The 57,671-nt window shown below is 57.8% G+C and carries 49 protein-coding genes, 1 tRNA gene, 2 rRNA genes and 1 riboswitch (1 of these 53 running past the window's edge); of the genes, 41 read left to right on the forward strand and 11 right to left on the reverse strand.

Annotated features, from left to right (window positions below):
- The 15 genes from HMPREF9334_RS08865 to HMPREF9334_RS08930 form a co-directional block, all read left to right on the forward strand.
- Positions 1 to 486: ribosomal RNA gene (locus HMPREF9334_RS08865) — 23S ribosomal RNA — on the forward strand; the annotation flags it as partial.
- A 300-nt stretch (positions 487 to 786) separates the two neighbouring features.
- Positions 787 to 903 (forward strand): 5S ribosomal RNA (rrf, locus tag HMPREF9334_RS08870).
- Between the two features lie 199 nt (positions 904 to 1,102).
- Entirely contained in the window at positions 1,103 to 2,449 is a 1,347-nt protein-coding gene (locus HMPREF9334_RS08875) for an MFS transporter (RefSeq protein ID WP_006693132.1), read from the forward strand.
- A gap of 376 nt (positions 2,450 to 2,825) precedes the next feature.
- Positions 2,826 to 3,101: a helix-turn-helix domain-containing protein gene (locus HMPREF9334_RS12890; RefSeq protein ID WP_006693133.1), complete on the forward strand. Its 276-nt coding sequence runs from the start codon at positions 2,826 to 2,828 to the stop codon at positions 3,099 to 3,101.
- Positions 3,102 to 3,388: 287 nt separating this feature from the next.
- Positions 3,389 to 5,413 carry a SpoIVB peptidase S55 domain-containing protein gene (locus HMPREF9334_RS08885; RefSeq protein ID WP_006693135.1) on the forward strand — a complete coding sequence of 675 codons (2,025 nt, stop codon included), beginning with the start codon at positions 3,389 to 3,391 and terminating at the stop codon, positions 5,411 to 5,413.
- A gap of 26 nt (positions 5,414 to 5,439) precedes the next feature.
- Positions 5,440 to 6,735, forward strand: a complete 1,296-nt coding sequence (gene murA, locus HMPREF9334_RS08890; RefSeq protein WP_006693136.1) for a UDP-N-acetylglucosamine 1-carboxyvinyltransferase — start codon at positions 5,440 to 5,442, stop codon at positions 6,733 to 6,735.
- A 55-nt stretch (positions 6,736 to 6,790) separates the two neighbouring features.
- On the forward strand, positions 6,791 to 6,928 hold the full coding sequence (scfA, locus tag HMPREF9334_RS11785) for a six-cysteine ranthipeptide SCIFF (RefSeq protein ID WP_006691237.1): 138 nt from the start codon (positions 6,791 to 6,793) through the stop codon (positions 6,926 to 6,928).
- 142 nt (positions 6,929 to 7,070) lie between these two features.
- Complete coding sequence (gene scfB, locus HMPREF9334_RS08895; protein WP_006693137.1) at positions 7,071 to 8,459, forward strand: thioether cross-link-forming SCIFF peptide maturase; 1,389 nt, start codon at positions 7,071 to 7,073, stop codon at positions 8,457 to 8,459.
- 137 nt (positions 8,460 to 8,596) lie between these two features.
- Complete coding sequence (locus tag HMPREF9334_RS08900) at positions 8,597 to 9,697, forward strand: LptF/LptG family permease (protein ID WP_006693138.1); 1,101 nt, start codon at positions 8,597 to 8,599, stop codon at positions 9,695 to 9,697.
- Positions 9,698 to 9,726: 29 nt separating this feature from the next.
- Positions 9,727 to 10,902 carry a DUF3084 domain-containing protein gene (locus tag HMPREF9334_RS08905; RefSeq protein WP_006693139.1) on the forward strand — a complete coding sequence of 392 codons (1,176 nt, stop codon included), beginning with the start codon at positions 9,727 to 9,729 and terminating at the stop codon, positions 10,900 to 10,902.
- Positions 10,899 to 11,291 carry a RuvC family protein gene (locus HMPREF9334_RS08910; protein WP_006693140.1) on the forward strand — a complete coding sequence of 131 codons (393 nt, stop codon included), beginning with the start codon at positions 10,899 to 10,901 and terminating at the stop codon, positions 11,289 to 11,291. Before HMPREF9334_RS08905 ends, HMPREF9334_RS08910 begins: the two co-directional genes overlap by 4 nt.
- A gap of 132 nt (positions 11,292 to 11,423) precedes the next feature.
- The gene (locus tag HMPREF9334_RS08915) at positions 11,424 to 12,473 is read left to right on the forward strand and encodes a glycosyltransferase family 4 protein (RefSeq protein ID WP_006693141.1); all 1,050 of its coding nucleotides are present in this window, start codon (positions 11,424 to 11,426) and stop codon (positions 12,471 to 12,473) included.
- A gap of 106 nt (positions 12,474 to 12,579) precedes the next feature.
- Entirely contained in the window at positions 12,580 to 13,734 is a 1,155-nt protein-coding gene (gene wecB, locus HMPREF9334_RS08920; RefSeq protein ID WP_006693142.1) for a non-hydrolyzing UDP-N-acetylglucosamine 2-epimerase, read from the forward strand.
- A 30-nt stretch (positions 13,735 to 13,764) separates the two neighbouring features.
- Positions 13,765 to 14,004, forward strand: a complete 240-nt coding sequence (locus HMPREF9334_RS08925) for an AtpZ/AtpI family protein (protein ID WP_006693143.1) — start codon at positions 13,765 to 13,767, stop codon at positions 14,002 to 14,004.
- 68 nt (positions 14,005 to 14,072) lie between these two features.
- Positions 14,073 to 14,585 carry a hypothetical protein gene (locus HMPREF9334_RS08930; protein ID WP_006693144.1) on the forward strand — a complete coding sequence of 171 codons (513 nt, stop codon included), beginning with the start codon at positions 14,073 to 14,075 and terminating at the stop codon, positions 14,583 to 14,585.
- 64 nt (positions 14,586 to 14,649) lie between these two features.
- Here the strand turns inward: HMPREF9334_RS08930 and HMPREF9334_RS08935 are convergent, their stop codons facing one another.
- The 5 genes from HMPREF9334_RS08935 to HMPREF9334_RS08955 all read right to left on the reverse strand — a co-directional run bounded on the left by HMPREF9334_RS08935 (position 14,650) and on the right by HMPREF9334_RS08955 (position 21,970).
- Positions 14,650 to 15,939: a hexokinase family protein gene (locus HMPREF9334_RS08935; protein ID WP_006693145.1), complete on the reverse strand. Its 1,290-nt coding sequence runs from the start codon at positions 15,937 to 15,939 to the stop codon at positions 14,650 to 14,652.
- A 235-nt stretch (positions 15,940 to 16,174) separates the two neighbouring features.
- Entirely contained in the window at positions 16,175 to 16,948 is a 774-nt protein-coding gene (locus HMPREF9334_RS08940; RefSeq protein ID WP_006693146.1) for an HAD-IIB family hydrolase, read from the reverse strand.
- Positions 16,945 to 18,609 (reverse strand): glycoside hydrolase family 13 protein, encoded by a 1,665-nt coding sequence (locus tag HMPREF9334_RS08945; protein ID WP_006693147.1) that lies wholly within the window; start codon positions 18,607 to 18,609, stop codon positions 16,945 to 16,947. The genes HMPREF9334_RS08940 and HMPREF9334_RS08945 overlap by 4 nt, the downstream gene beginning before the upstream one ends.
- 207 nt (positions 18,610 to 18,816) lie before the next feature.
- Positions 18,817 to 20,928: an alpha-glucoside-specific PTS transporter subunit IIBC gene (locus HMPREF9334_RS08950; RefSeq protein ID WP_006693148.1), complete on the reverse strand. Its 2,112-nt coding sequence runs from the start codon at positions 20,926 to 20,928 to the stop codon at positions 18,817 to 18,819.
- Positions 20,929 to 21,187: 259 nt separating this feature from the next.
- The gene (locus tag HMPREF9334_RS08955; RefSeq protein ID WP_006693149.1) at positions 21,188 to 21,970 is read right to left on the reverse strand and encodes a MurR/RpiR family transcriptional regulator; all 783 of its coding nucleotides are present in this window, start codon (positions 21,968 to 21,970) and stop codon (positions 21,188 to 21,190) included.
- A gap of 120 nt (positions 21,971 to 22,090) precedes the next feature.
- Here HMPREF9334_RS08955 and HMPREF9334_RS08960 point away from each other — a divergent pair.
- The 4 genes from HMPREF9334_RS08960 to HMPREF9334_RS08975 all read left to right on the forward strand — a co-directional run bounded on the left by HMPREF9334_RS08960 (position 22,091) and on the right by HMPREF9334_RS08975 (position 24,583).
- A tRNA-Gln gene (locus HMPREF9334_RS08960) sits at positions 22,091 to 22,166 on the forward strand.
- A gap of 121 nt (positions 22,167 to 22,287) precedes the next feature.
- Positions 22,288 to 22,704 carry a DUF4418 family protein gene (locus tag HMPREF9334_RS08965; protein ID WP_006693150.1) on the forward strand — a complete coding sequence of 139 codons (417 nt, stop codon included), beginning with the start codon at positions 22,288 to 22,290 and terminating at the stop codon, positions 22,702 to 22,704.
- Complete coding sequence (locus HMPREF9334_RS08970; protein WP_006693151.1) at positions 22,701 to 23,906, forward strand: ABC transporter permease; 1,206 nt, start codon at positions 22,701 to 22,703, stop codon at positions 23,904 to 23,906. Before HMPREF9334_RS08965 ends, HMPREF9334_RS08970 begins: the two co-directional genes overlap by 4 nt.
- Positions 23,903 to 24,583 (forward strand): ABC transporter ATP-binding protein, encoded by a 681-nt coding sequence (locus HMPREF9334_RS08975; protein ID WP_006693152.1) that lies wholly within the window; start codon positions 23,903 to 23,905, stop codon positions 24,581 to 24,583. The genes HMPREF9334_RS08970 and HMPREF9334_RS08975 overlap by 4 nt, the downstream gene beginning before the upstream one ends.
- A gap of 55 nt (positions 24,584 to 24,638) precedes the next feature.
- Here the strand turns inward: HMPREF9334_RS08975 and HMPREF9334_RS08980 are convergent, their stop codons facing one another.
- The 4 genes from HMPREF9334_RS08980 to moaC all read right to left on the reverse strand — a co-directional run bounded on the left by HMPREF9334_RS08980 (position 24,639) and on the right by moaC (position 27,776).
- Complete coding sequence (locus tag HMPREF9334_RS08980) at positions 24,639 to 25,685, reverse strand: sulfate/molybdate ABC transporter ATP-binding protein (RefSeq protein ID WP_006693153.1); 1,047 nt, start codon at positions 25,683 to 25,685, stop codon at positions 24,639 to 24,641.
- Positions 25,685 to 26,353 (reverse strand): molybdate ABC transporter permease subunit, encoded by a 669-nt coding sequence (modB, locus tag HMPREF9334_RS08985; protein WP_006693154.1) that lies wholly within the window; start codon positions 26,351 to 26,353, stop codon positions 25,685 to 25,687. Before modB ends, HMPREF9334_RS08980 begins: the two co-directional genes overlap by 1 nt.
- Positions 26,353 to 27,156, reverse strand: a complete 804-nt coding sequence (modA, locus tag HMPREF9334_RS08990; protein WP_006693155.1) for a molybdate ABC transporter substrate-binding protein — start codon at positions 27,154 to 27,156, stop codon at positions 26,353 to 26,355. Before modA ends, modB begins: the two co-directional genes overlap by 1 nt.
- A riboswitch (molybdenum cofactor riboswitch) is annotated at positions 27,150 to 27,283 on the reverse strand. (Overlaps the previous gene by 7 nt.)
- A 10-nt stretch (positions 27,284 to 27,293) precedes the next feature.
- Positions 27,294 to 27,776, reverse strand: a complete 483-nt coding sequence (gene moaC / locus HMPREF9334_RS08995) for a cyclic pyranopterin monophosphate synthase MoaC (protein WP_006693156.1) — start codon at positions 27,774 to 27,776, stop codon at positions 27,294 to 27,296.
- Positions 27,777 to 28,078: 302 nt separating this feature from the next.
- On the opposite strand from moaC, the gene HMPREF9334_RS09000 reads away from it, so the two are divergent.
- From HMPREF9334_RS09000 to HMPREF9334_RS12180, 22 genes are all read left to right on the forward strand, one after another.
- Complete coding sequence (locus HMPREF9334_RS09000) at positions 28,079 to 29,107, forward strand: molybdopterin-binding protein (RefSeq protein ID WP_006693157.1); 1,029 nt, start codon at positions 28,079 to 28,081, stop codon at positions 29,105 to 29,107.
- Positions 29,108 to 29,216: 109 nt separating this feature from the next.
- Positions 29,217 to 30,422 carry a molybdopterin molybdotransferase MoeA gene (locus HMPREF9334_RS09005; RefSeq protein WP_006693158.1) on the forward strand — a complete coding sequence of 402 codons (1,206 nt, stop codon included), beginning with the start codon at positions 29,217 to 29,219 and terminating at the stop codon, positions 30,420 to 30,422.
- Between the two features lie 113 nt (positions 30,423 to 30,535).
- On the forward strand, positions 30,536 to 30,661 hold the full coding sequence (locus HMPREF9334_RS12655) for a secretion protein HlyD (RefSeq protein WP_071586098.1): 126 nt from the start codon (positions 30,536 to 30,538) through the stop codon (positions 30,659 to 30,661).
- Positions 30,662 to 30,803: 142 nt separating this feature from the next.
- Positions 30,804 to 31,799: a GTP 3',8-cyclase MoaA gene (moaA, locus tag HMPREF9334_RS09010; protein WP_006693159.1), complete on the forward strand. Its 996-nt coding sequence runs from the start codon at positions 30,804 to 30,806 to the stop codon at positions 31,797 to 31,799.
- Position 31,800: 1 nt separating this feature from the next.
- The gene (locus HMPREF9334_RS09015; RefSeq protein ID WP_006693160.1) at positions 31,801 to 32,724 is read left to right on the forward strand and encodes an MOSC domain-containing protein; all 924 of its coding nucleotides are present in this window, start codon (positions 31,801 to 31,803) and stop codon (positions 32,722 to 32,724) included.
- Complete coding sequence (gene mobB / locus HMPREF9334_RS09020) at positions 32,721 to 33,854, forward strand: molybdopterin-guanine dinucleotide biosynthesis protein B (protein WP_006693161.1); 1,134 nt, start codon at positions 32,721 to 32,723, stop codon at positions 33,852 to 33,854. The genes HMPREF9334_RS09015 and mobB overlap by 4 nt, the downstream gene beginning before the upstream one ends.
- A 24-nt stretch (positions 33,855 to 33,878) precedes the next feature.
- Positions 33,879 to 34,676: a formate dehydrogenase accessory sulfurtransferase FdhD gene (gene fdhD / locus HMPREF9334_RS09025; RefSeq protein ID WP_039957555.1), complete on the forward strand. Its 798-nt coding sequence runs from the start codon at positions 33,879 to 33,881 to the stop codon at positions 34,674 to 34,676.
- Between the two features lie 97 nt (positions 34,677 to 34,773).
- The gene (fdnG, locus tag HMPREF9334_RS09030) at positions 34,774 to 37,794 is read left to right on the forward strand and encodes a formate dehydrogenase-N subunit alpha (RefSeq protein ID WP_006693163.1); all 3,021 of its coding nucleotides are present in this window, start codon (positions 34,774 to 34,776) and stop codon (positions 37,792 to 37,794) included.
- An 86-nt stretch (positions 37,795 to 37,880) separates the two neighbouring features.
- Positions 37,881 to 38,753 carry a formate dehydrogenase accessory protein FdhE gene (locus HMPREF9334_RS09035; protein ID WP_006693164.1) on the forward strand — a complete coding sequence of 291 codons (873 nt, stop codon included), beginning with the start codon at positions 37,881 to 37,883 and terminating at the stop codon, positions 38,751 to 38,753.
- A 33-nt stretch (positions 38,754 to 38,786) separates the two neighbouring features.
- On the forward strand, positions 38,787 to 39,611 hold the full coding sequence (locus HMPREF9334_RS09040) for a 4Fe-4S dicluster domain-containing protein (RefSeq protein WP_006693165.1): 825 nt from the start codon (positions 38,787 to 38,789) through the stop codon (positions 39,609 to 39,611).
- 5 nt (positions 39,612 to 39,616) lie between these two features.
- Positions 39,617 to 40,312 (forward strand): formate dehydrogenase subunit gamma, encoded by a 696-nt coding sequence (locus HMPREF9334_RS09045; protein ID WP_006693166.1) that lies wholly within the window; start codon positions 39,617 to 39,619, stop codon positions 40,310 to 40,312.
- Between the two features lie 116 nt (positions 40,313 to 40,428).
- Positions 40,429 to 42,429: a penicillin-binding protein gene (locus tag HMPREF9334_RS09050; protein ID WP_039957490.1), complete on the forward strand. Its 2,001-nt coding sequence runs from the start codon at positions 40,429 to 40,431 to the stop codon at positions 42,427 to 42,429.
- A gap of 177 nt (positions 42,430 to 42,606) precedes the next feature.
- A complete protein-coding gene (gene cysK, locus HMPREF9334_RS09055) occupies positions 42,607 to 43,542 on the forward strand; it encodes a cysteine synthase A (RefSeq protein ID WP_006693168.1) in 936 nt (311 codons plus the stop codon).
- 395 nt (positions 43,543 to 43,937) lie between these two features.
- Complete coding sequence (locus HMPREF9334_RS09060) at positions 43,938 to 46,049, forward strand: GAF domain-containing protein (RefSeq protein WP_245535247.1); 2,112 nt, start codon at positions 43,938 to 43,940, stop codon at positions 46,047 to 46,049.
- The gene (locus HMPREF9334_RS09065; protein ID WP_006693170.1) at positions 46,046 to 46,951 is read left to right on the forward strand and encodes a hypothetical protein; all 906 of its coding nucleotides are present in this window, start codon (positions 46,046 to 46,048) and stop codon (positions 46,949 to 46,951) included. Before HMPREF9334_RS09060 ends, HMPREF9334_RS09065 begins: the two co-directional genes overlap by 4 nt.
- Positions 46,944 to 48,767 (forward strand): DUF2194 domain-containing protein, encoded by a 1,824-nt coding sequence (locus tag HMPREF9334_RS09070; protein WP_006693171.1) that lies wholly within the window; start codon positions 46,944 to 46,946, stop codon positions 48,765 to 48,767. Before HMPREF9334_RS09065 ends, HMPREF9334_RS09070 begins: the two co-directional genes overlap by 8 nt.
- Positions 48,767 to 50,209, forward strand: coding sequence for a GT4 family glycosyltransferase PelF (gene pelF / locus HMPREF9334_RS09075; RefSeq protein ID WP_006693172.1), 1,443 nt, complete (start codon positions 48,767 to 48,769; stop codon positions 50,207 to 50,209). Before HMPREF9334_RS09070 ends, pelF begins: the two co-directional genes overlap by 1 nt.
- Positions 50,190 to 51,662, forward strand: a complete 1,473-nt coding sequence (gene pelG / locus HMPREF9334_RS09080; protein WP_006693173.1) for an exopolysaccharide Pel transporter PelG — start codon at positions 50,190 to 50,192, stop codon at positions 51,660 to 51,662. The genes pelF and pelG overlap by 20 nt, the downstream gene beginning before the upstream one ends.
- The gene (locus HMPREF9334_RS09085; protein WP_006693174.1) at positions 51,659 to 53,659 is read left to right on the forward strand and encodes a coiled-coil domain-containing protein; all 2,001 of its coding nucleotides are present in this window, start codon (positions 51,659 to 51,661) and stop codon (positions 53,657 to 53,659) included. Before pelG ends, HMPREF9334_RS09085 begins: the two co-directional genes overlap by 4 nt.
- A 9-nt stretch (positions 53,660 to 53,668) precedes the next feature.
- Positions 53,669 to 54,688, forward strand: a complete 1,020-nt coding sequence (locus tag HMPREF9334_RS09090) for an endo alpha-1,4 polygalactosaminidase (RefSeq protein ID WP_006693175.1) — start codon at positions 53,669 to 53,671, stop codon at positions 54,686 to 54,688.
- 34 nt (positions 54,689 to 54,722) lie between these two features.
- Positions 54,723 to 54,872, forward strand: a complete 150-nt coding sequence (locus tag HMPREF9334_RS12660) for a hypothetical protein (RefSeq protein WP_006693176.1) — start codon at positions 54,723 to 54,725, stop codon at positions 54,870 to 54,872.
- 95 nt (positions 54,873 to 54,967) lie between these two features.
- Positions 54,968 to 56,370, forward strand: a protein-coding gene (locus HMPREF9334_RS12180; protein WP_425358158.1) for an IS3 family transposase whose coding sequence is annotated in 2 segments (ribosomal slippage) — positions 54,968 to 55,439 and positions 55,439 to 56,370 — 1,404 coding nt in all. Because the reading frame shifts where the segments join, the coding sequence is not laid out codon by codon here.
- A gap of 94 nt (positions 56,371 to 56,464) precedes the next feature.
- Here the strand turns inward: HMPREF9334_RS12180 and HMPREF9334_RS09105 are convergent.
- Together HMPREF9334_RS09105 and HMPREF9334_RS09110 are read right to left on the reverse strand one after the other, a co-directional pair.
- On the reverse strand, positions 56,465 to 57,637 hold the full coding sequence (locus tag HMPREF9334_RS09105) for a MalY/PatB family protein (RefSeq protein ID WP_006693179.1): 1,173 nt from the start codon (positions 57,635 to 57,637) through the stop codon (positions 56,465 to 56,467).
- Positions 57,638 to 57,642: 5 nt separating this feature from the next.
- Positions 57,643 to 57,671: the 3' portion of a trans-sulfuration enzyme family protein gene (locus tag HMPREF9334_RS09110; protein ID WP_006693180.1), read on the reverse strand. Its footprint extends 1,126 nt past the window's final position; the window shows 29 of its 1,155 coding nt (coding positions 1,127-1,155); the start codon falls outside the window, past its right edge — the gene reads right to left on this strand; its stop codon occupies positions 57,643 to 57,645.

Raw genomic sequence — 57,671 nt, forward strand, 5'->3', positions numbered from 1 at the left:
GCCATCGCTCAACGGATAAAAGCTACCCTGGGGATAACAGGCTAATCTCTCCCAAGAGTCCATATCGACGGGGAGGTTTGGCACCTCGATGTCGGCTCATCACATCCTGGGGCTGAAGCAGGTCCCAAGGGTTGGGCTGTTCGCCCATTAAAGTGGTACGTGAGCTGGGTTCAGAACGTCGTGAGACAGTTCGGTCCATATCCATCGCGGGCGTAAGATACATGAGGGAGGCTGCTCCTAGTACGAGAGGACCGGAGTGGACGGACCAACGGTGTACCGGTTGTCCTGCCAAGGGCACGGCCGGGTAGCTGCGTCCGGAAGGGATAAACGCTGAAAGCATCTAAGCGTGAAGCCCGTCCCGAGATGAAGTATCTCATTCCTATAAGGAAGTAAGACCCCTTGAAGAAGACAAGGTAGATAGGCTGGGTGTGGAAGCACAGCAATGTGTGCAGCTGACCAGCACTAATCGGTCGAGGGCTTGACTTAAGTAGAGAGCTAAGATTGTCGGAGCATAGCGACAGACAATCTTGTGCGAATCACTTAGTCGACGTTTGCGAAGCAAATGTCGACAGTAGCTCAACAGTGTGATTCACTACGGTAGTTTTGCCTAACAAGAACAATTTGCTTGCAGTTTCTTCTGTGAAGTTTTGAGTGGACAACACTCAGAGCGGTCAGTGTCAGCCAATCGTCTGCGTCCTTTGGACTTGACTCTTGGGACACTTTCCCATACGACTTGTTACCCAATCGCATGCGCCCTGCGGGCTTTGCTCTTGGACAAGTCAGCAATGCGGTGATGATGCCTGAACGGTACCACCTGTTCCCATTCCGAACACAGTAGTTAAGCGTTCAAAGGCCGAGGGTACTTCGTTGGAGACGACGTGGGAGAGTAGGTAGTTGCCGCAAAAGATAAGCTCGTGATGATTCACGGGCTTTTTTCTTTATCATGAGATGAGCTATGAAATGTTACTAAGATGAGACACTCCTCCTTGCATTTTCATTATAGTGTGACTATAATAGGAAATGTTTCGTTCTTTCTCTGATGGGGCGGCGGTACATATATATCAGCGATTTCTTGACCGCACGCTATGAAGGAGGCTATTTTATGATTTTGGATCGGTTGGAGAATCTGCCGCTTGGCAGATTCCAGTACAAGCTGCTTGCTGTGACGGGGCTTGGGTGGCTGTTCGATGCGATGGACACGGGGCTGATCGCGTTCGTTTTGCCGGTGCTTGCGCGGGAGTGGAGTCTCACGCCGGCACAGGTGGGATGGATCGGCTCGATCGGTCTCATCGGTATGGCACTCGGTGCGGTGCTTGCGGGGACGATTGCAGACCGTATCGGGCGCAAGCAGGTGTTCACGATCACGGTTCTCCTCTACAGTATCTCGACAGGGTTGTGTGCGGTGGCGTGGAGCTATGAGTCGCTGCTTGTGTTCCGCTTCCTTGTGGGCTTTGGCTTGGGCGGAGAGCTGCCCGTTGCGGCGACGCTGATGAGCGAGTATGCGCCAGCAAAGCTGCGCGGCCGCTTTATTGTTCTCCTTGAGAGTTTCTGGGGCCTTGGATGGCTCGCGGCGGCGTGTATTGCCTATCTCCTGATTCCGGTCTTTGGCTGGCAGGCTGCCTTCCTCATTGGCGCGCTGCCTGCGCTCTATGTGTTCCTGCTGCGTCTGCATATGCCGGAGTCCATTCGCTATCTGCTCTCGAAGGGTCGCGTGGATGAGGCAAAGGCGATTATCCGCGACATCGAGAGTCAGCTGAAGATGCCGGAGCGTCCGTTCCTCGATCAGCTCGCACCGGGCAGAGTTGAGGCGGAGCGCGTGGAGACACCAGGCTTTGCGTCGCTCTGGGCGAAGGGGATGCGCCGCCGTACGACGATGCTCTGGCTTGCGTGGTTCGGCATTGTGTTCAGCTACTATGGGATCTTCATGTGGCTGCCGTCGATTGTGTATGCGCAGGGGTTCGAGATTGTCAAGACGTTTGAGTATGTGCTCATCATGACGCTTGCGCAGCTGCCGGGCTACTATGCGGCGGCGTATTTGGTGGATGTGATCGGTCGGCGCTATACGCTCGGACTGTTCCTTTTGCTGAGCGGCGTATGCAGCTATTTCTTTGGTAATGCGGGTGATGTCACGGCACTTCTTGTCTGGGGGGCGGCGATGAGCTTCTTTAACCTCGGGGCATGGGGCGTCATTTACACCTATACGCCGGAGCAGTATCCGACGTCGATGCGTGCGCTCGGCAGCGGCTGGGCGGCGGGCTTCGGGCGGATCGGCGGTATGATCGCGCCGATGCTTGTGGGCGTGATGCTCGCGCATGCGTTCCCGATGAGCGGTATCTTTATGATGTTCGCGGCGGTCTTCGCTCTGATCTCGGGCACGGTGATCCTCCTCGGGCGCGAGAGTAAGCAGCAGACGTTGGAGGAATTGGAGCATTCGCTCGGAGAGACGTGACAGCAAAAAGTGGGGCTGTTGCACGAACGCCCCTATCGGCTCGCTGCACTCGCCACTTACTGACCTGTCCGAGAAGCAAGCCCAAAGGGGGTAGCTGATCGGGAAACAGGTCGTATGGGAAAACGACCCAAGAACACGAGCGTTAGCGACGTGCGATTGGATGACGTTGACCGCTCCCCCGTTGTGACGGGGGAAGCTAAGATGCCATAACCCTAGCCTCCCCCGTGCGACACGGGGGAGGGGGACCGCGTAAGCGGTGGAAGGGGCACTTGTAGCGATACCGCTGACATAATGACAAAGGGCTGTTGCACGAAGCTAAAAATGACCTGACCCCCAAAAGTTAGACTTAGAGGATCTAACTTTTGGGGGTATTGTAATGGCAAAATACAGTACAGAATGTAAGCTGAAGGTTGTGCAGGAATATCTTGCAGGACACGGAAGCTATGAAACGCTATCGAAACGTTATCACGTCCCACGCACGCCCTTCCAGAGATGGGTAAAGGCATATAAGACATTCGGGGTGGATGGTTTGAAACCTTCCCACACAAAGAAAATATACACCTTTGAATGTAAAGTCCTGTCCTTGGGGCAATCCTTGGTTTTTTCATTCTCGGGTTATTTTATAGTACGGGGTTCAACAAGAAGGGCGTGATCACGGTCATCGCTCTCGTGTTCATCAGCTGGGGCGTAGGGCTCGCGAGTCCGGAGCTGGCCACCATCGTTAGTATTGCCGGCGCGTATCTTGGTTACAAGTGGTCGAACGAGCACAATGCCATGCTGGAAGAAGGAATGCCTGCGCAATAGGAGCCCCCTCGCCGTGAGTACTGTATAGATCTGATACATTTCGAGGATGCGGCGAAAAAACTAGCGTATTTTTTCTGTGTGTGCTACAATAGAGCGGATAAACTCTATTGTAGCACATTTTTTTGAGGTGACATTTTGCGATATTCTTTGAAACGCCTTGCAGCGGCGTCTCTTTTTGCGTTTACGCTTAATTTTTATGCGCCGGCTTCCCATGCGATGCCGCCGATTCTCCCATACAGCGAGGTGATGGCGGGGATGCAGGGGACGGCATATACCGTGCTTGATACCTCCGGTGAGATCCGCACGTTTCCCGTTGAAATCCTTGGGGGGATGGAGGGTGGAAAAGGCTCGCAGCGCATGATTATGGCGCGGACGAGTGGCGATTTTATCGAGCACGTCGGCGGTGTGCTCCAAGGAATGAGCGGCAGCCCTGTCTATGTGGAGGATCGTCTAGTCGGGGCGCTTGCGGCGGGGCTGAAAGACCTCAGCCCCTATACGTTCTTTATCACGCCGATCGAGGATATGACACCGCTCTGGTCGATGCCGGATACTAAGAACCAGACGAGCATTGACACGGTCGATCTGGTGAAGGCGATCGAGGAGCGCAAGAAGGCGGAGGAAAAGCGCCGTCTGCGTGCGCGTGAGAAAAAATTTGCGAAGATGTCGCGCGAGGAGCGCGAAGCCGAGTGGCGTGATATGATTGCTGCGCTGAACGGCGAGAAAGCGGTGGATGCGTCGACGGAGGAGGCGTCTTCCGCTGTGGCGCATACGGATACGTCCTCTGTGGAGGCTGCGGACACGTCCGAGACTGCCGGTAAGGAGGAGACATCCACACATCCGACGGAGGACAAGGCGTATTTCTTCACGCGCGGATTTAATACAGCGGGGCTGCGCTACTTGCAGGACAAGCTCCCGATGAGCGGGACTTCACTTCTTCCGCTCGGCGGTTCCGGTACAAACACAAAGCTTCATACGCGCTATGATGCGACGCTCACGGGCGGGCAGCCTGTCGGTGTGGCTCTTGTCTACGGAGATTTCAGCATCGGCGCGACGGGGACGGTGACGGCGGTCGACGGGAAAAAGGTCTTGGCGTTCGGGCATTCCTTTATGCACAAGGGGAATGTCAACTACTTTATGACAGACGCGGATGTGATCGGTACGATCGCAGGGCAGAGCAACGGCGTGAAGATCGCGAACATCGGCAGTGTGATCGGGCGCGTCAACCAGGACCGCGAGACGGGGATCGCAGGGGTGCTCGGAACGTTTCCAACCTCTGTGCCCGTTCAAATTCGCGTGAAGGACAATGCGCTCGGGACGGAGGAGACGTTCGGCGCGCAGATTGCCTATGACGAGGATTTCCTGCCGATCCTCTCGGGCAGTGTCGCCTATGCTGCAATGAACCGTGTCTCGGATACGCTCGGCAGCAGCACGGCGCGCATTCGCTTTGCGATTCGTACGAACGCCTACGAAGGCGGCCTCTTTGAGCGGCGTAATATGTACTACAGTGCGGCGGATGTCGGGCAGATAGCGGTGACGGAACTGCTGCAGGCGATGAACCTGATTGTGACGAATGCGGAGAAGGAATCCGATGTCATTGATGTGAATGTGGATGTGGAGCTGGACGGCGAACGACAGACGGCACTGCTCGTCTCGGCGACGCCCGATAAGATGACGGTGAAACCGGGCGAGACGGTGACGTTCCAGACGAAGATCCGCCCCTACCGCAAGGCGGAGGAGACGCTGTCGATTCCGTATACCGTACCCAAGACGCAGCCGACGGGGATGATGAATCTGGATATTCGCGGCGGCGGTTTTGTGCCCGTGAACCCGCTCATGCTGCTTGCACAGGCGGGGCTTGAAGTGCCGGATGACGAGGAGAAGTTTAAGTCGACGGGCGACCGTCTGCGCGAGTTGGCGGAGCAGGGGGAGAATAACGAGATCATCATCGCGCCAGGGGCCGCTCCCGCGCCGACCTCCGAAAAGGAGATGAAAAGGCGTATGAAGGCGGCAGCAAAGGCTTCGGCGCGTGCGGCGAAGGCTGAGCCGGAGAAGCGCATAACCCTGCTTGCAGATCCGAACAAGAAGGAAGAGAAGGAAAAATTCTTTGCGCCGTATGTGATTGAGAACGTGATACACGCGACACTCAAGGTAGAGGACTAGGAAAGCCGCAGGGAGGGGTACGGTGAATGGAACAACTGGTGATTCACGGAGGGCATCCGCTGCGCGGACGTGTGAAGATCGGCGGGGCAAAGAATGCGGTGCTGCCGATCATCGCGGCGGCACTCTTCGGCAGTCGTGGTGTGAGCGTTCTGGATGATGTGCCGGCGCTGGAGGATGTCTATACGATCTGCTCGGTGCTGCGCTCGCTCGGAGTGAAGGCGGACTACGCCGCGAAGGAGCATCGGCTGACGATTGACGCATCGCGGATTGCGACGGTGTCCGCACCATACGAACTGGTTCGCAAGATGCGCGCATCCTTTCTCATCATGGGACCGCTGCTTGCCCGCGAGGGGCGTGCGGAGATCTCGCTGCCGGGGGGCTGCGCGATTGGAACGCGTCCGATTGATCTCCATCTCAAGGGCTTTGAGGCACTCGGCGCAAAGATCGACATCACGCAGGGGGCGATTCATGCCTCTGCGCCGCACGGGCTGAAGGGAGCTCGGATCTATTTCGATTTCCCGAGTGTCGGTGCGACGGAGAATGTGATGATGGCGGCATCCTGTGCCGAGGGACAGACGATCCTCGAGAATCCGGCACTTGAGCCGGAGATTGTCGATCTCGCGAATTATCTGAACGTCATGGGAGCACACATCCGCGGCGCGGGCACGAACCGCATCAAGATCGACGGTGTGCCCGGGCTCATGGCTGCGGATTACACCATCATCCCCGACCGCATTGAGGCGGGGACGTATATGGTCGCGGCGGCAATGACGGGCGGCGATGTCTTTATCGAGAATGCGATCAGCGAGCATCTGAAGCCCGTCGTGGCAAAACTGCAGGAGGCGGGAGCGCAGATCGAGGAGGATATCGCGGGCGTTCGCGTGCGTGCGGACGGCAGGATGAAGGCCATCGATCTCAAAACCATGCCATATCCCGGCTTTCCGACGGATATGCAGGCGCAGTTTATGGCACTGCTTACTGTTGCGGAGGGGACGAGCGTCGTTACGGAGACCGTATTCGAGAACCGCTTTATGCACGTCGATGAGCTGCTGCGCATGGGTGCACAGATCCGCGTGGACGGGCGGACGGCGACGGTCGAGGGCGGGCAGTGTCTCGTGGGGGCTGCGGTGCGTGCGACCGATCTGCGTGCGGGCGCAGCAATGGTGCTCGCGGGCCTCGTGGCAGAGGGCGAAACGCGCGTCGGCTTCATCCATCACATCGATCGTGGCTACGATGATCTCGTGGCAAAGCTCGTTGCGCTCGGCGCGGACATCCGCCGCACCGAGGGCGTATGGGACGAGTGCGAAAAATCACTTGCATAAATGGAATTTATGCGATAAAATCTAGTAGGAACGACCGATTGAGGAGGAATGAGTCATGAAGCACATCAAGACGGTCAATAAGCCGACGATGCAGTCCACGCTCTACACGGGCGGCTGCGGCGAATGTCAGGCGTCCTGCCAGTCTGCCTGCAAGACTTCCTGCACGGTGGGCAACCAGCCCTGCGCGAAGTAAGACGGGGGAATCGGCACAGCCCTTCTCGTTTGCGAGAGGGGCTTTTTCTGTGTGTTTGTCCTGCATACGCTACGCAAACACTTAGTTGCGCAAACGGTCGTACGCGTATTGCATTTCCAAGAGTGTTTATGAAGGAGAACAAATGAAAGTCCGAACGCATAAGTTCAAGCAGAATGGTATGCACATTCTCGTTGATGTGAACAGCGGTGCAGTTCACGTGATCGACGAGATGATTTTCGATATAATGGATGATTTCGACGGAACAAACGACGAGGCTGTGATTGCGCGTCTTGTAGGTCGCTATCCCAAGGCTGAGCTGCGCGAAGCGTGCGGCGAACTGCATGAGCTGATGGCGGCGGGCGCACTCTTTGCGCCCGACATCGATGTGCCGCCGACGTTCAAGTCGCGCGGGCTCGTGAAGTCGCTGTGCCTGATGGTGGCACAGGACTGCAATCTGCGCTGCAAGTATTGCTTTGGCGATGGCGGCAGCTACGGCGGGCATCGGGCGATCATGAGCCCCGAGGTCGGACGCGCGGCGGTGGACTTCATCATCAATGGGTGCGGTCCGAGGAAGCACTGCGAGATCGACTTTTTTGGCGGTGAACCGCTCATGAATCTCGGTACGGTGAAGGCGGTCACGGAGTATGTGCGACAGCGTGAGCAGGAGACGGGCAAGGAGTTCAAGCTGACGCTGACGACGAACGGGATGCTTCTCTCCGACAAGAATATCGCATGGCTGAACGACAACAACATCTCCGTCGTGCTCTCCTCGGACGGGCGGCGCGAGGTGCATGATGCGATGCGTCCCGATGTGCGCGGCAATGGCTCGTACGATGTCGTGATGAAGAACTTCAAGAAGCTCGTGGACGCGCGTGACGGCAATGACTACTATCTGCGCGGGACGTACACGCGCGAGAATCTCGATTTTACAAAGGATGTGCTCGCGATGAATGAGGCGGGCTTCGACATCCTCTCAATGGAGCCGGTGGTCTTAAAGGACAGCCCACTCGGCTTTACGGAGGAGGATCTGCCGCGCATCTTTGCCGAGTACGATCATCTGACTGAGACATATCTGAACCGCGTGCGAGCGGGTAAGGGGTTCTTCTTCTTCCACTTCAATATGGACCTGAATCACGGCCCGTGCGTTGCGAAGCGTCTTGCGGGCTGCGGTGCGGGGCATGAATACTACGCCGTTGCGGAGAACGGCGACCTCTACCCGTGCCACCAGTTCGTCGGACGCGAGGGCTATCGCCTCGGGTCGGTATTTACGGGTGTGGAGAGTATGGATCTGCCGACGTACTTCCGCAACTCCCATGTGCTCAATAAGCCGCTCTGCCGCGACTGTTGGGCACGGTTCTACTGCAGCGGCGGCTGTCATGCGAACGCCGACCTCTTTCACGGGGACATCCGCCATCCCTACGAGGTTGGCTGTGAGATCCAGAAGAAGCGTCTTGAGTGCGCCATCCTCGTACAGGCAGTGCTCGCACTGGAGCAGGAGGAAGCGCAGGAGGATGTACGGAAAAGAGCATAAGAATGCGAAAGTGGCTGTTGCACGAAGGTTTTTGACCTGACACAGTCGGGTGTGCTCCTTTTGTCTCCTTGTCAATACGAGGCGAAAATGATAAAATAGAGCGATACCAATGAAAGCACCAATCAGAGGAGAACTCTATGCGTCTGAAGATACGAATCCTCGACAAATACATTTTTCGGGAGGTTTTTTTGTCCTTCCTCTTTGCGATCTGCGCGTTCTCGGCGGTCTTTATCGGCTCGGGCACGCTCTTTCGCATTGCCCAGTACATTACGGACTACGGCGCGTCGCTGCCGTCGATCATCAAGATCTTTGTATTCAGTCTGCCAGGCGTGGTCATGTGGACGTTCCCGATGTCCATGTTGCTCGCGAGCCTCCTGACGTTCGGACGGCTCTCGTCCGCGAGTGAGATCACGGCGATGAAGTCCTGCGGCATCGGCTTCGGACGGATTGCCGCGCCTGCAATTCTCCTCGGCTTCCTCGTGAGTGTCGGTGCGATTCTCTTCAACGAGCACGTTGTCCCGCGCGCGAATACGGCGTACCGCAATGTCATCTACTATGAGATCGAGGGCAACTCCGGCATGAAGTCGCAGGAGCACCTTATCATTAAAGAGATTACGGACGGTAAAATTCAGCGGCTCGTCTATGCGCGTTCCTACGATGCGGAGCTCCAGCGCCTTACGGGGGTGAGCCTGCAAATTTTCGGTGCGGACGGCAAGGTGTCGCACGTCGAGAATGCGGAGTATGCGGAGTGGACGGGTACGGAGTGGATCATGCACAAGGGCGATGTCTACGACATTGCGGACGAACATCTTGAGCGTCGACTGCGCTTTGAGCGGCAGGTGCTGCCCGTGCAGAAGGATCCGCGTCAGATCATCCGCGAGCAGAAGGCTCCCGAGGAGATGACAATGCGCGAGCTGCGCCACCAGATCGCGCTCATGCAGACGCAGTATGTCAACACAACGAAGCTTGAGACGGAGCTCTATCAGCGCATTTCGATCCCGATGGCGAGCCTCATCTTCACGCTGATCGGTGTGCCGCTCGGACTTCAGCCGACGCGCAACTCCTCGTCGGCGGGCTTTGCGATGAGCGTCATCATCATCTTTATCTACTATGCGCTCATGACGATGGGCAACGCATTCGCCCGCGGTGAGGTCCTGCCCGCGCTGCCGGCGGTTTGGCTGCCGAACATCGTCGGTATGATTGCGGGGGCATATCTCCTGCGGCGTGCATCGCAGTAAATTGTATGATGGAAAGGGGGTGACGCGCCATGTACGGTATCACACTCATCCTTGTGCTCGCTGTTGTGGGCGGCGTCATCGCCTTTATCGGCGACCGCCTCGGCACGCGCATCGGCAAGAAGAAACTCTCGATCTTCGGACTGCGTCCGCGCCATACGGCGGTCATTGTCACGATCTTTACGGGAATCTGCATCACGACGGTGACGTTCGGCATCATGGCGGCGGTCTCCGAGAATGTCCGCACGGCGCTCTTCGGTATGGATCGTCTGAACGCCTTGATCGCGGATACTCGTGCGGCACTCGATTTTACTTCGGGGGAGCTCGAACGTGCCAAGAACGAGCAGGAGCAGGCGAGCGGCGAACTGAAAAAATCGGAGGAGGAGATCGCGCGACTTGAGGCGGAGCAGGGCGGGCTTCGCGCCGAGTCCGACCGGCTCTCGGCGGGGAACCGCGCGCTCATGATGGAAAAGGAGGGGCTGATCTCCCTCAACGGTCGTCTCTCGGGTGAGAACGAGACGCTGCAGGCGGATATTCAGACACTCGGGGTACGCGCAAACGAATTGCGCGAGAATATCCTGAACCTGCGCGAGGGCAACATTGTCTATCAGGCGGGGGAGATCATCGCGAGCGGGACGATTCCCGCAGGGCTCTCGCACGAAGAGATCGAGCGTGGGATGGCGGGGATTGCCCAGCTCGGAACGCGCAACATCTCGACGCGTCTCGGCGAGAACCACACGGATCAGGACATCTGGATCTACGGGCCCGAGTACGATGCTGCTGTGCATGCGATCGAGCAGAGCTCCGTCGACATGATTGTACGCATTGTGGCGGCGGGGAATCTCGTGCGCGGCGACGAGATCCGCGCATCGATCGAGCTCTATCCAAACCGTGTAATCTACCATGACGGTGAGCTCATCATCGCGCGTGTCTACGCTCCTGAGGGGCTCGGGAACGCCGCTGAGCAGTCGGTCATGGCGTTCCTGCGCGAGGTCAACGCGGCGGCATCGGCGAAGGGGATTCTGCCCGACCCGATCCGCGGCACGGTCGGTGTGATCGAGGGGGCGGAGTTCTACGGGCTCGTGCAGGAGCTTGCGGCGCATACGAGTCCCGTCGTCATCTCTGCGTATGCGGACGGCGATACGGATGCGATGGGCCCCCTGCGGCTGAAGTTTAAGATCGAGAATGAAAACGGGAGCGGGATGTGAGCCGCCGCGTCCTTGCGATTGACCCCGGGCGCGAGAAATGCGGCGTTGCCGTCCTTGCATCGGATGGACGGGTGCTCGTGCAGCGCGTTGTCATGACTGCTGAGTTGGATGCCACCGTGGGGACGCTCATCAGAGCATATGAGCCGAACGTTATCATGGGCAATGGGACAACGAGCGCGGATGCAAAGAAACGGGTCGAGGCGTTGGGCGTACCCGTGACCTTGGTCGATGAGTACCGTACAACAGACGCGGCAAAGTGCGCCTACTGGAAGGCACACCCGCCGCGCGGGTGGCGGCGGCTCGTGCCGCGCGGGATGCTCGTGCCGCCCGTGCCCGTGGACGATTTTGTTGCAGTGATATTGGCGCAGAGGTTCTTGGAAAAACGATAATTTCGTGGTGTATGTCCCACATTACCAATAAATGCCCTGTACTCTTTTATTGTCTGATTGACAGCGTCCCTATCCTGCGGTAAGATGAACAGAAGTATGTTTTCGGTACTTCTTTAAGGAGAGCAATCATTCATGCCCGATAATGTCTTAGCCTTTATGATCGCGCTCGGTGTGGCACTCATCCTGACACCGGCGGTCATCGCCTTTGCGCGTCGTACGGGGGCACTCGACAAGCCCGATGCACGCAAGGTACACGAACGCCCCATCCCGCGCATCGGCGGCATCGGGATCTACGCTGCATTTATGGTGTCGATTCTGGTGCAGCTTCTCTTCGTCGATCTTACGCCTGAGTACATGATGAGCCTCATCGGCCTCATGGTCGGCGGGACGATCATTGTCGCAATCGGCATCATCGACGACTACTGTGACCTGCCGGCAAAGGTGAAGCTGCTCGGGCAGATCATCGCGGCATCTGTGCTCGTCATTGCGTTTGACGTGCGGATCGACTTTGTCACCGACCCGCTCGGCGACTTTATCTATCTTGAATGGTTCGCTATTCCCGCGACGATCTTCTGGATCGTCGGGCTGACGAACACGGTCAACCTCATCGACGGGCTCGACGGGCTCGCGGCGGGGGTGTCCTCCATTGCCGCCGTCACGATCTTCCTCGTGGCGATGGAGGAGGGGATTCCCTTCGTGGCGATGGTGACAGCGGCTCTCGCGGGCGCAGCAGTCGGCTTCCTCTACTACAACTTCAACCCCGCGCGCATCTTCATGGGGGATACGGGCAGTATGTTCCTCGGGTTCATCCTCGCGGGCATCTCCGTGGTCGGTGCGGTCAAGAGTGCGGCGACGATTGCGCTCATCGTACCGATCCTCGCACTCGGGCTGCCGATTCTCGATACCACGTTTGCTATTGTACGGCGTGCGCGCAACCACCGACCGATCTTCAAGCCGGACAAGGGACATCTGCACCATCGGCTGCTCGCACGTGGCTTTACACAGAAACAGGCGGTGCTGCTCATGTACGTTGTGAGTGCACTGTTCGGGCTGTGCGCCCTTGCCCTCACGGCGGTCAGCACACAGGCGGCAACCCTCATCATCCTGATCGTTGCAGGAGCGGTGTTCATCGGCGTTCGTAAACTGGGCATCCTCCGCATGGATGTGCCGCAGCAGAAATAAATTAGAAATCACCGTACAGTCTCCTACAAGCACACAATCGCTTGCGTAACGAGGTGTTTGCGTGGAGTACGGACGGTGTATGAACTCTGAGAGGAGCACAGGCAGAATGACCGGCAAAATCAAAGTCATGTCGATCTTTGGCACACGTCCCGAGGCAATTAAAATGGCCCCTGTCGTCAGGGAGCTCATGCGTCACACGGATACGATCGAAACTCGGACGCTCGTCACGGCACAGCATCGCGAAATGCTCGATCAGGTGCTGCACCTCTTCCACATCACGCCGGACTATGACCTCAATATCATGGCGGCAGGACAGACCCTTTTCGACATCACAACGCGTGCCATGCTCGGCATCAACGAGGTGTTCCAGAAGGAGCGTCCCGACCTCGTCCTCGTCCACGGCGACACGACCACTACCTTTGCCGGCGCACTCGCCGCATACTACCATCAGATCCCCGTCGGACACGTTGAGGCGGGGCTTCGGACACATGACATCTATTCGCCGTTCCCCGAGGAGATGAACCGCCGTCTCACGGGCGGCATTGCGACCCTGCACTTTGCTCCGACACCGACCGCGCACGCGAATCTTCTCGCGGAGGGTGTACCCGAGCGGCGTATTTTCGTCACGGGAAACACCGTCATCGACGCACTCCATCATACCGTGCGGCCGGACTATGTATTTCCTGCTGAACTTTCCAATGTGGACTTTGCGCATCATCGGGTTCTGCTCGTCACGACACATCGGCGCGAGAACCTCGGTGAGCCGATGCGTCATGTCTACTGTGCGATTCGCAGCATCATCGAGGAGATGGCGGACGTGGAGGTCGTCTTCCCCGTGCATCGCAACCCGAAGGTGCGCGAGATCGTCCGTGAGGAATTGGGGGGGCTGGCACGCGTTCACCTCATCGATCCGCTTGACTACGAGCCGTTTGCAAATCTCATGGCGCGCGTTGACATCGTGCTGACGGACTCAGGCGGAATCCAAGAGGAGGCACCCTCCCTCGGCAAACCTGTGCTCGTCCTGCGCGACACAACCGAGCGTCCCGAGGCAGTCGCAGCGGGAACGGTACGCCTCATCGGCACGGATGAACAGCGCGTTTACGAGGAGACCATGCGGCTACTCACCGAGCCGACTGCGTATACACATATGGCGGAGGCGGTGAATCCTTACGGCGATGGAGAGGCGGCACGCCGCATCATCGAGGCGATCCTCTACCATGCGGGACATTCGCACACGAAGCCGGAGCCGTTCGGCGCATAAGGGGGCATAAGGAGCGGGGAGGAGAAGATCATGGAGCAGAAGAAAATGCCGCCCCCGTCGGGGATGGCGGAGGCATTGCGCGCATTTGGTCTGCTTTCCGGAGTCGGCATCTATTTCCTCGTCTTTCTCGGAATCTTCATTTTCCTCGGGCAATGCGCCGATAACTTCCTCGGAACGGGGCGCGTTTGCACCATTGCGGGCATTATCCTTGGCTTCCCCGCAGCGATCTACTCGCTCTATCGGCAGCTGAAATACTATAAGCTGGTGTAAGAAAAAGGCTAAGACATCGGTCTTCCGAAGGTCTCAGCCTTTTGTTATAGCATGAAGGAGGTACTGTAATGGATGAACTGTTTCGCGAGGTGCAATTGTTCCTCGCCGCACCGAGCGAGCATAGGGACGAATTTGACGCGAGCGATGCACTGATTTGGGTGGATTGGGGTGATGAGGATGAGAGTGTTCTGTCCTATTTGAATGACATTCTTCCGGAGACGGCGCAGATTGACTACGAATGCACGGACTCTGAGACGGAGCGCGGCTTTGATATCCTGTTGAAAAAGGATGGAGAGGCACACGTCATCCCCTACGCGACGGACGCTGCGGACAGGGACACAACCCTCAAGGCGGCGCAGGAATACCTCGCGCCTGCATATGAGATTCGCTGGTATATGGGCTCGCTCGGCAGTGATACGCTTGCGTTTGCGGCCCTTCCAACAGACAATTGGCAGAAGCTGGAACGGGAATTTGGTGCGGAGCAGGTCACCTATTATTTTGCGCCAATTCATGCAGACAGTCAGATGTTCGAGATGGACGTGGACGAAGTCTTTGATCTGCTTGAGCAGAGAAAACAATAGTACAGATAAACGAACACAACCGCCCCGCAGGGTTGAACCTTGCGGGGCGGTTGTGTTCGTATCTTTATTTTCTCTCTGTCATGGCTGCTGCGAGTGCCGCACCGAGGGCAGAGCCTGTGTTTTCGAGGATGATCTTGACGTTGACCGCCTCGTCCAAGAGGAGAGTGTCGAGCGCGCCACGCAGGTGATGTGCGACGAGCGGGACTTTCTCATAGACGGAGCCGTCAACGGCGACAAACTGGTTCTCGAGCTCGTTCTCCCCCATACGATGTTGGATGATGGCGACATACGTCGCTGCAACAATGCGTGCAGAGCGGACGATGATAGCGGTTGCGAGCTCCTGCAGCAGGGCTCGCTCGGCGGCGGTGAAGGTCATGCCTGTCTTGGCTTCGATGACCGCACCTGCCGCATGGCGATCGAGGTAGGCATCGGTGATGATCTCGGAGAGTTCGATGCTTGAAAACGGATAGACCCCGTCCGCACTGAGGAGATCCGCCAGTGCCGCACCGTAGAGTGTCCCGAGGTAGCGTCCCGAGACCATCTTTTCCAGACGCTGTGCACCGGGCTGTTCGGATTCCCGATCCAGAATATCGTCGTATTTGGAGAAGGGCAGATTCCCGAAGCCGCCCGACTCCATGTTGATGACGGTCGGCGGCTCACTGCCGTCCGCGAACTCCTCGTAGTAGCAGGTGTTCTGCCCCGTGGCGTAAATCGATCCGATGTAGGTGTGCTCGTGCTTGTACGCCGCGGCGAGCAGCACCGCAACCGTATCGTTGATGACAGCGACGGGGGTGACATTTGTCATGCCGCGCCGTGCGAGTGCCTCCTTGAGCAGGTCGTTGACGACCTTGCCCTCGACCCCCTGCGTGGCGAACTCCTTCGTCCAGACGATGAGCTTCGCGTTGTTGAGGTTGGTCTGCTGTGAGGGGAAGGAGAAGGTATGTCCGAGGAGGTATTTCGTCTCCCGATTCCCGTCGATTGCTTCGTCGATGATACCGGCGAGGAAGTCGAACATCTCCTCTGCCGTCGCATCCGCGCTGACGTAGTCATAGACACCGGGGAGGGTGAGCGGCTTTGCGACCCTGCTCAGCACCTCGTATTCGCCACCGCCCTTGAGGAGGATGCGTTGGGCGCGGACGTTCGTGCCGCCGAAGTCGAGCGCGAGGAAGGAGCCATGCTCCTTGCCGCTCGGAAGCCCTGCATAGGAGCGGAGCATACGGAGCGTTGCACCCTCTTTGCCCGCGAGCCCCGCACACATATCAGCGCGAAAATCGTCGGCGATCTTGCGGAGCGCATCGTCGTCTATGGTGAAGGCTGCCTTTATCTCGTCAAATTTTTCACGATCAAATCCCATGGTAACTCCTCCCGTATTTTAATTCTATATGGCGGTGAACGTCCCATGCGAAGGCTGGGTTATGCAGATGCTTTCACATGGAGCGCCCCTATCGACGCGCTGTGCGCGCCACTTCCCCCGTAGCGACGGGGGAAGCTAATATGCCGTTGCCCCAAAGCCTCCCCCGTGCGGCACGGGGGAGGGGGACCGCAAAGCGGTGGAAGGGGCGCTTATTTTATCTTATCCCATTTCTTGTTTAGCAGAAGTGATCGAGCATCGCGCCGACGCTCGGGAACACCTGCTTCGCCTGTGCCTGAATCTCGGGGCGTGCCGTGGTGAGCGAGTAGCCGTCCCAAGCCTTGAGCATGGGCAGGTCATTCGTCTCGTCGCCGATGGCGAACACCTCCGCGCCGTCCCATCCCATGACGGAGAGGAGGGTACGGATGCCCTGATCCTTGCTGATGCCGGCGGGTGTGATGTCGAGACTGCACGCATTCGGGAATGCGTGAATCTTATCCCCCAGTTTTGCGTTCAGCACAGCGGCACATTCATCGGACAGGGCAGGCTCATGGAAACCGAGAGAGAACTGCTGAATCCCCGTCAGCCCTCCGATCTCGGCTTCCGTGATGTAGACAATGGGGAAGTCCCAGTCCTTTGCCTCACGCTCGATCCACGAGCCCTCGGAGTGGTGGCAGAGGTAGGTCACATCTGCCGCCGAGAAGGCGAAGTGGAAGGATTTCTGTGCGCTCGGCTCCGACGCAATCGCCGTGAGCGCGCGAGGATCAATCTCTGCCTGAAATCGGACGGCTGCATCCGCACCCCGTATGATGCCGCCGTTGTTGCAGACGGTATAGTCGAATTCTACGCCATACTTGATCAGCTGCGGGACAAGCATCCCGTAGTCGCGTCCCGAGATGACGCCGAACTTGTGCCCCGCCGCGCGCCAGCGAGCGATGCCCTCCTTTGTCTCTGCGTCGATTTTGCCGACCCTGAGGAGCGTGCCGTCGTAGTCGCTTGCCGCTACCTTCATTTTATTTCCTCCTCATAGACAACCGCCTCAAGTGGGCGGAGCGTATTTTTCGGTGCATCCGTATAGCTGCCGATGAGCCGCACGCCCTTTAGGAATCCTGCGGGAAGCGGTGCCTCCTCCGCAGAGAAGTTGACCGCCGTAACAATGCGGCGATTGCTCGCCGTGCGCGAGAATGCGTAGATCTGCTCATTGTCCGCGAGCAGTTCCTCATAGACACCGCTGAGCAGTACGGGGTGCGTCTTGCGCAGACGGATGATTTGCTTGTAGTAGGAGAGGACGGAGTCCGCATCCTTTTCCTCAGCCTCCGCATTGATTGTGTGATAATTCTCGTTTGCGGGCAGCCACGGCGTTCCCGTTGTAAAGCCCGCATGTTCCGACGTGTCCCACTGCATCGGCGTGCGTGCATTGTCACGGCTGTTGAAGTGGACAAAGGACAGAGCCTCTGCGGGGCTGAATCCTTCCTTCAGCGCAAGCTCGTACTGGCCGTGGGAGGAGATGTCGTCGTATGCGTCGATCGTGTCCCATTTGACGTTTGTCATGCCGAGTTCTTCGCCCTCGTAGATGAAGGGCGTACCGCGCAGGGTCATGAGAACGGTCGCCAGTGCCTTTGCGGCAAGGCGTGTATCGCCGCCCTGGGGGAAGAAGTAGTTGACGGAGCGTGCGCGGTCATGGTTCTCGAAGTAGATCGGGTACCAGCCCTCCTTGGCAACGCCCGCCTGACTTGCCGAGAGTGCTCCCTTGAGCTTTGTGAGCTTCCACGGAACCATCTTCGACCAGCATTCACCGTCCTCGTATGGAACGAGGACGTGCGCGAACTCGAACAGCATCGAGAACACGCCGTTTTCGCCCACCCAGTCGGGGAGCTCTGCGACCGAGACACCGTTTGCCTCGCCGACGGTGAAGATGTCATGTCCGTCAAAGACCTCCCTGCGGAATTCGTGGAGGAAGTCGAGGATGCCCGGCGTGTTTGCCGTCATCGTGTGGACGCTCACCATGCCGTCCGCCGCATCGGGGGTGCCGTCGGCGAAGACAGCGGGTTTCTTGATGTAGGTGATTGCATCGATGCGGAAGCCGCCGACACCCTTGTCGAGCCAAAAGTTCGCCGCCGCAAAGAGGGCTGCACGCACCTCGGGATTCTCCCAGTTGAGGTCGGGCTGCGCCTCGGCAAAGGTGTGGAGGTAGTACTGATCGCGTTCCGTGCAGTACGTCCATGCGGAGGCACCGAAGATGCCGCGCCAGTTCGTCGGTGCACTGCCGTCGGGCTTCGCGTCGCGCCAGATGTACCAGTCGCTCTTTGGATTATTGCGGCTGGATTTCGACTCGATGAACCACGGATGCTGATCGGAGCTGTGGTTGTAGACGAGATCCATGACGATGCGCATATCGCGCTTCTTTGCCTCGGCGATCAGTTCCTCCATGTCGGCGAGTGTGCCGAACTGGGGATTGATGCCTGTGTAGTCGCTGATGTCATAGCCGTTGTCGACCATGGGCGAGGGATAGACGGGGGTGAGCCAGAGTGCACCCGCGCCGAGATCCTTCAGATAGTCGAGCTTCTCGGTGATGCCGCGCAGGTCGCCCGTGCCGCTGCCCGTGGTATCGTTGAAGCTCTTCGGGTAGATTTGGTAGACAGCGGTGTTCTGCCACCATTTCGTTGCTTTCATGCTTGTTCCTTTCCTGCAAAGTTACTGTGCAGTTCTGTGAATTTCGTGTAGATACTTTGTACGGTTATGCTTGCGCGCAAATTGTCCGTGCGGAGTTCGCACACGCTCGTTCAAAGCGCCCCTTCCACCGCAAGCGGTCCCCCTCCCCCGCTCTGACGGGGGAGGCTTTTCGTTTTCCGGTTGAATGTTGTGCACGAATCAAAACGCTCAGAACGTCAGTACAGGGGTTTCACCCGCCTTGGCATCCATGCCCGTCGTCTTCTTCATGAGCGGGTACTCGGCGGAGTTCGTGACCGCCATGATGACTGTGTCCTGATAGCCCGCCGCATGAATCACATCGCGGTCGAACTTCACGAGCGGCGCACCTGCCTTTACGCTCTCGCCCATCTTGACGAGGAGTTCAAAGCCCTTGCCTTCGAGTTTTACCGTGTCCACACCGATGTGGATGAGGAGTTCCGCGCCGTTGTCCATCCGGAGACCGACCGCATGGCGGCTGTCCTCCATGACCATCGTGACCTCGGCATCCGCAGGAGCAACCACAACGCCTTCGGTCGGCTCGACCGCAACGCCGTCGCCCATCATCTTCTGCGAGAACATCTCGTCCTTGACCTCGCTCATGTCGATGACGTGACCCGTTGTGACTGCGTTGATGGCGACGGATTTCTCCGTGCCGACGGCAACCTCGTCCGCGTCGGAGGCCGGAGCCGTGAGGAGTGCCTCGAAACGCTCGCGGATCTGTGGGACGGAGAGACCGACAATGACCTGGAATGCGTGCCCGTTGCGGACAAGACCGTGTGCGCCCGCCTCGGTGAATGCACCCGTCGGAGCGACAAGCTCGGGATCGTTGACCGTGACGCGCAGACGCGTTGCACAGTTCGTCACGTCCTTGATGTTCGCCGCACCGCCGAGACCGTCGAGGAAGGCACGCGCCTTCACATCGCGCTCGTCGAGCTTCATGCCGGGAGCGGCAGTCGCAGCACCTGCAGCACCTGCCTGTTTTGCCTTGTAGTCCGCTTTCGTGAAGAGCTTGTCCTCCACACCGTCGTCCGTGCGGCCGGGTGTCTTATAGTCCTTGAGCAGGATGACCCAGCGGAACACGAAGAAGTAGATCGCGGTGAAGCACAGCCCGACACCGATCTGCATAAGGTAGGTTACATAGTGATACGAGAAAAGGGGAATCCAGTTCTGAACGAAGCAGTCAATCAGACCGCCGCCGAAGTTGCCCGAGAGACCGATCGCGTAGAGTGTTGCGGAGAGTGTCGCCGAGAGAATGGCGTGCAGGAGATAGAGAAGCGGTGCGACAAAGAGGAAGGTGAACTCGATTGGCTCTGTGATGCCGCAGAGCACCGCCGTGATCGTCGCGGGAATGAGGAGAGCAGCCGTCTTCTTGCGTTTTTCGGGCTTTGCACACATATAGATTGCGAGCGCTGCGCCCGGCAGACCGAAGACCTTGCCGCTGCCGTGGAGGGCAAAGCCGCCCTCGGGGAAGAGTTCGGCAAGGGACTTGCCGCTGACCATGAAGTCGTTGATGTGTCCGAGCCAGTATGCCTGAATGCCGCCGTCGACGACCGCAGGACCGAAGATGAACGGGAGATAGATGAAGTGATGCAGACCCGCCGGGAGGAGCATCTTCTCCGAGAATGTGTATGCCCAGACACCGACAATGCCGCTGGTCTTGAGGAAGAACTGGAACTGCTCGATGGCGTGCTGTACCGCCGGCCAGACGACGCAGAAGAGAAGTGCCATCGGGATCATGACGACAAAGCCGATTGCAACGACGAATGCAGGCCCTTTGAAGATGCCGAGCCAGTCGGGGATGTTCGTGTCATAGAAGTGGTTGTGCAGGAACGCCGTGCAGCAAGCGATGAAGATCGCGCCGAGCATACCCATGTCAAGCGTCTTGACGTTCGCGATCATCGCAAGCCCCGTGCCGGGTCCCGCCGCCTGGCTGTAGTCCACGCCGAACGCACTGCCGTGAAGCGTGAGGAATGCGGAGATGAAGTAGTTGAAGAGCATGTAGATGACGAAAGATTCCATCGCACAGCGTGCGGGCTCTTTCTTCGCAAAGCCGATGGGAACGGCGATCGCGAAGAGAATGGGCATCTGCGCGAACACGGTCCATGCGCCCTGTTCGACGACGAACCAGAAATCGTACCAGAGTGTGCCCTGCGCGGCGATGCTGCCGAGCAGCCCCTCGTTCTTGCAGACGATGGACACCGCCACCGTCAGACCGAAGAATGCAAACAGAATGACGGGCGTATACATCGCGCCGCCGAACCGCTGCATGTTTTGCATGATGACATCCTTGCTGAGTGCCATGTGCGTTCCTCCTTATCCCAAAACCAAACCTCTGCGGCGGGGAAGCTCCGCGCCTCCCGGGAATGAAACTGAGACTGAAACTAAAATGAAATCCGTTGTCTCTAAGATAGCGCAAAAATGCCGCGAACGCAATAGGTTCGCGGCATTCGGGAGGGATGTACGGAGACTGTACCGTGGTACATAGGGTGAAATTTGTTACAAAGAAATGGTTGGGAACATCCCGCGCAACTAAGCGTTCACTTAGGGATATCCCCTTACGTCACTCTTCTACGGAAAAATCTTCCTGTTCCTGCATATAAAGTCTGTAGTGCACATACCAGATTTCAAGCAAGAGGAAGTATGCAAGCATGGATTTGAACTGGAGACGTGCCTCGTTTTCGGCGAGTCCGATCTCGGCGGGCATGACGTAGAGGTTCTCTGTCGAGCGGGCGGCAAGAGCATTGTGTCGCATCTCCGTGATCGAGAGGATGGGCACGCCCTTGAGATTCAGTCGGTCGGCGAACTCTACAACGCGCTCGGATTCACCCGAGAGCGAGATGAAGATAAAGAGGTCATCCTTCCCCGCTGTCTGGTAGACGGAGTAGAATTCCTCGCGTCCTGCAATCTCGTAGATGAGGATGTTGTCGTAGATGAAGAGACGCTTCATTTCCTGCATGACGTTCGTCTGCACATAGCCGGAGGCGTAGGCAAAGATGCGATGCGCCTCATGGATGAGACGGCTCGCACGCGTGTAGTCGCGCTGCATGAGCGTGCGCCATGTCTGATCGTAGAAGCTGCTGAGCGAGTTTCTGACATCGTTTGCGGGGATAGGATGAGCCGTCTTCTCCATACGCATAACCGCCTTCATTTCGCCGAATCCGTCAAAGCCGAGCTTTTGCGCGAAGCGTACGACCGATGCACTCGACACGGCGCACGCACGCGCGAGATCGTGGATGGAGGAGCGGCACGCCGCCGCGCGGTTGCTCTCGATGTAGCGCCAGATGCACTTGTCCGCATCGCTGAGATCGCGCAGGTGTGCGTTGATTCGTTCCGTGAGCTGCATGACGATCTTCCTTTCATCGTTTTTCCTCATTATAGCATACGCCGCGACATGGGGGCGAAAAATTTTCTTGACAAGGCAGTGTATATCCGCTATAATTGCCCATGTTGCTAAGAGCGACACAGGGGTATCGCCAAGTTGGTAAGGCACGGGATTCTGAATCCCGCATGCGTTGGTTCGAGTCCAGCTACCCCTGCCATTTGTAAATTCGGAGCCGCAAATCTGCGGCTCTTTTTGTGTTTGCTGAAAAAATCATTGAAAACTATTCTTAATTTTGCTACGATATGGAGACGATTGATCTCATCGAAGGAGTTGTTACCATGAATGAAAAGAAACGCAGGTGCGGCATCACGGACATCCTGCTCCTGGCGCTGAATCTTATCTTTTTTGTCGGCATACAGACGGTATTTGCGCCCTGTGAAGCGCGTCCCGATGGCTCGTGGATGACGTGCCACTGGGCGGGGCAGGCACTCATGGGGATTGCGGCGGCACTGCTCGCAATCGCTGTCATGCACCTTGTCATTCCGCGCGCACAGGTCAAGATCGGCCTTTCACTTGCCATGATTCCGGTCTCCGTATTGGCATTTGCCGTGCCGGATCATCTGATCGGTCTCTGTATGATGGAGACGATGCACTGCCATACGGTGATGGAGCCGGCGGTGACGGTGCTCTCCCTGCTGAATATCATGACCGCAGGGGCGGATATCTATGTGTATCGAAAGGGGGCGAACGGATGAGCTTTGCATATCTGCTTGCTATGCGCACCTGCCGCAGAAATGCGGCACGTTCCGCTGTGCTGGGTGCGCTCGTGGCAATTCTCGCACTCGTGATCTTTGGCGGCTCAGAGATTCTGCTCGGGCTTCAAGGGGGGCTCATACGTTTTCAGCAGCGGCTTGGGGCAGATGTCGTGGTACTGCCGAAGGAGGCGGCAGAGACACGGGCGCTTGAGGGCGTACTCGTACAGGGCGTGCCCGCGCATTTCTATATGGAGGCGCGTTATCTGGATGAACTGCGCGGAATGGCAGGCGTTGCCCAGGCAACACCACAGTTTTTTCTTGCCTCGGCACACGCGGGGTGCTGCTCGGTGGCGGTGCAGCTGATCGGCTTTGATCCCGTGACCGATTTTACGATTCGCCCGTGGATGCAGGAGAGCTATGACGGTGCGATCGGCTTCGGGGACATCCTCGTCGGCAGCGGTATATCGGTTCCTGCGGATGCAATGCTGACATTTTACAACACGCCATGCCGTGTGGCAGGGCGACTGAGTCCGACGGGGACGGGGATGGATACGGCGGTCTATACGAATATGGAGACGATGCGTGCGATGATGGCAAATGCAGCATCGCTTGACTTCGATTATTTCCAAGGGATTCCAACGGAAAATGCCATCTCTGCCGTGATGATTCGGACAGCGGAGGGGTTCACGCCCGATGGGCTCGCGGCTGCCATCAATGAGAGCTATCCCGCACTCTCGGCAAAGGCAGCGCACGGGATGGTGCATCATGTAGAGGCGGGGCTCGGCGGCATTCTCGAAACGGTCGGTGTCCTGATCGTATTTGTTTGGATGATTGCCGTTGTCATTCTTGGCATTGGATTTCATCTGTCTGCACGGGAGCGGCGGCGTGAGTTCCTGATCCTGCGTATCGCGGGCGCAACACGCTCCTTTTTGCTGCGATTGATGCTGACGGAGGCTGTCATTACCTCCGCGGCAGGCGGGATGGCAGGCATCGCCATCGGCGCAATTGTTCTACTGCCGTTTGCCGGGCTCATGAAGGAGGGGTTGATGCGTCCCTATCTCCTGCCGGATGTCGGAACGATTGCAATGCTCGCCGTGAATACACTCGCTGTGGCGATCCTGTCGGGAACTCTCTCAGCAGCGTGGACGGTGGGGCGCGTGACGAATACGCAAATCAGTAAGATGCTGCGGGAGGATGGATGATGGAACTTCGTGCGGAAAAAATCAGTCAGGACTTTTTGCGCTATAGTGCGAAGGACGGCTATTTCATAGCAGTGCAGGAGACGGATTTCTGCCTTGCAGCGGGGGCCCTTACAGTGGTGACGGGACGCTCGGGCAGCGGCAAGAGTACGCTGCTCCATATCCTAGGTGGGCTGATGAAGCCCGTGACGGGGCGCGTGCTCGTGGATGATGTGGATCTCTATACGATGGGGGAGGACGCACGTACCCGTCTGCGCAGCCGCCACATTGGCATCGTGCCTCAGCGTCTGATGTCGCTCGCCGCGCTCACGGTGCGCGAAAATATCCTGTTGCCAGCTCTCCTCACAGGGTCACAGGCGCAGGCCGCCGCGCGTGCCGATGGGCTGATGGAACGTCTCGGCATCCGCAAACTCGGCGCGGTTGCGCCGTCCGAACTCTCGGGCGGGGAACTCAGACGCGTGACGATTGCGCGGGCGCTCGTGATGCAGCCCGGAATCCTCCTCGCAGATGAGCCGACGGGCGATCTCGATGAGGAGAATACGCAGAGCGTCCTCCGTCTCCTGCGCGAGACCGCCGACGCGGGCACTGCCGTCCTCCTCGTCACGCACGAGAGTGACGCACGGAACTACGCCGATACCTGCTATACAATGAGGGCGGGGAAATTGGAAAAAATCGCATAAGAAATCCCGAACGGTGACGAATCACTGTTCGGGATTTTTGTGTTTTAGAGTGTTTCTAGTCCCTCAGAAGCATAAGCTCCTCGATGGGGAAGTTGAAATACAATGTATCACCGATGCCGGCTTCGTGTGCATGCCACGTTGCTTTGTCGATTTCCCAGCGGATGGGCATCGCTCCATCTGCAAAGCGCAGCATGACGATGTAGGTAAAGGTGCTCTCGATGACCTCGGCGATGCGTGCAGGGAGCGCATCCACATCGTTCTCTGTCGCAAGCACAAGATAGTGTGCGCGGACGGCGATGTGGCGCACGTCTGTCGTTGCGTTTGCGACGCGGAGCGTGATGCCCCAGTCGGTCGCCGTGACGTGCATTTCATCCACACGGTGAGCGGCAGAGATATTCTTGCAGCCCGTGAGTGTGGTCGCGGCACGCGTGCCGGGATTCCGAAAGAGTTCGTGCTTATCCGTCGGCGGCGTGAGCTGTCCGCGGTCGACAGTCGCGATCTCCTGCGCGATGCGGAATGCCTCGTCGCGGTCGTGGGTGACAAGGATTGCCGAGATGTCCTGCATGGTGAGGATCTCGCGCAGTGCCGTCTCGATCTGCCACTTGAGATGTGTGTCGAGAGCGGAGAGCGGCTCATCGAGGAGCAGCACATCCGCGCCGCGTGCGAGGATGCGTGCAAAGGCGACGCGCTGCTGCTGACCGCCTGAGAGCCCCGCAGGATAGGCGTGCTCCAGCCCTTCCAGAGAGAATCGTGCGACGTTCTCCTTGAAGATACGCTCCTTTTCCTCCTGTGAACCATCGAGCGCGAAGATGATGTTCTCGCGCACGGTCATGTTCGGAAAGAGGGCGTAGTTCTGAAAGAGGTAGCCGATGTTCCGCGCCTGTGGCGGGAGGTTGATGCGCTTTTCGCTGTCAAAGAGGATGCGCTCATTCAGGACAATCTGTCCGCGATCGGGACGCTCGAGCCCTGCGATGCACTTGAGCGTCATGCTCTTGCCGCTGCCCGACGCGCCGAGGAGGGCGAGGGTTGTGTCCGTGAGCGTAAAGTCCGCTGCAAGCGTGAAGTCACGCAGGCGTTTTTCGATGTTTACAATCAGCTCCATCAGCGCACCTCCCGTTTGAGGTACAGGTTCATCGCTCCGATAAAGAAGAGGGAGAACAGGGAGATGATGACTGCCCAGCGGAATGCGAGGTCGTAGTCGTTCGCCTGTACCGCCGCATAGATGGCGGTGGACATGGTTTGTGTACGTCCCGGGATATTGCCCGCGAACATGATGGTCGCGCCGAACTCGCCGAGCGCACGGGCAAACGAGAGGACGAGCCCCGCGAGGATGCCGTGCCGTGCATTCGGCAGAATGATCCGCCAAAAGATGCGCCAGTTGCTGACGCTGAGGGTCTGTGCCGCATGGATCATGTTTCGGTCAATCGCTTCGAACGCGCCGCGTGCTGTGCGGTACATGAGCGGGAGGCTCACGATGACCGCCGCAATGACCGCCGCACGCCAAGTAAAGACGAGCGGCAGGTCGATTGACAGGAGGAAGCTCCCGATGGAACTGCGCTTTCCGAGGAAGAGCAGGAGGAAGAATCCGACGACGGTAGGCGGCAAGACGAGCGGCAGGGTAATCACCGCGTCGGCGATCGTGCCCGCGAGTCGGCTGCGGATCTGCAGGACACCATAGGCGAGCGCGATGCCGACAAAGAAGGTGATGACCGTCGCAAGACCCGCGACCTCAAGTGAGATGATGAGCGGGGATATCGTTTCGTCCGTCATTATTTCACTTTGAAGCCGTATTTCTCAAAGACTTTCTTCGCAGTGTCGGTCTGGAGGAACGCGAGAAAATCCTTTGCTTCGTTCATATTCTTTGCATCCTTGAGGACTGCTGCCGGGTAGACGATGGGCTTATGTGTATCGGCGGGAGCGACGGCGGCGACCTTCACCTTATCCGAGATGGCGGCATCGGTCGCGTAGACAACGCCGCAGTCCGCATCACCCGTCTCGACCCATGCGAGCACCTGACGGACATCGGAGCCGTAGACGGCACGTGCCTTCACATCGTCGAGGATGCCGAGCTTCGTAAAGACTTCCTCGCTGTACTGTCCGACGGGCACGCCCTTCGGCTCACCGAGTGCGATGTGTGCGACCTGCGGGTCAAGCACTGCCTTGAAGTCGGGCAGGTTTAGCTTACTGTCCTTCGCCGTGATGAGAACCACGTCGTTGATGAGCAGATCGACGCGCGTGCCGTCTGCAAGCAGCTTCTTCTCGTCGAGCGCATTCATCTGCTTCTGCGCGGCAGAGACGAAGACATCGGTAGCTCCGCCGTTCTCAATCGCCTGTTGGAGTGCGCCGCTGCTGCCGAAGTTGAAGACGAGCTTCGTATTTCCGTGCTCCTTCTCATACATGCCGCCGAGTTCCTTCATCGCGTCCGTGAGGCTCGCTGCCGCAGAGACCTGCAGTTCGACCGGGCCTTCCTTCGGCGTGTCCATCTTGTTCGCGCTGTCGCCGCCGCCAACGCAGCCGGCGGTAAAGAGTGCCATGGCGGTGAGACCTGCCGTAAGTAAGTTCCTGAGTTTCATGATTGTATTCTCCTTTACAAAATAGAGTAGGCACGACCGTTTCCGGTCGTACCCCGTGACGGAATCCGTCAGGCAAGGTGTCGTAGGTTTCCCCTTAGACGATCCTTGCTCGGAGTTGGTTGAGGGAAATCCCTCCGTCAGCGCACGAATGTGCCGCTCTTGCCGCCGGACTTGCGCTCGAGACGGATGTCCGTGATTTCCATACGCTTGTCAATTGCCTTGCACATATCGTAGATGGTGAGGAGTGCAACACTCACAGCGTGCAGTGCCTCCATCTCGACACCCGTCTCGCCCGTGACCTTCACCGTCGCCGTCGCATGTACGGCACAGCGCGGAATCTCCTCGAGCTTGAAGTCCAGCGTGCATTTGGCAAGCGGAAGCGGATGGCAGAGCGGGATCGTGTCCGATGTGCGCTTTGCTGCCATGATGCCCGCGATGCGTGCGACGCCGAGCACATCGCCCTTTGCCGCCGTGCCGCCCGCGATGGCGGCGTATACATCATCGCTCACATAGATGCGCCCGCTCGCGATCGCCTCGCGGTGCGTCTTCTCCTTGCCGCTGACATCCACCATGACGGCTGCGCCGCCTTCATCGAAATGCGTCAGTCCCATATTCGGCATACATTTTCCTCCTTTCCAAGCTAATGTTTTAATCATAGCGTAACTTGCATTGAAAATCAATCGTTTGGACACAATCTTTGCGGAAATGAAAGCGGGACAAAGGGCGCAAAAAACCTTTCTCATTTACGAAAAATCATAGAGAAAATTTATTTTGTGTGGTATAATCAATAAGAAGAATATATAAATGAGAATGGTTTTTAGAAGGACTTTAATTCGTCGTGAAAGCTGTTTGAATTTGATCGTAAATGCGTATTATATGCGGAGTGTTTTTGAAAATACTGCCGATAAAGCGGGGAGGAGCCATGCGGGAGGTTCGCGTTCAAGACGCAGTGGGGATGATGCTCTGCCACGATATCACGGAGATCGTACGCGGTGAGCGCAAGGGAGCGCGATTCCGCAAGGGCGATGTGATCCGCGCGGAGGATGTCGAGGTGTTGCTGCGTATCGGCAAGGAGCATATCTACGTCTGGGAGGACGATGAGAATATGCTGCACGAGAACGATGCCGCAGCGATTCTGCGGGATCTCTGCCAAAGTGAGTATATGACGGCGAGTGAGCCGAAGGAAGGAAAGATCGAGCTGACCTCGACGGTGGCGGGCGTGTTCGAGGTGCGCGAGGATGCACTCAATGCGGTGAACGACATCACGGATGTGATGATTGCGACGATCGCACAGCATTTCCCCGTGAAGGCAGGGACGAAGCTCGCGGGGATGCGTGTGATCCCGCTCGTCATTGACAAGAGTATTATGGAAAAGGTGCGTGAGACGGCGGGCTCGAAGCCGCTGCTGCGCATTCTGCCGTATCGAACGATGAAGGTCGGCGTTGTGACGACGGGCTCCGAGGTCTTTCACGGGCGAATCAAGGATACCTTTACGCCTGTCATTGACAGCAAGCTGCGTGCGTTTGGACTGCGCGTGGATGAGCATCGGCTCTCAGATGATGGGACGGAGCACACGCGCGCGGCGATCGAGGAGCTGCTGGCTCTCGGTATGGATATGGTGCTCTGCACGGGCGGCATGAGCGTCGACCCCGATGACCGCACGCCAGCCGCGATTCGTGCGACGGGGGCACGGGTTGTGACCTACGGCGCGCCTGTGCTGCCGGGGGCGATGTTCCTGCTCGCGTACTACGAGAAAGACGGGCGGCAGGTGCCGATCATGGGGCTGCCGGGCTGTGTCATGTACTCGCCTGCGACAATCTTTGACATCATTATGCCGCGCGTGATTGCAGGAAGTGAGTGGACACGGCGCGAGATTACGCGCCTCGGCATCGGCGGGCTCTGCATGGAGTGCAAGGTGTGCCACTATCCCGTCTGTCCGTTCGGGAAATAAAATGTGACATTTGACACAGACACAGACAATAAATATTTTGTATAAAGGAACTGCCGAATTTATCAGTGTGCTCTAACAGATATACATATGAAATTGTAGGAGGGGAACCATGCAGGACATCGAATTCGAACAGGCGGTAGAGGTGCTGCTTGCACATACCGTGCCGGTTGCGGAAACAGAGCGCGTTCCCCTGCTGGATGCCGTGGGACGCGTTGCGTCAGAGGATGTGTGCGCGGGCTTTGACAATCCGCCGTTCGACCGCTCGCCGCTCGACGGCTATACATTTGCGGCGGCGAGTACGGCAAATGCCTCGGCGGAGCATCCCGTCACGCTGCGCGTGATTGGCGAGGAGTGCGCGGGCGATTTCTTCGCGGGCACGGTCGGCGCGGGCGAGTGCGTCCGCATCATGACGGGCGGCGCGATTCCGAAGGGCTGCGACTGTGTGGTGCGGCAGGAGGATGTGCAGGAGGACGGGGAGCGGATTCACGTTCCGTTCACGTCCGAACCGTACGAGAACTACTGCTATGCGGGCGAGGATATCAAGAAGGATACGGTACTCATCCGCCGCGGGCAGCGCATCAGGGCAGCGCATCTGGCGGTACTTGCAAGCGAGGGTTATGGTGATGTTCTTGTCCGTCGGCGGGTACGCGTCGCGGTCGCGAGTACGGGCGATGAGCTGCTTCAGCCGGGAGAGCCTCTCCGCCCCGGGAAGATCTACAACAGCAATCTCTATCTCCTCGCAGGGCGACTGAAGGAGCTCGGTGCGGAGGTGACGGTTGTCGGCTCTGTGCCCGATGATGTGGAGCGGGCAGCAGCGGTGATTGCTTCCTATGCGGACAAAGTGGATCTCTTTCTGACCTCGGGCGGTGTGTCCGTTGGCAAGAAGGACATTATGCACGGTGTTGTGCCTGCGCTCGGTGCGGAGCGTCTCTTCTGGCGCGTCTGCATGAAGCCGGGGGCGCCGGCGATTGCCTATACGCGCGGGAAGATGCTCGGCATCGCGCTCTCGGGAAATCCGTTCGCGGCGTACGCGACGTTCGAGCTGATGGCGCGTGCGGCACTCACTCATCTCGCGGGCGAGACGACGGTTACGCTTCCGCGTCGGCGTGCGGTGCTCGCGGATGCGTTCCCAAAGGAGTGCCTCGGGCGGCGTTTCCTACGCGCACGCATGGAGGCGGATGGGCGTGTTTCGCTGCCCGATCAGCATGAGTCCGGATCGCTCTTTTCGGCGGCGGGCTGCGATGCGTTCGTGGATGTGCCGGCGGGGACAAAACCGCTGGCGGCAGGGACAGAGGTAGAGGTTGTGATTCTCTGATGACTTCCCACGCGAACGCTTAGTTACGCAAACGGTCGCGTGCTCGTCCGCCTAAATACCTGCGGACTTCTTAAGGAATCGCTGATAAAATGAAGTCTGCCAGATTGGCGTAGATTTTTCGTCCGAACAAGGAGGCAAACCGGACGCATAGCAAGGGCTATGTGGAGGATTTGCCGACACAGTGCGGGCAAAAAAGATGCGTCAAGATGGTAGTGCTGAATTTATCAGTGCTTCCTTAAACGCGCTTCGCTTGAACGAAAGAAATCCGCAGGGGGCGGGTCGCACGCTTTCCTCCGTTTGCTCCACTAGGGTTCGCTTAGGGAAATCATCACACCCTCGTCACATAGTTGGATAGAGGATTATAGATAGAAGAAGGCTATTATGCAGGATCAGTTTCAGCGGAAAATTGAATATCTGCGCATTTCGGTGACGGACTGCTGCAATCTGCGGTGCCGCTACTGTATGCCCGCGCACGGCGTGAAAAAGCTGCGCCACGCGGATATCCTTTCCTATGAGGAGATTCTGCGCGATGTGCGTGCGCTCGCACAGATGGGGATCCGCAAGGTGCGTCTGACGGGCGGTGAGCCGCTTGTGCGCCGCGATATCGTACATCTCGTACGCGGGCTGAAGGAAACACCCGGCATTGAGACGGTTGCGATTACAACGAATGGTGTCCTGCTCAGCACGATGATGGATGAGCTCCTGGACGCGGGGCTTGACGCAGTGAACCTCAGCCTCGACACGCTAGACGGCGGTAAATTTTTCTCCATCACGCGGCGGCCAATGTTCGGTGCAGTGATGGAGGCTCTGGAACGTCTGACGCGGGAGCCGCGCATTGAGGTCAAGATGAACTGCGTGCCGATTGCGGGGATAAACGACGATGAGATCACGGAACTCGCGGCGATTGCACGCGACTATCCGATTAAGATGCGCTACATCGAGCTCATGCCGATCGGCTGTGCCCGCACGGAAGGCTATCGCGGTGTGCCGATGGACGCGGTGCGGGCGCGGCTGCGGGACGCGTTCGGAGCACTGCTTCCCGTGGGGGAGGCGGCGCATGAGGGGGCTGTTCCAACAGGACCCGCCGCTTATGTAAAACCTGCGGGATTTGCGGGTGCACTCGGCTTTATCGACGCAATGGAGCACAAATTCTGTGCGACATGCAACCGTGTGCGTTTGACGGCAGAGGGCTTTTTGAAACTCTGTCTCTACAGCAATGCTGGACTGGATACGCGTGCACTCCTGCGCGGTGGGGCGACGGATGCGCAGCTGGCAGACGCAATCGCACATGCGATCTGGAAAAAGCCCGAGGAACACTATTTCGAGATGGACACAGAGACGCGTGACCGACGCGCCATGTATCAGGTGGGAGGTTAATATGGGAGAGATTCGAGCGCTCTGTATCAGTGAGAAGCGTGGGACGCAGAAGCACGCGTTGGATCGCGTCTTCTTCATGACGGAGTTCGGCATTGACGGCGATGCCCATGCGGGTGACTGGCACCGTCAGGTAAGCCTCCTCGGTCTTGGCGAGATCGACGATTTCCGTGCACGCGGCGCGGATGTGGACTTTGGTGCATTTGGAGAGAATGTGGTTGCCGAGGGATTCCGCTTCAAGGAGCTGCCCGTCGGCACACGTCTGCGTGTCGGGGATGTATTTCTCGAGATCACGCAGATCGGCAAGGAGTGCCACAGCCACTGCCAGATCTACCATCAGGTCGGCGACTGCATCATGCCGCGCGAGGGCGTCTTTGCACGCGTGCTCCACGGCGGTTGGGTGACGGTTGGTGACAAAATGGAGATCACGACGGAGAAGATCCCTCTGGATGCCGCCGTCATTACGGCGAGCGACAAGGGTGCACGCGGTGAACGTGAGGATGCGAGCGGTGCAGCGATTCGGGAGATGCTGACGGAGGCGGGGTACCATGTCGCGGGCTTCAACATCGTCCCCGATGAGAAGGAGGAGCTGAAGCGCGAAATGGAGCTCTGGGCACAGCGCGGCGTGGGGCTTGTCCTAACGACGGGCGGCACGGGCTTCTCCGTGCGGGATGTGACACCCGAGGCGACGCGTGAGGTCATCGAGCGCGAGACCCCGGGCATCCCCGAGGCGATGCGTTCCCTTTCCATGCAGGTGACCCCGCGTGCCATGCTCACGCGGGCGGCGGCGGGCATCAAAAAGCGCACGCTGATCGTCAATCTGCCAGGCAGTGAGAAGGCTGTGCGCGAGTGCCTTGGTTTTATCCTGCCGCAGCTGCAGCATGGCATCGAGATCCTGCGCGGCGACACGGGCGAGTGCGCACGATGAAATTCTCCGATCTGACACTCATCGTGGCGGCGGGCGGCAAGAGTACGCGCATGGGACAGGACAAGCGCTTTCTGCCGCTGGATGGTGAATCGCTGCTTGCGCGCACACTCCGCAAGGGACGTGCGGCAGGGTTCCGCAGCATTGTCCTCGCAGCAGAGGAGGCGCGGGAAGAGCTCACGATACTTGCCGCAGAGTTCGGAGCGATTCTCGTTACGGATGAAATCCCTGCGCAGGGGCCTGCGGCGGCGATTGCAGCAGGTTTGTCGGCAGCGAAGACGGAGTGGTCACTCGTCCTTTCGGCAGATATGCCCTTTTACGATATCGAGCTGGTACGGGCACTCCTGCCGCACGCAGAGGGCGATACGCAGGTAGTACTGCCGACCCTCAGCGATTACTGGCAGCCGCTTGCGGCACTCTACCGACGGGATGCGGGTGCGGCGTTTGCGGCAGCAATTGCACGCGGTGACCGCAAGCTTGGCATCATCCTCAGGGAACTCGTCGTGCGTGAAGTTCCGCTTACGGTGGATGCGGGGCTGTTGTTTAACGTGAACACGCCCGCCGCCTATCGGCTGGCACAGGGGCGGCTCGCGAACGAGCAGCGGATGAAGCCCGTCCTCTCAGTCGCCGCACCTGCTTCGGGCACGGGCAAGACGACATTTATTGAAAAGATTATTCCGCTCCTCGCGGAGCGCGGCGTGCGTACGGCAGTCATCAAGAGCGACAGCCACGGCTTTGACCTCGATACGGAGGGGAAGGACACGGCGCGCTTTGCCAAGGTGGGCGCGGAGGCGGTCGTAGTTAGTTCACCAGCAGGATATTTTATTCAACAAAAAACGAGTTGTCGGAAGGATTTTCAGAATCTTATCGCGAAGTTAGATACCCATAGTGTAGAGCTATATATCACGGAAAGCCGCTCGCGCGGCACGTTGCCGACGCTCATGCTGGATCGTGGCATGGGGACACCGGAGTTGGATGAGCGCGTTGTCGCATACTTTACAAAAGGACGTACCGTAGAAACGGATCTTTTGACCTTTGACCTCGATGATATGGATACCGCCGTGCGCCTTGCGCTCTTCCTGATGGGGCGGCCGCTCTACGGCGCGGACGGCGAGATGTTTTTGACGATGTAAGAATGGAAAGAACTGGGAATGGAAATGGAAATTCAGCGCAGTGACTTTATCGACGTTCCCGTAATACGCTATGTGTCGGAGGAGAAAGCATTCGTCCCCGATCATAAATATACCTCTGAGGAGGTCTACTTCGACATCGACCTCAACGGGGAGAACTTTACCACGGCGTTCTGCTCGCCCGTCGACTTCGAGGATCTTGTCATCGGGATGCTCGCCCAGATGGGGCGCATCCGCGCGTATAATGACATCACGGAGCTGACGGTGGATGCAGAGCACCTCCGCGCCTCGGTTAAAACAACGGAGGATGCGCAGCGTTGGGCGGAGGAAGCCGTCGAGAATCCCCGCTACTTCTCAGCGCGCAAAATCTTGAAACTGCGCCCCGAGGAGATCTTTGAACGCCCGCGCGACGTGCGCTTCCATGCGTCGGATATTCTCGCGACGGCAGATGAGCTGCTCGCGCACCTATCGAAGACGCATGACACGACGAACGGCGTACACAGCGGGGTCATTTACGATCAGGAGAATAAGAAAATCCTCGTCTTCCGTGAGGATGTCGGCCGCCATAACGTCTTTGACAAGCTCTATGGCTGGGCGCTCAAGAACCACGTGGAGATCACTGATAAAATCATCGTCTTCAGCGGACGCTGTTCCTCGGAGATGATGCTGAAGCTCGGGCGCATGGGCATCGGGGCGGTTGCGGCGAAGTCCGTACCGACCACGCTCTCGCTCGATGTCGCACGCAAGCTCGGCATTACGCTGTGCGCACGTATGGCGCCCGGTTCATTCTGTGTATACGCGAACCCTGAGCGCATTGTACTTTAGGTGAAAACAGGGGATTTCCCCGTTTTTCATAGATATGTTAATTAAGGTTTAGGAGAGCCTGTCGGCGGGTTTCCGCCGATATGAAAGGAGAATCACGATGAACCTTAGCAGACGTGACTTTTTGAAAGCCACCGGGCTAAGCGGCGTCGGGCTGGCACTTGCCAGTCTCGGTCTGGACGTCGGCAAAGTCGAGGCGGCTGCGAAAGAGTACAAGCTGACGGGCGGTCGCGAATTTACCTCCGTCTGCCACTTCTGCGGCTGCGGCTGCGGAACGATCGGCTATGTCAAGGACGGCAAGCTGATCAACCTTGAAGGTGCGGCGGATGCCCCCGTCAATCGCGGCGGCCTCTGCCCGAAGGGGATTGGCTACGGGCACATTCCGAATGCGGAACTTCGCCCGAAATGTCCGATGTACCGTGCGCCCGGCAGTGATCACTGGGAGGAGATCAGCTGGGAGGAGGCAATCGACCGCGCAGCACGTGCCATGAAGAAGGCGCGCGATGAGAACTGGGTCGGTCAGGATGAGGCGAACGGCTACAAGTTCATGAGCAACCGTACGGATGCCATCGGCTTTGTCGGCGGCTCGCAGGTCAATAACGAGGAGTGCTACCAGCTGATCAAGATGGCGCGTGCACTCGGTGTTGTCTTCATTGACAACCAGACGCGTGTCTGCCATGCGACGACACCGCCGGCACTCAATGCGGCGTTCGGGCGCGGCGCAATGACAGGCTCGTGGTACAACCTCAAGCACGCGAAGATGATCTGGATCGAAGGCTCGAACATGGCGGAGTGTCATCCGATGGCGATGAAGAACGTCATGGAGGCAAAGGACAACGGTGCCATCATCGTTCATGTCGACGTGCGCTATACCCGTACCTCGCGCGTAGCGGATCACTTCTTCCAGCTTCGTCCCGGCACAGACATCGCATTCCTCGGAGCACTTATCAACTATATCATTCAGAACAAAAAATACGATGCCGACTATCTGCGCCGCAATACGAACGCCTTCTGCCTCCTGCGCGACGACTTTGACTTTGATGCGGGCATCTTCTCCGGCTATAACGAGAAGACGCGCACCTACAACAAGGAGTCGTGGGGCTACAAGCTCGACGCGAACGGCAAGCCGGTGAAAGCCCCTACGATGGCGACAAAGGGCACGGTCATGGATCACCTCGCGAAGCACTTCTCGCGCTACACGTTCGAGAAGGCATCGGCGATTACGGGGATGCCCGTGGCGGACATCAAGAAGGCTGCAGAGCTCTTCTCGACGATCACGCCGACCGTCATGATGTACGCGCTCGGTATGACGCAGCACACGATCGGCGTGGAGAACATCCGCTGCTTTACGATCATCCAGCTGCTCATGGGCAACATCGGTGTCTCGGGCGGCGGCATTGACGCAATGCGCGGACAGCCGAACGTGCAGTCCTCGACGGACTACGGCATCATGTTCCAGTATTATCCTGCATACCTCTCCTATCCGACGCATGTGGATGATACACTTGCGAAGTGGACGCATCACAACGGTACGTTCCGCGCAAAGTTCCTGAAGAACCTGCTCAAGGCATGGTTCGGTGACGCCGCAAACGCTTCAAACGATTACATGTTCAATGCACTGCCGATCCGCAACGGCACGCACAACGACTCCATGTATATCATGTTTGAAAAGGCGATGGCGGGCATTGTCAAGTGTATCTACGTCTGCGGACAGAACCCACAGATGACGAACGCGAACCTCACGATCGTCAACAAGGGGCTCAAAAACCTTGATACGCTCATCGTGCAGGATGTCTTCGTCAACGAGACGGCGGCGTTCTGGGAGCGCCCCGGCGATAATCCGGCGGACATCAAGACCGAGGTCATCTTCCTGCCGGCGGGGTCCTACCTCGAGCGCTGCGGCTCGATGACGAACTCCATGCGTATGCTTCAGTGGCGCATGAAGGGCCCGGATCCGACGAACGACTCGCGCCCCGACTATTGGATCTGCGACAAGCTCTGGAAGCGCATCGTCTCGCTTTACAAGGACTCCACGGATCCGAAGGACAACACGATCAAGCTTCTCACATGGAACTACGGCGATCCCGAGGCAAACGGAGAGGCATACGTCGAGAACATCATGAAGGAGTGCAACGGCTACGATTTGAAGGACGGGCATCTCCTGCGCGGCATCCGCGAGATCCGCGACGATGGCACGACGATGGCAGGTATGTGGATCTTTACGGGCGTGTTCGGTGACGGTGTCAATATGACAAAGCGGCGTGGTCAGGAGGATCGCGGCGGCATGGGCATCTACCCGAACTACGCATGGGTCTGGCCCGACAACATCCATATGCTTTACAATCGTGCCTCCTGCGACGAGAACGGCAAGCCCGTACGCCCCGGACAGAAGATCGTTTGGTGGGATGAGGAGAAGGGCATGTGGGACGGCTACGACGTTCCCGACGTTGCCGATCGCACGCAGGGGCCAAATACCCCCGGCGGGCAGAAGCCGTTCCGCATGAACGCCGAGGGCTTTGCACGCCTGTTTGCCGCAGAGCACAGCGATGTGGAGAACGGTGAGACGCGCGATCATTCCTATGTACCCGTGGATGGTCCCATGCCCGAGTTCTACGAGCCGGTCGAAAGCCCGACGAAGAACGTGATGAACGAGGGACAGAAGACCGAGTTCAACCCCTGCGTCATCTACCCGCGTATTCCGGAACTGCAGAAGATCGGAACGCCGGACGAATACCCGTATGTCCTCTGCTCCTCAAGTCTGACGGAGCACTGGTGCTCGGGAACGATCACGCGCAACATCCCGTACCTCAACGAGCTGGTCAAGGAGCCGTTCGTCGAGATCTCAGAGCAGCTTGCCGCAAAGCTCGGCATTCGCGGCGGCGACCGCGTCCGCGTCAGCACGACGCGCTCAGCAATCGAGGTCAAGGCGATGGTTACGAAGCGCGCACAGCCGCTTATGGTCAACGGAAAAGAGACCCATATGATCTGGATGCCCTACAACTGGGGTTTCAAGGGACTCTCGAAGGGACCCTCGACAAACTACCTCACCATCGACGCGCTCGATCCGAACGTGCAGGAGCAGGAGTTCAAGGCCTGCCTTGCCAACGTCGAACGGTTGTAACTCCCCCTGTGGCATGAACCGCATGGGGCATGACCGCACAGAATATGAACAGGAATAACGTCTGAACAGGCGGGGAGAACCCTTTTATGAAAGCCAAGAAAACAGATCCGATGAAGAGCTTCCTCAAGAAGTACCCATTTCTGAAGGAAAGCGAGCGGATCTATCATTTCATCGATGAGGCGATTGGCACGCCGGAGACCATCCAGCTGCCCGAACGCGCCGTCCGAAAGACGATGACGGAGAAGCTGCCCATCCTGCAGCAGGAGACCTATCGCCGCCGCATGGTGCGTGCGGTCTATCTCCTGCAGGAGAAGGTGTTCGCCAACATCGCGGAGGCGGATGTTCCGCCGCTCATGCAGGAATCGGCACGCGCATATCTTGCCGCACTGAAATCCATGCGCAAGGGTGAGAAGGAACAGCTCATCACGGAAGTCCTCACGCAGGACAAGGCCGCATTTGCCGCAACCTGCGAGGCACGTGCGCTGAACGAAGGCTTTGTCCGCAGTACAATCTGGCGTATCATCGCACATCTCACGCCGCCCGCGCTCAAAGAGCCGGAGACGTGGGCGCCTGACGCAGACCGTCCGGAGTTCCGCGAGAACTTCTGCCCTGTCTGCGGGCGGCGGCCAGTGGTCGCGGATCTTCGCAAACACCGCGAGGGACGGATCCGTCATCTTGTGTGCGGCGGCTGCGGTACGCGCTGGATCTATGCGCGTGTCGGCTGCGTCTACTGCGGAAATACGAATCTGGAGAAGATGCACACCCTTGAGCCGGAACATGACAGTGCAATGCGGCTGGATATCTGCGATGCCTGCGACAGCTACATCAAGACCTACCGCGGCCCTGTAGACGGCAGCCCCGAGGATGCGATCTATCGACAGGACTGGGCAAGTGTTCATCTTGATCTCCTCGCCGAGGAGAAGGGGCTTCATAAAAAGGGAAACCCGATACTTGAATAAACGGCTATTAAGATAAGGAGAGGAGTAAGCGTCATGACACAGGAAATCGCAATGCTGCATGATATGTCGCGCTGCACTGCCTGTCGCGGCTGTATGGTGGCTTGCAAACAGTGGCACGACCTGCCGCCCGATATGGATACCCCGTTTGAAGGGCAGTACCAGTCGCATAAGGATCTCAGCTCACGCGTCTATACGCTCATCCAGATGAAGGAGCGCGTTGATGACAAGGGGAAGTTTCACTGGGACTTCTTCAAGAAGAACTGCTTCCACTGCGGCGATCCCGCCTGCGCAAAGGGCTGCCCCGAGAATGCCATCGATCGCAACCCGAACGGCACTGTCGTCATCAATGAGGAAAAGTGCGTCGGTTGTCACTACTGCGAGCACAACTGCCCGTGGCATATCCCCAAGATTGACGAGATCCGTCACAAGTCTACCAAATGTGATCTCTGCTACGACCGCATCGCGCACGGCTACGAGACGACGGGGGAGATTCTGAAGCCCTCGTGCGCCAAGACCTGCACGGCACATGCGCTCGAGTTCGGCACCATTGAGGAGATGAAGCAGCTCGCAGCAGAGCGCCTCGCGATGATCCAGCCGAACCATCCGAACGCGAATATCTACTGCCCCGAAGGGGTCGGCGGTACGCACATGATCTACGTCCTGCCCGACAAGCCCGAGGTGTTCGGCCTCCCGGCGAACCCCGTGACCCCGCTTTCGATTGACCTCTGGAAGGCAGGCCGTACCTTTACGAAACTCGCCATCGGCGGTGCTGCCGCCGGCATCGTCGGCGCCATGGTGCTTAGCAAGATGGTTAAATCACGCGCTAAGGAAGCCGCGAAGGAACAGGAGAAGGGGTGAGCACAATGCTGATCAACAAGAAATTTGTTCCGCGCCATCAGAAGACATTTGCCCTCTGTCACTGGGTGAACGCATTCGCGTTCTTCATGCTCTTCCTCACGGCGCTGCCGCTGTATGCGGACACCTTCCGCTTTATGTACGACATCTTCGGCGATAAGACGCTCATGTATGCACATCGCGTGTTCGGTGTCATCTTTATCGCGACACCGATCATCGGCTTTTTCATCGCACGTGAGGGCTATCTGACGATGATCAAGGAAGTCTTCCGCTTCGGCGCAAAGGATATGGAGTTCATGCAGAAGTTCCCGATCGAGCTGATGGGCAAAGATCCCCATATGCCGCCGCAGGGCTTCTACAACGGCGGCGAGAAGATGAACATCGCGCTTCAGCTCGCTCTTGCCCTTGTCATCGCCATCTCGGGCGTGATTCTCTGGATGGGCGACAGCATCCTGCCCGCGACCATCACGGCACTTGCCATCCCCGTGCACAGCATTGCGGCTGTGGTCTGCTTTGCTGCGGCACTCGGACACATCTATCTTGCGGCGGGTGTCAATCCGGACTCCCTGCACGGCATGAAGGACGGTACGATCAAGGCTTCCTACGCGGCGCATCACCACGGCGCATGGGTGAACGAACTCATCGCACAGGGCGTTGTCACGCGTGAGGAGATCGAACAGGCAGAGAAGGAAGATCATCACTGATTTCGTCCCATTGACGAAAGTCGCTGCGGCGCAGAGCGCTGCGGCGGCTTTTTTTTCATACGTGTTTATGATATGATGATATGGGAATGATCCGAGAAATGGGGGAACGCAATCCAATGAAAAATATTCGGACAACGGTGCAGGGGCGCATTGCGCGTGTGGCACTGCTCATGTTTGTCGTACTCGTTGTCCTGACGTTCCGCTACGCCTATCTGCAGGTGATTCAGGGCGACGCGCTCGCACAGCGGATGCGCGACCAGAGCGGCTACGAGTTCCGCATTCAGACCCTGCGCGGTCCGATTCTCGACCGCAATGGGAAGGAGCTCGCAGTCAGCAGCATGACGAAATCGCTGTTTATTGATCCGAACCATGTCTATGACGCGCATGATCCTGCGGAGATTGCTGCCGATATTGCGCCCATCCTCGGCCTCACGGAGCAGGAGGTTCTCGACGATATTGCTGTTGGCGGCGGCTTTGTCTGGGTCAAGCGATGGCTTGAGCACGATGAATACGAGGCAGTGCGCACGGTCATTCGTGAGAAGGGCTACAGCGACTGCCTCGGTTTCCAGAATGAGGCAAAGCGTTACTATCCGAACGATGCCCTCGCGGCGAATGTGATCGGCTTTGTCAGCTTGGAGGATAAGGGACTAGGCGGTGTGGAGCATGCGCTCGATCCGCTGCTCAAGGGGGAGGTGCGCGAGGAGCGCCTGACCGTCGACGGACAGCGGCGGCCGATTCTCGACTCCATCTTCTTCGGGCGGCGCACCTATGGCGGCGACTACTGCAAGACGGCAGTGCTCACCATCGACAGCACCATTCAGTTTATGGTAGAGCAGGAACTTGACCGCGCCATGGCGGAGAACATGCCATCCTCCGTCACTGCGATTGTCATGAATCCGAAAACCGGCGAAATTCTGGCGATGGCATCACGCCCTTCGTACAACCCAAACCGCTTCTGGGAGTATACGGATGAGCAGCGTAAGAACCGTGCCGTCTCCTTCAACTACGAGCCGGGCTCGACGTTCAAGGCGATCGTTGCGGGGGCGGCACTGCAGGAGGGCATTGTCACGCCAAATCAGGTCTTTTATGATCCCGGCTATGTCATTGTTTCGGATCGTCGTATCCAGAACTGGAACAATGAGAGCTATGGCGCAGTTACCTTCGTCGACATTGTGAAGAACTCACTCAATACCGGCTTCGCACAGGTCGGGCTGTCGCTCGGTGCGGAAAAACTGATGCACTATACGCGGCTCTTCGGCTTTGGTGAGCGCACGGGCATTGACCTGCCGGGCGAGGAGGAGGGAATCCTGTTTCAACCTGACGAGATGCTGGACTCGGACATTGCGACCGCTGCGATCGGGCAGAGCATTGCCGTAACTCCCTTGCAGCTCGTAACAGCGATGTCCGCGATTGCGAACGGCGGTACGCTCATGCGTCCGTATATTATTCGCACGATCAAGAACCCTGACGGATCGATCTACGAGGAGCGTCAGCCGCAGGAGGTGCGCGAGACCCTGCAAAAGACCGTTGACCGCACGCTTATCGGTCTCCTTGAGCAGGTCGTTGCGACGGGCGGCGGTGCAAAGGCGGGGGTCAAGGGATACCGCATCGCGGGCAAGACTGGAACGGCACAGAAGACCAGCCGTGGGATCACGGGGTATCTCGAGGGGCGTTACATCGCCTCGTTCTGTGGGTTTGCCCCCGTCGAAGATCCGATCTTTACCGTGCTTGTCGTGATTGACGACCCGCGCGGCGGCAACTTTTATGGAGGGCAGATCGCCGCGCCCGTCGCATCACGCATCTTCGCACAGCTCCTGCGCTACGCTCACGTCGAACCGTCGAGCAATGCCTTCGCCAAGGAGGGGCAGGAGACGGATGTCAACCCACGCACGCGCACGGAGGAAAAACGTATGGAGGCGATCGCGACCCCACCGGAGGGGAAGGCTCTTGTTCCGGACTTTACAGGGCTGTCCATGCGTGAGGCGGCACGTCTCGCCGAGCAGCGCGGACTCTTCTTCGAGAGTGAGGGCACGGGGGCTGCGGTCGGTCAGAGTCTCAGCATCAACGATATTGTCGATCAGGGCACGCATGTCAAAGTATATTTTAAGGCGACATGAATTTATCAGTGCTTCCCTAGGCAATGCGTATTGTTCATTGGGGCTGCCGCACGAAAATATATCATGCGGCAGTTTTTTTGTGTCTGTCCCTTGACATTCGATGAAAAAATGAGTAGTATATAAACATACTTATTCTATATGTTTAATAAGGTGCTGTGAGATAAAGGAGAATGAATTATGGCAAATGTTTACCAGACTGTGACGGAACTCATCGGACACACGCCGCTGCTTGCGGCAAAATCATTTGCACGAACGCATGACCTGCATGCCAATCTTCTGGTGAAGCTGGAATACTTCAATCCGGCGGGCTCGGTCAAGGATCGCATTGCGATTGCGATGATCGAGCAGGCGGAGCGTGAGGGGAAGATTGCGCCGGGTGCGACGCTGATCGAGCCGACCAGCGGCAACACGGGTATCGGTATCGCCTCGGTTGCAGCGGCGCACGGCTATCGTGCCATTCTGACAATGCCCGAGACGATGAGCGTCGAGCGTCGAAATCTGCTCAGGGCATACGGCGCTGAGATTGTCCTGACCGACGGTGCCCAGGGGATGAAGGGGGCGATTGTGCGTGCGGAGCAGCTGCAGAAGGAGATCTCGAACTCGTTCATTCCGTCGCAGTTCGAGAACCCGGCGAATCCGGCGGTGCATGAGCGTACAACAGGGCCCGAGATTTGGGAGGATACCGATGGAAAAGTGGATGCATTCGTAGCGGGTGTCGGCACAGGCGGAACAGTCTCCGGTGTTGGCCGCTACCTCAAGAGCAAGAACCCGTCCATTCACGTTGTTGCGGTGGAGCCGACGGACTCGCCTGTGCTTTCGGGCGGCAAGCCGGGGCCGCACAAGATTCAGGGCATCGGCGCGGGTTTCATCCCTGTGACCCTCGACACAAAGGTCTATGATGAGATCATTCAGGTGAAGAACGAGGATGCCTTTGCCTACGGCAGAGAGTTTGCCCGCCGTGAGGGCGCGCTCGTCGGTATCTCCTCGGGAGCTGCACTTGCAGCTGCGGTAGAACTTGCGCATCGTCCGGACTTCGCGGGCAAAACGATTGTTGTCCTCCTGCCCGATGGCGGTGACCGCTACCTCTCGACGGACCTTTTTCTCGATCGCTGACCATATTGCATCAAAACAGCAGAGTGCGCAAGCACTCTGCTGTTTTGTCATCTATGGCGTATCCATTTCGCCATGTCTGCATCAACGAATCCTCCACATAGCTGCTTCTATGCGTTCGGTTATATTGCTTATAGGATAAAAATCCTATATGAAGTTGATATTAAAAAATAATATTTGAATAAATTTGCTTATGAATCTCTTGCTGCATACGATAAAACAATATATACTAAATAAATATATTTTATTGCATACAGGAAAACATAAATATATGAGAACATTTGCGCAAGTCGTATTTTCCGTGTGCAATGGAAATGTGGGCATAGGGATCGTTGCTGTGTCTGCAAAGCGAATGGGGTGTATAGGACAATCGTATGAGTACTTGGACAAAAAAAGTGATGTTTGTGGGACTGCCGCGCTATTTCGAGCAGCTTCTCGCCGCCTGCTTCCGCAAGGAGGCATGGGAGATCTGTCGTCTGCGCAGTACGGCGGAGGAAAAGCCACCACAGGGCATTCAGACGTATGACTGCGATGTGGATAGTGATGAGGCAAAGCAGGTTTTTGCCGTTCAGAATCTCGATCTTCTCATCTATCGTCTGGAGCGTGAACCTTCGCACGCGATGCAGCATCTCGATGCGCTCCTGCGCTTGGCGCAGCAGACGAAGGTACGGCGTGTCTTTCTGCTCTCGGGGACTGAGGTATTTGCACCCGGATCCACCCCCATGGAGACGGATGCGCCGTCTCCACAGACGGAGGAGGGGCAGCTGCTCGTGCGTCTTGAGACGCTGGGGAACGCCTACCGTGAACAGGGGCTTCCTGTCTCCATTCTGCGTATGGCGGAGCTGTATGCACCGGGGCAGACGTCCGATGACGGATTCGTCGGGCGTCTTTTTGGTGCGTCCCTGATGGGGCGTGCTCTGCCGCAGTATGACGACCCGGCACAGGTATCCTACGGGCTTCTGGATGCACGCGATGCGGTCTATGCCGTCTGCCAGGCAGCGGAGCGCAATTTTGAGGGGCCATATCTGCACATTGCAGCACCGCACGGGACGACGATGGAGGAGTTCTATCGAATCTGCACGTGCTTTTTTCCGTCCATGCGCATGGGGGCGACGCCGCGTGCCCCGCAGGGGCATGCTGTCCTGTACAGCGCGATCGTCGAGCGCGAGCTGGGCTGGCGTTCACGGCGACCGCTCGCCGAAGGTCTTAAGGAGACGTATGAGGCGATGCAGACGGCGCGTGGCTCCTATGTAGAGGATATCCGTGTACTCTCGCGCCGCGCGCGGTTGGAACGCATTCGTCAGAAGATCGTCCCTTATGCGGAAAATCTGGCAGGTGCACTTGTGACGGCAGGAGTATCGTATTTGCAGGGCGGCAGTTCTGTCAACAGCATGACGGCGTTCGATTTTGCCTTTCTCTATATCGGTACGATGGGGCTTCTCTACGGAAAGCAGCAGGCTCTCATTGCGGCTCTGTTCTCGCTGATCCTGCTCATCCACAGCCTTCTCGCACAGGGGGGTGATCTCGTTGCAATGCTCTACAACCCGCGTGAGTTCCTGCACTTCGTCTCCTACTTCTTTGCCGCCGTGTTGACGGGCTACTTTGCCGATCGTGAGAGCTACCGACTGCGTGCGGACAGCCGCATCAAGCGGCGACTGCAGTATCGTTATTCATTCATCGAGAAGATTTTCAAGGAAAATCTCGCAGTGAAGGATCGTCTCTACCGTCAGATTGTGAACTCAGACGACAGTATCGGTCGTCTCTACCGTATTGTCTCGCGTCTGGACTCGGTCGAGACGGAGAATCTCTACACCCAGACGGCATCCGTGACGGCAGATATCTTGAACGTCAAGGATGTTGTTGTCTACATCGTGGGCGAGGGAGGCTGGTATCTCCGCCAGAAGGTGCGTCTCGGCAGCAGTACACATGAACTGCCGCGTTCGGTGCGCGTTGGGGACAACCCCTATCTCGTGCAGATGCTCCGTGAAAAGAAAATATTTGTCAATCGGGATCTCGTCAAGGGGCTGCCCGATCTTGCCGCGCCGATCTCGTACGAGGGGCGCGTTATTGCCGTGCTCCAAATCTATAACCTCGACTTCGAGCAGTGGAGTCTCTATGAGCAGAACCTCCTCTCAATCACGGCACGTCTTGTCTCGAGCTCGCTCGCCCGCGCGTACGCGTGGGAGAAGGAGACGGCAGACCGCAAGTACGTGGACGGGACGCGTATCCTGCGCATGGAGGAGTTTGACAAGGTTATTGAGGAGTTCCGGGAGCGGCGTCGTATGCAGCCGGACTATCCCGTTGCGCTTCTTTCCGTCGAGGCTGCGGGACGCAGCTACAGCGAGCTGGATCATCAGATCGCAAACAGCATCCGCGGCGAGGACTTCATTGGCGTAACGCCGGCAGGGGTTTCCCTGCTCCTGCCCGATGTTGCGGGCAAGACGCTCGATATGGTGCGTGAACGTCTGGCCAAGGTCGGTGTGGAGACCGGGGAGAGCCAGGCACTATGATGGGGAGTATATTTGCAGAAACCGCGTACATCTTTGCGCTGAATGCTGTGCTCGCTCTTCTCTATGCAGCGGTCGAGGCACGGCGGCGCGGCAGGATTTCGGCGGCGGCAAAGGGGAGTTTTGCCCTTGCGATGCCGGTCATGGGGCTCCTCATCCTCGTCCTGTACGAGCTCTTTGGGCAGATGCTCGGGCTCATGAAGCGAACGGGGCCGAAGGAGGAGGACGAGGATCTCAGTATGTCCTTCGGCGAGCACGCCTACAGCGGGGATATCGTACCCCTGCGTGACGTGTTCCTCGTGGACGATCCGAAGCTCAAGCGCAAGTTCTTTACCGATGCGATCAAGCAGGATGTTGTGGAGCGGCAGGCGATCCTGAATGAGGCGGTGCACGACAGTGACCGCGAGATTGCCTACTATGCCGTGTCGATGATGACGGCGCACATGGAGCAGCTGAGCGAGGAGATCTACGCGCTTGAGGAGGCAATGAAGCGCGGCGCGGATGACGATGCGCTGCTCAACGAATACGTGGACAAGGTGCGCGAGTTCCTGCTGCGCCAATACGGTGACTCTGTGACGCGGGAGCAGCAGCGTACGCGCTATATGGAGATGCTGCGCATCCTCGCGGAGCGTCATCCTGACCATCCCGCCTATCAGGCGGAGGAGATCCGCGGGCTGATCCGCAATGGGCAGCTGGAGGCGGCGGAGACGGCATGCGCCGCATTCCGTGCACAGCACCCCACACAGGAGCTGCCCCTCCTCCTGATGCTCAGCCTTTTTCAGGCGTCGCATGATATGGAACGTCTGCAGGAGACCGTTCAGGCATTGAAGCAACTGCCGACCCGCCTCAGCAATGAGGCGATGCAGGCGATCCGTTACTGGGATGGAGGTGCGCCTCGTGAATAAACGCAGTCTGTGTATTTTGCTCGGCATTGCGTTCCTGCTGGGGCTGTTCTTCCAGTACAGCCGTCTCGACGGCTTTCTCCATCTGGGGACGGTGGGCAATCGTCCGCTTACGGAGCGGTTGCTCAGTTCTGCCCCGACCGATGAGGACCTGCCGCGCGAGAAGTTCCTCATCATCTACGACCCGACGGATGTGCTGAGTATGTATGCGCGGCACAATATGGAGAAGATCCTGACGGAGAAGCGCAAGGCGTTCGAGAGCCGTCCGCTCGACGACCCACAGCCCCTCCTCGGCTCCTATCAGGGCATCGCACTTGCGACGGGACATCTGGGCAGCATATCTGTGCTGCCACAGATCATGGACTATGTACGTGCAGGCGGCACGGTGCTCGCTCTGCAAAAGATCGAGCCGGTGGAGGAGCGTCCCATCGACGCGTCGACGCTTGCGGACTTTGGCATTGCGCAGTTGGGTGAGATCACGGATGTGTATGGCATCCACATTCATACGAATTTTCTCGTCGGCGGCAAGGATTTTCACTTCGGCGAGGGGACGGCGTTCACAACGCAGGCAAATGCAGTCATGCTGACGGCGGATGCTACCGTTCACATCACGAGTGTCGATGGGACGCCGCTTCTTTGGGAGAAACCGCTCGGCGAAGGGAACATCTATGCATACAACGGCGTGGAGCGCGACGACAAGACGAACCTCGGTATCTTTACCGCGCTGATGGCGCACTGTGGGACGGACACGATCTATCCCGTGGTCGGCGTGAAACTCTTTGTTCTGGACGACTTCCCCGCGCCTGTCCCCGAGGGCGATTTTGAGCGCATCTACGATGAGCTTGGCGTGGATACGGAGACGTTCTACCGCAAGATCTGGTGGCCGTTCATCCGCCGTCTTGGTGAGGAGGAGGACATCCGCTATACGGGCGCAATCATCGAGACGTACGGAAACCAGGTCAAAGGGCCGTTCCGTCCGCTCGGCGGCAGGGCTGCGCGCGATGGCCTCATCATCTATGGGCGTGAGCTGCTGAACATGGGCGGCGAGCTCGGCTTGCATGGCTACAATCATCAGCCGCTCGCGCCCGAGGGCTACGGTCAGCCGCGCCTGAACTATGTCCCGTGGGAAAGTCAGGCGGATATGGAGGAGGCACTGCACGAGCTGCGGAACTATGTGAAATCGGCTTATCCCGACTACGAGTTCCGCTTCTATGTGCCGCCGTCGAACATCATGAGCCCTGAGGGAAAAGAGGCGATCCGCAAGGTGTTCCCCGAGGTCATCGCCTTTGGATCGCTCTTTGACGGCCCTGCGAATGAACGTGCCTACTACCAGAACTTCGAGCGCAAGGATGGCGTGTTCGAGCTTCCGCGCATCAGCTCGGGGCACGAGGATGATGGGCTCATGCTCTGGCAGGAGATCAGTGTGCTCAACTACATCGGCGTGTTCTCCCATTTCATCCACCCCGACGAGCTGTTCTATGAGACGGCGGCCAATACGACGTGGCATGACATGGAGACCGGGCTGAGATCCTTCATGCATAAGATTCGCACGCATTTTCCGTGGCTAACGGCAGAGACAATCTCGGACAGCCTGCCGTTTTTCTCGGACTACTTTGACATGGACTACCGTGTGCAGCGGATGACGGACGGCATGGAGCTCTATACATGGGGCTGTGCGGGCGAGCTGCGCTTCCTCCTGCACACGGCGCATACAATTGAGCGTACGGAGGGCTGCACGGCAGAGCTGGCGGATGAGGGGGTCTACCTCATTCGCACCCATGCCCCCATGGCGCGTATCTACTGGAAGGAGGTGCCCTGATGCGGATCTGTATTCTCGCGGAGGGGTGCTATCCCTACGTCGTGGGCGGGGTGTCCTCGTGGGTTCAGATGCTCATGACGGGGCTGCCGGAGCATGAGTTTGTCATTTACTCCGTCGGTGCGGAGGCGAAGGATCGCGGTAAATTTAAGTACAAGCTGCCCGAGAACTGCGTCGGGGTCGAGGAGGCCTTTCTGGATGAAATTCTCTCCCTGCGCGGCTCGGAGATGGTGGAGAACATCCTCACGGGGGAGGAGCAGCAGACGCTCTACGAGCTTGTGAGCGGGAAGCGGGATGTGCCGCTGAAACACCTCGCAGAGATTTTTCACTACGGACGCTGGAAATCGCCGCTCGCGGTATTTATGTCGAGCGATTTCTTTGATATCATCGTGCGGATCTATCGTGAGGAGTATAACAATCTCCCGTTCACGGATTTTTTTTGGACGATGCGCTCGATGCTCCTGCCGCTCTTTTATCTGCTTCAGCAGAAACTGCCCGAGGCGGATGTGTACCACAGTGTCGCAACGGGCTACTGCGGCGTGATCGGTGCGATGGCGGCGACGCTCTACAACAAGCCGTATATGATTACGGAGCACGGGATCTACTCGCGCGAGCGCGAGGCGGAGATCATCAAGAGCGACTGGGCAAAGACGGATTTCAAGGGCGTCTGGATTCGCTATTTTTATTATCTTGCGCGTCTCTCGTACCACACGGCAAATCACCTCTATACACTGTTTGAGCACAATGGGAAGATTGCCGAGGGACTCGGCTGCCCGTCGGAAAAGATCAACATCGTTCCGAACGGGGTGCATATGGAGCGATTTTCACACATTCCAGAGCTCATCGACCACGGCGGACCGATCACGATCGGTGCGGTCGTACGCGTCGTGCCGATCAAGGACATTCTGACACTGCTGCGTGCCTTTGCTATCGTCAAACGCGAGATGGGGGATGCGCAGCTCGTCGTTATGGGTGGACTTGAGGAGGATCCCGACTACGTCGCCGTCTGTCATCGGACGGTGCGGATGCTGGGACTCGAGGATGTGACGTTCACGGGCTCCGTCCCTGTGGCGGAGTATCTGCCGAAGATGGATATTCTCGTGCTCTCGAGCATCAGTGAGGGGCAGCCGCTCGCCGTCCTTGAAGGATTTTCGGCACACCGTCCCTATGTGACGACGGATGTGGGCTGCTGCCGCGAGCTGATCTACGGCGACAGCAACGATACCCTTGGAACGGCGGGTGCCGTGGTTGCGCCGATGGACTACGAGGCGATGGCATACGAGATCCTGCGTCTCGCACGCAGCTATGAGCTGCGCCGCTCGATGGCAGCGGTAGGTTTTGCACGGACGCAGGCGCACTATACCTATGAACAGTTTATTGAATCGTATCGAATAGCATACGAACGCGAACGAAAGGAGGGGGCACATGGCGGGCGTCGGATTTGAGCTCAAACGGCTCTTTCGTGCACGTACGGCGACGGGGCATCTCAAGGCATATTCGTACTCTGCGATTGTCACCACGGGGCCGTTTGCCCTCCTCACGAGCATGGTGCTCGCGATCCAGATGCTGTTTCAGAACTACAATGTGGATGCGGATGCGTCGGCGGTCTTTCTGGGGGCGGTGGTCTACTCCTTCGTCTTCTCGCAGCTTCTCTCCTGCGGCTTTACCATTGTGCTGACGCGCTACCTCGCGGACTGCATCACCGTCCAGCACTATCGCGACGTGACACCGTCCATGTTCGGCATGAGTGCGATCCTGCTCGTACTGGGGACGATTGCATCGGTCCTTTTCTTCTGGGGGAAACCGCTCGCGCTCGAGCTGAAAATTCTGTCGCATCTCTTCTTTTCCGCGCTGCTCCTCGTCTGGGTCGGCAGCGTCTACCTCACGGCGGTAAAGAAGTTCAAGTATCTGATCCTCGGCTATGTCGCGGGGGTTCTCATCAGTCTTGCACTGTCGTTTGTCTTTTTGCAGACGGCGTTTCTAACGCCCGCTGCGGGAGCACTGCTGGCGATGGATGTCGGGATGGGCGTGCTCGTCCTCTTCTTCTTCCTCTACGTCACGAGCCGATTCGGTCTGCCGACGGATGGGATGCTCTTTGCATTTCTCCCGTATCTCGGGCGGCACGGGCGTCTCTTCATCGGCGCGTTCGGCTATACGCTCGGGCTGTTCCTGCCGAACATCATCATCTGGCAGGGGCCGTGGGGGGTGCTGATTCAGGATACCTTCCTCTATGCGCCGCGCTACGATGTGGTGGTGTTCTACGCGCTGCTCTCCATCCTGCCGCTCACGACGATGTTCGTGGTAAAGGTGGAGACGCATTTTTACGAGCGTTACGCGCATTATTTCAGCGCGATTACACGCGGCGGCAATCTCCACATGATCGAGGACGCACGCAAGGATCTGCTCTATGTCATGTGGTTTGAACTGCGGCAGGCGTTCGAGTTCCAGTTTGTCTTTACGCTGGTCTTCCTCGCGTTCGGCAACTACGTGCTCTCGTTTGCAGGGCTGGACTACAACTCGGTGAATATGTTCAACGTCATGCTCTTCGCGGCGTTCTTTGCGGGCGCACTGCAGGTGCTCATGATTATGCTTGAGTACTTCGACTTCCAGAGCGGCGTGTGGCGGATTGGCGTAATCGCTGCGGGGGCGAACCTCGTCTTTGGCATTCTTAGCCTGTATCTCGGAGAGAAAAGCTATGGATTCGGCTTCTTCCTCGCGACGGCACTCGCGCTTGCCTACAGCGTGTGGGCACTCATGCGCTTCGGGCGCGGGATCAACTACTATGTGTTCTGCGCACAGCCCATCTTTTATCAGGCAAATGCGGGGATTTTCTACACGATTGCAAATTGGCTCTATGGGGATGCGCTTCCGGATCTGGAAAGGATGGAAAAGGCATGAGTATGCTACGAAGGCGGATGCGATGCAGCGGTTTCGTGCGCCCTGCGGCAGCGGCGGTGTGTGCACTCTGCACCTTTGGCACAGGGCATGGGACAATGGCGGCAAGTCACGATACCCTGCACGATGTCCCCGGCTACTTCTCCTATATGTCGAATGTGGAGGGGGAGATCCGCTCCTACCATGCGGCGGTGGATGGCCTTGCACAGGCGAAGACCGACCTCGAGAATGCGCGGAACAACCTCGCGGAGGCGCGCGCGGCGACGGCGGATGCGGCGAAGAACCTTGTCCTCGTCGGGCAGAACCTCAGAGCTGCCGAGGATCATCTCACCGCTGTCCGCACTGCCCTCTCGGTTGCCGAGGAGGCGAGTGCGGCACGCACGGCAGAGGCGATTGCCGCGCAGCAGGCGGAGGCGGACTATGCGCCGCAGGTCTACGCACAGCGTGCTCAGGTCAACGCGCTGAGTGCGCAGGAGAGCCGTCTCACGGACACGGGTACAGGTAGTGCCGCCGGTTCGCGCCGTGCGGAGGTCGTTGCCCGCGTTCTGCGCGAAGTCGGCTATGAGCAGAACCGCATCGTGGACGCGCAGATCATGGTCGAGGCGGCACTGGCGGGCGGCTCTGTTGGCACGGGAGCGGAAGCCGGTACAACGCAGCTCGATGCCATCTCGGCGCAGCTGACGGCGGCGCAGACGGCACTCGATGCCGTGGAGGCACATTTTGACGCGCTGACGGCGGCACGTGAGATGGCGGAGGATGCCGAGCGCGACGCGCGCGAACTGGTTGCGGAATATCAGCAGGAGCTGACCGCGAGCACGGCAGATCTCACACAGCTGCAGAGCGACCGCGTCGAGGCGGAGAACTATGACCGCGAGGCACGGGCGTGGGCATCCGAGGCTGCGCGTGACGAGGTGACGGCACAGAAGCAGCTCGCACAGAGCGAGCACGAGCTGAAGTACCTCGGTGAGGGCAGGGGTTATCAGACGGGGCTCGAATACTATGCGTGGCACGGCGACCATGCGGGGCATCAGCTCTATCTGCCATTCTCCTACTTTGCACGCACCCATGCGGGCAAGACGAAGCTCGACTATGGACTTTCGACGGGCTATGTAAAGTCCGATACGGGCTATGAAAATGGAGGCGTGTCGGGCTGGACAGATACACAGCTCAGTGTTACACTACGCAATGAGAAACCGATCAATCGCATTTACTATGGATTTGGTGTTAGTGTACCGACGGGGCAGAGCCGTTTTGCCCGTTATGCGGTCGTGCCCGAGAGTTTGGCGCGCTTCACGGACTTCGGTGCGGGCTGGCAGTATATCCCGAGCGTTGAGGTCGTGCATCTCATCACGGAGCGTGACCGATTGACGGGACGCTTGAGCTACACCATGCGCAGCAGTTACGACTACTCGAAGGAAGTGCCAAGTGCACACGTTTCTCCCGGCAATATTTTTTCGCAGGAAGTGGAATACCTTCATGCGGGCGAGAAGAAGCAGTACATGGTGCAGCTCTATCACAATATGACGGGGCGTTCGGAACAGGATGCGGTGGATACGGACAGCCGCACGATCATGGGAAAGACCAATTACCGTGACGGTGATGATTGGGAGCTGCGCTATTTCCACAATCAGAAGGTGTCAAAAAAGGACGAAGTGCGGTTTTATGCCATCTATGCGCTCACGGGCGCAGCCAGCGGTGTTGCCTCGCAGGATGTTGCGCGGCAGTACTACGGTTTGGGGCTGCGCCACGTCGTTTCGCCCAAGCTTGCATGGCTCGCGATGGCGCATTACTCGGATGTCAGCAGTACATCCGACCCGCTGCGTACGGCACTCAATACGGGCGGCGGCTTCAAGCGCAAGTCTCTCGTCGCGGGCGTGGAGTGGAAGATCACCGAGCGAAAGAATTTCACCTTTCAGGCGGAGCGGTATGTCCGCAGTGATGACGGCGGATTCGGCTACAATGGCTGGGGCGCTACATTCTGGTATCAGGAGACCTTGTAAGGAGGATGTATGGGGACTATCAAAAAGGGGCTTGCTGCATTTCTTGTCGGTGCGGCGGGGCTGTTCGGGCTGAATCAGCTGCCGCACGCCTGTGGGAGCAATGTCAATGAGGCTGCGCGGCAGACACGCATTGTTCCGGAGACGGCAATGATCGATCTCACGGCGCAGCTCGGTGACTATGCCCGCGCGAAAAACGCGTCGTTTCTTCTTGTCGGAAACGGACCGACGGGGCTCCTTGAAGCGACGGAGGATAACTCCGAGGAGAACGTCGCGCGTCTCATTCGCGCCCTTGACGGATTCTTTATGGAGTCGCGCTTCTATGACGGCTACGAGGAGGACGGGGAGAAGGCGGAGCGCAATGATGCGGAGACAGATGAGTTTCTCGCCGCGATGCTGCGTAAGCCCCTCCTTGCAGGCAAGCAGGTCTTTGTCCTTGACTATGTGAAGGGGAAGAAGATCTGTCATGTGCAGGAGTGGGGCGCGGCGGAGGGCTATATTGCCGACGGCGGTGACCGCCTCCTCGATGTGATCCCCGACCGCCGGCCGATGAACGAGAACGCGAACAGCATCACGCAGCTGCGGCAGGTGAAGAACTTCCTCGTGCTGCTCAATCCCGAGCACTACAAGACGCGGGAATCGTATATCAAGGCACTCTCTGAGACGAACTACGATCTGCTGATCGTTGATCTCTACTATGATGATCAGCCGCTCTCCAAGGAAGAGACGGCGCGGCTGAAGCGCAAGGCAAATGGCGGCGAGCGGCTCCTCCTCTCCTACATGAGCGTCGGTGAGGCGGCGGACTACCGCACCTACTGGCAGCCCTCGTGGACGGATGAGCGCCCGCACTGGCTCGCCGGACCGAATCCTGAGTGGCCGGGCAGCTACAAGGCACGCTATTGGTCGAAGGAGTGGCATGACCTCCTCTACGGCAGCCCCGATGCCTATCTTGACAAGATCATGGCGGCGGGCTTCGACGGTGCTTTCCTCGATGTCATGGATGCGTGGCAGTACTTTAAGGAACATGAGTGATAGAATAGACCTCCTACGGAATGTGGGAGGTTTTGTGAAGTCCGTCAGATTGGCGCAGATTTTTCGTCCGAACAAGGAGGCAAACCGGACGCATACCAGGGGCTATGTGGAGAATTTGCCGACACAGTGCGGGAAAAAAAGATGCACTAAGATGGCGTGGCTGAATTTATCAGTGCGTCCCTAACCCATAATCGAATCACATAAAAACGAGGCACGACGGCGAAATGACCTAACCCCCAAAAGTTAGATTTGAGGAATCTAACTTTTGGGGGTATTGTAATGGCAAAATACAGTATGGCATTTAAACTGAAGATTGTAAGAGAATATCTTGCAGGAAAAGGAGGCTATCGGACATTATCCAAGCGCTGGCAGGTTCCTTCCATACGGCTACAGGAGTGGGTAAAATCTTATCAGGCATTTGGAGAAGCTGGTCTGAAGCGCTCCCGTGTACAGCAAACATACTCTTTCGAGTTTAAGCGTTCTGCGGTAGAATGTTATCTGTCAACAGAGGTATCCTATCAGGAGGTAGCTCTCTCCCTCGGTCTGAACAATCCGTCCCTGCTTGTGCGTTGGACCAAGGATTATCGCAGGGGCGGTGTGGACGCCCTTCGTCCCAAACCGAAAGGAAGAACACCCACTATGCCAAAACAACACAAAGAAAGCATCCAAGACACGCCGCAAGACGAGACCACACAGCAGTTGCGTACACTTCAAGAAGAGAATCTGAGACTGCGCATCGAGGTCGCCTATTTAAAAGAACTCAGGAGGCTGCGTCTGCAGGAAAAGATGCAGAGCAAAAGGCAAGGATCGTCCACAGCCTCCGAGGAGAATTTCAGCTGAAAGACATCCTTGTCGTCACAGGGGTTCCCAAAGCGACCTATATGTACTGGCAAAAGAAATTTGCTCAACCGCAAGTGCCGGATCAGCGGGAACAGATTATCCTTGCCATTCGTAAAGAACACAAAGATTATGGCTATCGCCGCCTATGGGCGCAGATGCGAAATCTTGGGTACAGGATCAATCGCAAGGCAGTGCAGCGGATTGTGCAGAAGCTTGGACTTCAAGTGCATTCCTTTACGCACAAAACGCGCAAGTACAGCTCTTACAGGGGTTCTGTCGGAACGGTAGCGGACAATCTCCTCAACCGCAGATTCAAAACCTCTATCCCGCACCAGAAGATCACAACGGATACGAGTGCGTTCAAATACTGGCTGCAGGGCGAGGATGGGAAGCCCGTCGCACATAAGCTGTATTTCGATCCGTATATGGATCTGTTTAACAATGAGATTGTCAGCTTCCACATTGGGCAGACACCATCTGCTGCGGGCATTCAGGCTGCACTTGAGGAGGCGATTCGTGTGACATCGGATTGTCCTTATCGGCGCACCTTTCATTCGGATCAGGGCTGGGCATATCAGATGAAGTCATACACAAAACGGCTGAAGGAGGAGAGAATCTTTCAGAGCATGTCACGCAAGGGGAACTGTCTGGACAACAGCGTGATGGAGAACTTCTTCGGGCTCTTAAAGCAAGAGATTTACTATGGGCGCGTCTACCATAGCTACGAGGAGCTCAAGACGGCGATCGAAGAGTACATTGTCTACTACAACGAGTGCCGCATCAAGGAATCTCTTGGCTGGCTCAGTCCAGCACAGTATCGTCGCAAACAGCAAGTTGCATAACAAAAAAGCGCAGGAAATCGCTTTCCTACGCTTTCAGGTCTAACTTTTTGGGGTCACTACAAAATGCTGTCGTGCCTCGTTTTTGTATATGCGCTTATTCGGCAAATGCCGCTGCGAGATTTTTCAGTCCCTGTTCGAGCGTTTTCCACGGACAGGCGGTGTTGATGCGCTGGAAGCCGCTGCCGCCCGCACCGAAGATGGGGCCATCGTCGAGCCAGAGATGTGCGTCACGGATGATCTTTGCGTTGAGTTCTTCATCCGAAAGCCCATAGGCGGAGAAGTCGAGCCAGAGGAGATACGTTCCTTCCGGCTCGATGAGCGTCACCTTCGAGAGGTGCTGTGCGAGGAATGCCCTTGTGCGTGCATTGTTCTCTTCCAGATAGGCGAGGAGCTCCGTGAGCCACGCTGCGCCGTGCTCGTACGCTGCCTTTGCGCCCGTGAGTCCGAGCGTGTTCGGCTCGTCGTAGCCTGTGCGGCTCAGTTCCTCCTTGAAGCGGTGGCGCAGCTCCTTGTCCCGAATGAAGATGTTCGAGATCTGAAGTCCTGCGAGGTTGAAGGTCTTGCTCGGCGAGGTGCAGGTGACGGTGATCGCCGCCGCCTCATCGGAGATCGCGGCGAACGGGATGTGACGGAAGCCGGGGCGCACGAACTCCTCGTGAATCTCGTCCGCAACGACGATGACGTTGTGACGCAGGCAGATCGCAGCGAGCTGCTCGAGCTCTGCACGCGTCCAGACGCGGCCGACGGGGTTGTGCGGGCTGCACAGGATGAAGAGTTTGACGCTGTGCGCGATAATCTTCTGCTCGAAGTCCTCAAAGTCGATCTCGTAGTGCCCCTCGATGAGGTGGAGGGGACTATCGACAAGGACGCGTTCGTTCTGGCGAATCATGTTCGCGAACGGGTAGTAGACGGGCTGCTGAATGAGTACAGCATCGCCCTTTTTCGTAAATGCGCGGATGGCGGTCGCGATCGCAAAGACGACACCGGGCGTGATGATGAGGTCGCTGCGCTCGACGTTCCAGTCATGGCGCGTGTGGAACCAGTTCTGAAGGACGGTGAAATAGTCGTCCTTCACCTGGGTATAGCCGAAGATGCCGTGTGCGGCGCGTGTTTTCAGCGCATCAATCACAGGGGCGGGCGTGCGAAAGTCCATATCCGCGACCCAGAACGGCAGAATGTCTGCGGGGTAGCCGCGCTCGGCGGCGAAGTCGTATTTCAGACAGGAGGTGTTCCTGCGGTCGATGATTTCGTCAAAATTGATGGGCATATACATTATCCTTTCTGAGCGGCTTTTTTGAGCG

The sequence above is a fragment of the Centipeda infelix ATCC 43532 genome (genome assembly GCF_000234095.1).
GTDB classification, from domain to species: Bacteria; Bacillota; Negativicutes; order Selenomonadales; family Selenomonadaceae; genus Centipeda; species Centipeda infelix.

What these genes read in the sequence shown, in the direction of transcription:
- HMPREF9334_RS08875 (WP_006693132.1), top strand. Translation starts at nt 1,103, where the DNA reads ATGATTTTGGATCGGTTGGAGAATCTGCCGCTTGGCAGATTCCAGTAC.
- HMPREF9334_RS12890 (WP_006693133.1), top strand. Translation starts at nt 2,826, where the DNA reads ATGGCAAAATACAGTACAGAATGTAAGCTGAAGGTTGTGCAGGAATAT.
- murA (WP_006693136.1), top strand. Translation starts at nt 5,440, where the DNA reads ATGGAACAACTGGTGATTCACGGAGGGCATCCGCTGCGCGGACGTGTG.
- scfA (WP_006691237.1), top strand. Translation starts at nt 6,791, where the DNA reads ATGAAGCACATCAAGACGGTCAATAAGCCGACGATGCAGTCCACGCTC.
- scfB (WP_006693137.1), top strand. Translation starts at nt 7,071, where the DNA reads ATGAAAGTCCGAACGCATAAGTTCAAGCAGAATGGTATGCACATTCTC.
- HMPREF9334_RS08900 (WP_006693138.1), top strand. Translation starts at nt 8,597, where the DNA reads ATGCGTCTGAAGATACGAATCCTCGACAAATACATTTTTCGGGAGGTT.
- HMPREF9334_RS08905 (WP_006693139.1), top strand. Translation starts at nt 9,727, where the DNA reads ATGTACGGTATCACACTCATCCTTGTGCTCGCTGTTGTGGGCGGCGTC.
- HMPREF9334_RS08915 (WP_006693141.1), top strand. Translation starts at nt 11,424, where the DNA reads ATGCCCGATAATGTCTTAGCCTTTATGATCGCGCTCGGTGTGGCACTC.
- wecB (WP_006693142.1), top strand. Translation starts at nt 12,580, where the DNA reads ATGACCGGCAAAATCAAAGTCATGTCGATCTTTGGCACACGTCCCGAG.
- HMPREF9334_RS08925 (WP_006693143.1), top strand. Translation starts at nt 13,765, where the DNA reads ATGGAGCAGAAGAAAATGCCGCCCCCGTCGGGGATGGCGGAGGCATTG.
- HMPREF9334_RS08930 (WP_006693144.1), top strand. Translation starts at nt 14,073, where the DNA reads ATGGATGAACTGTTTCGCGAGGTGCAATTGTTCCTCGCCGCACCGAGC.
- HMPREF9334_RS08935 (WP_006693145.1), bottom strand. Translation starts at nt 15,939, where the DNA reads ATGGGATTTGATCGTGAAAAATTTGACGAGATAAAGGCAGCCTTCACC.
- HMPREF9334_RS08940 (WP_006693146.1), bottom strand. Translation starts at nt 16,948, where the DNA reads ATGAAGGTAGCGGCAAGCGACTACGACGGCACGCTCCTCAGGGTCGGC.
- HMPREF9334_RS08945 (WP_006693147.1), bottom strand. Translation starts at nt 18,609, where the DNA reads ATGAAAGCAACGAAATGGTGGCAGAACACCGCTGTCTACCAAATCTAC.
- HMPREF9334_RS08950 (WP_006693148.1), bottom strand. Translation starts at nt 20,928, where the DNA reads ATGGCACTCAGCAAGGATGTCATCATGCAAAACATGCAGCGGTTCGGC.
- HMPREF9334_RS08955 (WP_006693149.1), bottom strand. Translation starts at nt 21,970, where the DNA reads ATGCAGCTCACGGAACGAATCAACGCACACCTGCGCGATCTCAGCGAT.
- HMPREF9334_RS08965 (WP_006693150.1), top strand. Translation starts at nt 22,288, where the DNA reads ATGAATGAAAAGAAACGCAGGTGCGGCATCACGGACATCCTGCTCCTG.
- HMPREF9334_RS08970 (WP_006693151.1), top strand. Translation starts at nt 22,701, where the DNA reads ATGAGCTTTGCATATCTGCTTGCTATGCGCACCTGCCGCAGAAATGCG.
- HMPREF9334_RS08975 (WP_006693152.1), top strand. Translation starts at nt 23,903, where the DNA reads ATGATGGAACTTCGTGCGGAAAAAATCAGTCAGGACTTTTTGCGCTAT.
- HMPREF9334_RS08980 (WP_006693153.1), bottom strand. Translation starts at nt 25,685, where the DNA reads ATGGAGCTGATTGTAAACATCGAAAAACGCCTGCGTGACTTCACGCTT.
- modB (WP_006693154.1), bottom strand. Translation starts at nt 26,353, where the DNA reads ATGACGGACGAAACGATATCCCCGCTCATCATCTCACTTGAGGTCGCG.
- modA (WP_006693155.1), bottom strand. Translation starts at nt 27,156, where the DNA reads ATGAAACTCAGGAACTTACTTACGGCAGGTCTCACCGCCATGGCACTC.
- moaC (WP_006693156.1), bottom strand. Translation starts at nt 27,776, where the DNA reads ATGCCGAATATGGGACTGACGCATTTCGATGAAGGCGGCGCAGCCGTC.
- HMPREF9334_RS09000 (WP_006693157.1), top strand. Translation starts at nt 28,079, where the DNA reads ATGCGGGAGGTTCGCGTTCAAGACGCAGTGGGGATGATGCTCTGCCAC.
- HMPREF9334_RS09005 (WP_006693158.1), top strand. Translation starts at nt 29,217, where the DNA reads ATGCAGGACATCGAATTCGAACAGGCGGTAGAGGTGCTGCTTGCACAT.
- moaA (WP_006693159.1), top strand. Translation starts at nt 30,804, where the DNA reads ATGCAGGATCAGTTTCAGCGGAAAATTGAATATCTGCGCATTTCGGTG.
- HMPREF9334_RS09015 (WP_006693160.1), top strand. Translation starts at nt 31,801, where the DNA reads ATGGGAGAGATTCGAGCGCTCTGTATCAGTGAGAAGCGTGGGACGCAG.
- mobB (WP_006693161.1), top strand. Translation starts at nt 32,721, where the DNA reads ATGAAATTCTCCGATCTGACACTCATCGTGGCGGCGGGCGGCAAGAGT.
- fdhD (WP_039957555.1), top strand. Translation starts at nt 33,879, where the DNA reads ATGGAAATTCAGCGCAGTGACTTTATCGACGTTCCCGTAATACGCTAT.
- fdnG (WP_006693163.1), top strand. Translation starts at nt 34,774, where the DNA reads ATGAACCTTAGCAGACGTGACTTTTTGAAAGCCACCGGGCTAAGCGGC.
- HMPREF9334_RS09035 (WP_006693164.1), top strand. Translation starts at nt 37,881, where the DNA reads ATGAAAGCCAAGAAAACAGATCCGATGAAGAGCTTCCTCAAGAAGTAC.
- HMPREF9334_RS09040 (WP_006693165.1), top strand. Translation starts at nt 38,787, where the DNA reads ATGACACAGGAAATCGCAATGCTGCATGATATGTCGCGCTGCACTGCC.
- HMPREF9334_RS09045 (WP_006693166.1), top strand. Translation starts at nt 39,617, where the DNA reads ATGCTGATCAACAAGAAATTTGTTCCGCGCCATCAGAAGACATTTGCC.
- HMPREF9334_RS09050 (WP_039957490.1), top strand. Translation starts at nt 40,429, where the DNA reads ATGAAAAATATTCGGACAACGGTGCAGGGGCGCATTGCGCGTGTGGCA.
- cysK (WP_006693168.1), top strand. Translation starts at nt 42,607, where the DNA reads ATGGCAAATGTTTACCAGACTGTGACGGAACTCATCGGACACACGCCG.
- HMPREF9334_RS09060 (WP_245535247.1), top strand. Translation starts at nt 43,938, where the DNA reads ATGTTTGTGGGACTGCCGCGCTATTTCGAGCAGCTTCTCGCCGCCTGC.
- HMPREF9334_RS09065 (WP_006693170.1), top strand. Translation starts at nt 46,046, where the DNA reads ATGATGGGGAGTATATTTGCAGAAACCGCGTACATCTTTGCGCTGAAT.
- pelF (WP_006693172.1), top strand. Translation starts at nt 48,767, where the DNA reads ATGCGGATCTGTATTCTCGCGGAGGGGTGCTATCCCTACGTCGTGGGC.
- pelG (WP_006693173.1), top strand. Translation starts at nt 50,190, where the DNA reads ATGGCGGGCGTCGGATTTGAGCTCAAACGGCTCTTTCGTGCACGTACG.
- HMPREF9334_RS09085 (WP_006693174.1), top strand. Translation starts at nt 51,659, where the DNA reads ATGAGTATGCTACGAAGGCGGATGCGATGCAGCGGTTTCGTGCGCCCT.
- HMPREF9334_RS09090 (WP_006693175.1), top strand. Translation starts at nt 53,669, where the DNA reads ATGGGGACTATCAAAAAGGGGCTTGCTGCATTTCTTGTCGGTGCGGCG.
- HMPREF9334_RS09105 (WP_006693179.1), bottom strand. Translation starts at nt 57,637, where the DNA reads ATGCCCATCAATTTTGACGAAATCATCGACCGCAGGAACACCTCCTGT.